Here is a 40823-nt window from a genome sequence, read left to right on the forward strand (position 1 = left end):
GTTGCCCGAGCCCTGGTCCTCGGCCTCGACGTTGACGATCCCGTTCTCGTCGATGTTGAATGAGACCTCGATCTGCGGGGTGCCGGCGGGCGCGGGCGGAATACCGGAAAGCATGAACTCCCCCAGGAGCTCGTTGTCCTCGGCCATCTCGCGCTCGCCTTGGAACACCCGGACCTGCACGGAGGTCTGGTTGTCAGCGGCGGTGGTGAAGACCTTCGATTCCTCGGTCGGGATCGTCGTGTTCTTCTCGATGAGTCGCTCGAAGAGGCCGCCCTTGACCTCGATACCGAGACTGAGCGGCGTCACGTCGAGCAGCACGATGTCGTCGACCTCCCCACCCAGGACGCCGCCCTGAATCGCAGCACCCAGCGCGACGGCCTCATCGGGGTTGACGTTCTTCTTGGGTTCCTGGTCGACGACCTCCTCGACCTTCTCTTGAACCTGGGGCATTCGGGTCGACCCCCCCACCAGAATGACCTCGTCGATCTCGCTTTCGTCATAGCCCGCATCGCTGAGCGCCTGCTCGGTCGGGCCGACGGTCCGCTCGATCAGGTCCGCAGTCAGCGACTCGAACGTCGCGCGCGTGAGCGAGGTCTCGAGGTGGACGGGGCCCGAATCGGTCGCCGTGATGAAGGGCAGGTTGATGTCGGTTTCCTTCCGGCTACTCAGCTCGATTTTGGCCTCCTCTGCGGTGTCCTTCAGGCGCTGGAGGGCCTGGCGGTCCTCCCGGAGGTCGATGCCGTGGTCGTTCTGGAACTCCTCGGCGAGGTGATCGATGACCGCCTGGTCCCAGTCGTCGCCACCGAGGTCGTTGTCCCCGTTGGTCGCGACGACCTCGTAGACGCCGCCACCGAGGTCGAGCACCGAGACGTCGAAGGTGCCCCCGCCGAGGTCGTAGACCATCACGGTCTGGTCGGACTCGTCGTCGAGCCCGTAGGCCATCGAGGCGGCGGTCGGCTCGTTGACGATGCGCTCGACCTCGAAGCCGGCGATCTCGCCGGCGTCCTTCGTCGCCTGGCGCTGCTTGTCGTTGAAGTACGCCGGGACGGTGATGACGGCCTTCTCGACGTCGTCGCCGAGGTATTCCTCGGCGTCGCGTTTGATCTTCTGGAGGATCATCGCCGAGAGCTGCTCGGGGGTGTACTCTTCCCCTTCGACCGCGACGGTGTAGCCGTCCTCGCCCATGTGGCGTTTGATCGAGGCGATCGTCCGGTCGGGGTTCTGGATCGCCTGGTTTTTGGCGGGTTTGCCGACCAGGCGCTCGCCGTCGTCGGTGAAGGCGACGACCGACGGCGTGGTTCGGTCACCCTCGCCGTTGACGATGATCTCGGGGTCGCCACCCTCCATGACCGCAAAGGCGCTATTGGTGGTACCGAGATCGATACCGAGAATCTTGTTACTCGCCATTGTTGGCCTATCATTGCGCGCTCGATCTTTTAAGCCTTGCTACCTCGAACCAGTGCGTGAAACCGTGTCAACGGGCCGCTCCCGGACGAATTCGGTCGATTCTCGCCGGGCGTACCGGGGAAAAACCGGAACCGCAATACTACTCTTCGGATCCGCCGCTGACGGTCACTTGCGCCGGGCGCAACACCTTCTCGGCCATCTCGTAGCCCGGCGTGTAGACCTCCTCGATTGCGCCCTCGGGCTGGTCCGACTCGACGCGCATCATCACCTCGTGGCGCTGGGGGTCGACCTCGGTTCCCGGCTCGGGCGAAACCGTGCTGACGTCCTCGTTTTCGAGCACGCGGTCGAACTCCGAGAGCGTCATCTCGACGCCTTCACGGAGGCTGTCCGCGTCCTCCGATTCCTCCTCGACGGCCCGGTTGAGGTTGTCCCGAACGTCGAGCAGGCGGGTCACGAGGTCCTCCGTCGCACGCTTTTCGACCTGCTCCTGTCGTTTTTTCGCGCGCTTCTTGTAGTTCTGGAAGTCCGCCTGCGTGCGTTTCAGTCGCGATTCGAGGTCCTCGATGCGTTCCTCGCGCTCGTCGAGTTCGGCTTCGAGCGTTTCGACCTGGTTCCCGTCCTCGGTTTCTTCGGTTTCCTCGGCTTCGTCGACCGATTCGGTCGCCCCCGATTCCTCGACGGTCCCCTCGTCGGAAGCCTGCCGCTCCTCGTTGCTCATACGTCGACGGTGCGCCCGCGCGGGTTTAAGGGTTACAGAACCGGCTCGTAGTCGGTGATCCGAAACCGACGTCTCGTCTCAGGGAGCGGTAGACTGGGCGTCGGCACGTCCCATCCGCCGGGCGTCCATCGCGACCGCCGCCAGCGCGATGCCGGTCGTGAGCAGGTTGATCCCGACGAGGAGGCCGATCGCCCACGCGGCCGTCGACGGCCAGCCCACGAGGATCAACCCCGCAAGCACGCCGAGCATCGAGAGGATCCCCCGACGATCAACAGCGACCGCCACGCCTTCCCGCCCCGTTCGGTCACTCGTGTCGCCATCGTTTTCACCGGATCAGATAGGACCGTCAACACGGTGATCGTGTCTGCGTATCCACAGAAAACCGACCGTGCGTTGCTGTCGACGACCCGACAGGTGGTGTCGGATCTGGGCAGCGCGGCGGTTATATCCCGCGGGCGACAACCGTCGACCGTGGCGATACGCCTCACCTACGAGGGCGGGACGATCCGCGTGAGCGGCCCGGAACGCGACCTCGCGGCCCTCGAAACGGACTCGCTTCTCGAATACGATCCCCGAAGCGAGACCGACAGAGCTCCCGCGTTCCGGTACGCCGAGCTCCGAGACCGGCTCGACGGGGAGGGGATCGAGTACGAGGACCACCTCTTCGAGACACCGTCCGTGGGGCTCGTCTCCGAGTACGAACTGCGCTCCTACCAACGGGCAGCCCTCGACGCGTGGCGCGACAACGGGGATCGCGGGGTACTCGAACTCCCGACGGGCAGCGGCAAGACGGTGATCGCGATCAAGGCCATCGAGGCCCTCGGGATCCCGACGCTCGTCGTCGTCCCCACGATCGACCTGCTGAACCAGTGGCGCGAGGAGCTCCGCACGGAGTTCGATATACCAGTAGGACAGTTCGGCGGCGGCGTCCAGTCCCGGGAGGCGATCACGGTCTCGACCTACGACTCGGCCTACCTCAAGGCCGATTCAATCGGCGACGTCTTTCCCCTGGTGGTCTTCGACGAGGTCCACCACCTCGGCGGGGAGGGCTACCGCGAGATCGCCCGTCTGTTGGCCGCACCTGCCCGACTGGGATTGACGGCGACGTTCGACCGGTCCGACGGCGCCCACGAGACGATCGAAGAGCTGGTCGGGCCGGTCGTCTACCGGACGAGCGCCGAGGAACTCGCGGGCGAGCACCTTGCACCCTACGACGTCAAACGGATCGAAGTGTCGCTCACCGACGCCGAGCGCGAGGAGTACGAGGAGGTACAGGAGACGTTCGTCTCCTACCTCCGGGAGTCGGGCATCGACATGCGGCGAGGAAGCGACTACCAGGAACTCGTCAAGCGTTCGGGGTCGGATCCGCGTGCGAGGGAGGCGCTGCTCGCGAAACAGCGCGCCCGCGAGATCGTCTCGAACGCCGAGCGCAAGGTCGAGGAGCTGGGCGCGATCCTCGACCGACACCGCGGCGAGCGGATCATCGTCTTCACCGCCCACAACGACCTGGTCTACCGTCTCTCCGAACGGTTTTTACTCCCGGCGATCACCCATCGCACGGGCACGGAGGAGCGCCGCGAGATCCTCGACCGCTTTCGAGACGGCACCTACTCCCGGATCGTCGCCTCGAACGTTCTGGACGAGGGGGTGGACGTCCCGGACGCCAGCGTCGCGGTCGTCCTTTCGGGCAGCGGCTCCCAACGGGAGTTCACCCAGCGACTGGGGCGGATCCTGCGGCCGGGCGAAGGTAAGCGGGCACTGCTGTACGAACTCGTCAGCGAGGACACGGCCGAGGAGAACGTCGCCGCGCGCCGGAGGTAGTCGGTTTTTACCCCACCCAGCTCGTAGGAAGGCCAGTGCTGACGAAAGACCTGCTCCGCGTTTCGCGTGCCGGCGGGCGCTACTCGCTCCGGTTCGCCGGCCGCGAGGGCCGCCCGCTTGCGGCGAAGGTGCTAGGTGCGTTCGAGGACCACGTCGGGGAGCCGCGCGAAGCGCTCGACAGCGCACTTGCCGACCTCGAAGGCGAGTACGACTTCAAGCTCGTCCGCGGGCTCGCGAAGCTCGTCGAGCGCGAGGTGACCTTCGAGACGCGGGCGGCCGTTCCCCCCGAACGTGCGCGCCGGGCCGCCTTCGAGGCCGGCGAGGCCCTGCTGGTCGCGGACGAGCAGGGGCGGACGGACGCGCTCGTGCGGGCCGGCGATGCCCTCGGTATCTCGTCCGTCGAACTCGATCGCGCGCTGTACGCCGACCGGGAGGACCGGCAAGTGCTCGCCGAACTCGGGAGTCGATACGATCCCGAGAGCCTGCTCGCCCAGTACGACCTCTCGCTGGCTCAGACCGCGCTGTTCGACGCCCGCGAGATCCGTATCAGGAGCGACGACCCCCGCAGACTCGTCTCGGCGACCAAGCGACTGGGTCTGCTCTACGAACTCGAAAAAACCGACTCGGGTCGAGAACTCGTCGTGACGGGTCCCGACGCGCTGTTCCGTGCGACCCGTCGGTACGGGACCCGGTTCGCCCGATTGCTCCGAACCGTCGTCGACGCCGGCGACTGGGAGCTTCGCGCGACGATCGACGACCACGGCACCGAACGAACCCTCGAACTCTCCGCTGCTGACTCCTCGCTGCGCGCGCCCGACGCCGAACCGGTCGTGGAGGTGAGCTACGACAGCGAGGTCGAACGCGAGTTCGCGACCCGATTCGGGGCGCTCGATCTCGACTGGGAGCTCCGACGGGAACCCGAGCCATTGGAAGTCGGCGCGAGCGTGATGATCCCCGACTTCGCGTTCGACTACCGCCACGGCGACTTCCGCGTCTACTTCGAGATCATGGGATTTTGGACCCCCGAGTACGTCGCAAAGAAGCTCGACCAGCTGGAGCGCGTCGAGGACGTCGAACTGCTCGTGGCGGTCGACGAGTCGCTGGGTGTGAGCGAGGCGATCGAGGCGCGCGATCACCGTGTCGTTCCCTACTCAGAGCGGGTGCGGATCAAGGACGTCCGCGACGCGCTGCGCCGCCACGAGGAGCGCCTCACAGCCGCGAGCGCCGCGACCCTTCCCGATGCGCTCTCACCGAAGGAGGACGTCGTTTCGCTTTCGGCGCTCGCGGGGCACCACGGGGTGAGCGAGCGCGCGCTCGACGGGGTCGACTTTCCCGACCACGAACTGGTCGGGCGAACCCTCGTACGGCCGGCGGTCCTCGAAGCGATCGACGGGCGGCTCATGGAGGGCCAGTCCCTCGCCGAGGCCGAGCGCGCGCTCGACGGGCACGGGATCGACGAGACCAGCGCGGTCCTCTCGCGACTCGGCTACCGCGTCGAGTGGGACGGGCTCTCGGGCGGAACGCTTCGGCCGATCGACTGACACTCTACGTTCACGACCGGAAGACTTTTTATTTAGTGGTCTGTAGGATTTATTACTTCCCGGTCCTGCTGATTCCCCTCCCCACCCCAGTGGATTCGGGAAGTGTTTTTCCTTTCCTCGACTCACAGCGAGAGCCCGCGCGTTCGGACGACAGCGAGGCTCGCCACGGCGACTGCCAGTAGGAGGCCGAGCGCGCCGTAGGCGACGCCCCAGCCGGCGACGTCAGCGAGCGTACCGGTGACGACGCTTCCGAGCGCGCCGAGCAGCATGTAGACCGTTCGCACGAGACCGAACCCCCTGTTCTCCTCGCCCTCCGAGAGCCGGACGATGTAGCGGTCCTGGAGCGGCGCGCTCCAACTCATCGCGACGCCGGCGAGGACGACCCCGAGGACGACGACCGGGAGCGAGGGACCGAGTACCAGCACTGGATAGGCGAGGATTCCGACCGCGAGCGTCGCCGCCAGCGTCGGATCGCGTCCGAAGCGATCCGAGAACGACCCGATCGCCGGGGCGAAGATCCCGTGAGCGACGAAGTACAGCGAGAAGAGGACCCCGGACAGCGCCGTCGAGTAGCCGTGACGGGCGATCAGAAAGGTCGGCAGGAACGAGGCGGTCGCCTGCCACGTGAACGCCGCGATCACCGCGAGAACGGTGGTGTAGGCGATCGCGGGTCGCGAGAGGAGTTCCAGAAGGGTCCGTGGCTCGAACTGCTTGCGAAGCGGGCGCTCGGGGTGCTGGGGCTCGGTCCCTCGCACCCGCCAAGCGAACAGCGCGCCGACCGGGACTGCCACGACTGTTCCGAGGAGGAGCGCGACCCGCCAGCCGTAGCGCGCGCCGATGGCGGCCGCCAGTACGGGTGCCGAAAGTCCCGCGATCGGGCTGCCGGTGACGTGCAGCCCGATCGCGCGGCCGGTGTTCGAGAACAGCCGTGTGAGAAGCGTCGTCGCGACCACGTAGTGAAGCCCCGCGCCCGCGCCGAGGAGTACGGCGAAGAAACCGAAGGCAGCCATCGACGGCGAGAGCGCGAGCGCCGCGCTTGCGACCGCCGTCGTCGTTACGGCGGTGAGGATCACTCGGCGCTCGCCGAAACGATCCGCGAGGACGCCCGATGGAAACTGCGAGAGCGCGTAGGCCGCCCACATCCCCGACAGCGCCAGTCCAATGGTTCCTGAGGAAGTCCCGAACTCGGCGACGATCGCCGGGACGACGGGGCTGATGACCAGCCGGGCGACCATCGTCGCGAAGAAGGCGAGCGTACACAGGACGAGGACGGTGTTTCGGTACTCCCAGCGCACGACTGGCGATTGATCCGACCCCGGCTAAAACGTGTGGATAGCGGCCAGCGAGACGACCTTTCCCACCTTCATTCGAACGTTCCCGATTCGACGACGTAGATAACGATACCGAGAACGACTGCACCGCCGCCCGTGATCATGCCGGATTCGACCAGCGACCTCCCAAGTATGTACGAAGTGACCGACATCGCGACAACCCATCCAGCAGCCGTGAGAAGCGCCGTCTGTACCGACGTCATCTCCGCGTTCGGCGGACCGATGGCCATATTCTCGACTACGAATTTTGACGATAAAAGCCCATTGGGCGGGACCGTCCCCGTTCCGAACCCCTTCAGTCCTCACGACGCCGTCCTTTCGGGACCACCGAGCGGAGTTCGCCGTGGAGGTACAGCCCTACACCGAGCGGCTCGCGTCCGCCCGCGATCTCGTGGGCGGCGATCAGGTAGCCCCAATCACCGTCCCACTCGAGTTCCTGATCCTTCCCACGAACGAACGCCATCGCTTCCTCGGGATCGAGGTCGATGACGTTCCGCGTCGCCTCCCGGCCGAAACGCTGGACCGCGTTGGTCGTCGGCTTCCAGTGTTCCTGGCGGGTTCTGAGGAACTTCATGCCCAACCCCTCGATCTCGGTGGGTGAGGGGACTGCTCCGTGAAGGACCCAGATCTTGCCCGCGCCCTTCTCCCAGAACGAGTGGTCCTCGAACTCCTCGGGGCCGATCCCGAAGCGCTGGTCCCACCACTCGACCACCTCTTCGCGGGTGGCTCGGTTTTCGAGTTCGCGCTCGGCGTCGGTGGCGGGTAGGCGGTCGAAGCGCTGGCCGTCGTTGCTCATCCCGTCACCTCCAGTTTTGCACAGAAGAACCCGCCGGTGTCGTTGTGATGCGGGTAATACCGTCGGGCCTTTCGGACAGACGCGTCGTACTCCTCTCCTTGCCACTCGGTGACGCCCGGCCGGGAGTCGAGGGCCGAGTCGAACTCGACGACCCGGCAGTCCTCGTGCTCCAGAACGTGATCCAGCACGGCCTCGTTCTCCTCGGGGGCGAACGTACACGTCGAGTAGACGACGGTTCCTCCCTCGCAGGTGGCTTGTATCGCCCGCTTGAGGATCCCCTTCTGTACCCCTGAAACGCCCTCGACGTGCGAGAGGCTCCACTCGTCGAGCGTGTCGGGACGCTTTCGGATGATCCCCTCACACGAACAGGGTGCGTCGACGAGCACGCGGTCAAAGGCGTCGAGCCCGACGGGCTTGAGCGAGAAGTTCCGCGCGTCCTGGCGGGTCACGGCGACGTTCGTCAGGCCCAGCCGTTCGGCGTTAAAGCGCAGCGCCGACAGGCGCCCGAGGTTGTTGTCGTTTGCGACCACCGGGCCAGTATCGTCCATCAGTGCGGCGATCTGAGCGGTTTTTCCGCCGGGAGCGGCACACGCATCGAGCACGCGCTCGCCGGGCTGGGGATCCAGCACCGTCGCCGGTAGCGAGGAGACTTCCTCCTGGCCGTGGATCCAGCCGTGGAAGTACGGCCACGTGTTGCCCGGCTTGCCGGTCTCGAGTTCGAGCACGGTGGGATTCCACGCCCGGCCCTCGTAGTCCACTCCCTCCTCGTCGAGGGCACGTTTCGTCCGTTCGACGCCGGCTTTGATCGTGTTCACACGGACGACCGACGGGAGCGGGCGCTCGCAGGCGGCGAGAAAGGCCTCGAAGTCGTCGACGAGCGGCTCGTACCGCGAAAGCACCTCCATCGCGTTCCGGTAGCCCGCTCGTGTGCTTGTGGGTTTCGCTATTCCTCGGGGCGCGTTCCCTCCTCGAACTCGGCGTGCTCGATCCATTTCTCGAGCGAGGGCTGGCCGCAGTAGCGCACCGTGTCGGTTCGGTCGTCGTAGTCGATGACGTGTGCCTCGATCAGCTTCGGGAGATGTCGCTCTTCGAGCGCCGTCTCGATCGCTTCGGTCGTCCCCTCGTGATCCGGCGCTTCGCGCTCTCGTATCCGTTCGGCAAGCTCCCCCAACGTCATGCCCGCTTCACCGTTCCGATAGAGGGCATACAGCGCGTATCTCCGACGACGGCGACACAGCAACTCGAATATCGCGTCCAGAGAGAGCGTCCACGGACCAGCCGTACTCACGCCTCACCCCTGCTCTCGCGGGACTCACCCATCGCTCTTTCTTCTCTTTCTCGTCTCTCGAACATTCGTTCCCCTCCAACTACATTATTGATGTGACAGTATATCAACCGTGCGTTTCGGACTCCCTCGTTCGCGCTGATCGGCCAGTCGGGGCGTAGCGTGGCCGCTCCGAACGCCATTGACGCCGGCGGTCCCTTTATTGAGATGGGTCGCGTCGGTCGGCTATGGCACGGATTGACGTTCACGACGAGTCCGTCTCGCTCGACGAGCCGTTCCTCGTCGAGGGACTTCCTGGTGTGGGGCTGGTTGGAAAGATCGCGACCGACCACCTGGTCGAGACGTACTCGATGAGCCACTACGCGAGCGTCTACTGCGAGGGGCTCCCCAAAATTGGCGTCTATCTCGATGACGACGACGAACTCAAACCCCCCGTTCGGCTCTACGCCGATCCCGAGCGCGATCTGCTTGCCCTGCAGAGCGAGGTGCCCGTTTCGGGATCCGGCGCACCGGAGTTCGCCGCCTGCGTGACGGGCTGGCTCGAGGAGCGCGGGGTGACGCCGCTGTATCTCAGCGGGCGGCCCGCCGAGAAGGAGGGAACGCCGGAGGTCTACGGCGTTGCGACGGGCACGGGGAGCGAACATCTCGATCAGGCGGGGATCGTCCCGCCCGGTGAAACCGGCTTCATCAGCGGGCCGACCGGCGCGCTGCTCAACCGGGCGATCGAAACGGATCTCGATGGCGTCGGCCTGATCGTCGAGAGCGACCTCCAGTTCCCCGACCCGGAGGCCGCCCGCGCGCTGATTCAGGCGGGAATCGGACCGATCCTCGACATCGACGTCGACGTCGGGCGGCTGGTCGAACAGGCCGAGACGATCCGCGAACAGCGCGAACAGCTCGCCCAGCGAATGCAGGAGATCGAGGGCGACGAGAGCACGCAGGCCCAACCGCTCAGGATGTATCAGTGATCGCGAACCCGTCCGATTCGACGGGAACCGAGACGGGCGTTCCTGCCGGTGGTTTGGACTAGGTTCATTTCCTTCGAAAGCGTAGGGAGGGTATGTCAGATCTCGAAGAGAGCGTCGAGGAGTTCCTCGACGACGCGGACTACGTGCTCTCGGAGTACCAACAGGGATACATGGACGCCGACGCGGCGCTGTCGGTGTTGGAGGGGCACGTCGACGACTTGGACGAGGAGTTCCGGGGGTAGGGAGCCTCGGTAGCAAGCGTTATGCGCGGGCGGGCCGCGCTCCAACCCATGACGGAGTTCTCACGACGAGTCGAGTCGGTCTCGATCAGCGGGATCCGCGAGGTGTTCGAGGCCGCCGGTGAGGAGGCGATCAACCTCGGGCTCGGGCAGCCCGACTTCCCGACGCCCGACCACGCCCGCGCAGCCGCCATCGACGCGATCGAGAGCGGTGCGGTCGACGCCTACACCTCCAACAAGGGCACTCGGGAGCTGCGAGAAGCCATTAGCGAGAAGTACGACCGGGACTATTCCCTCCAAATCGATCCCGAAGACGTGATCGCCACCTCGGGGGGCAGCGAGGCGCTGCATTTGGCCATCGAGGCCCACGTCAACCCGGGTCAGGACGTGCTGATTCCGGACCCCGGCTTCGTCTCCTACGACGCCCTGACGCGGATCGCGGATGGGGTTCCAAAGCCCCTCGAACTGCGCGAGGACCTCACGCTCGACCCCGAAACGGTCGAGGCGGCGATCACTGACGACACCGCTGCCTTCATCGTCAACAGCCCCGCCAACCCCACGGGCGCGGTCCAATCGGAGGAGGACATGCGAGAGTTCGCCCGGATCGCGGACGCTAACGACGTCCTGTGTATCTCCGACGAAGTCTACGAGCACATCGTCTTCGAGGGCGAGCACCGTTCTCCCCTCGAATTAGCGGAGACGGACAACGTCGTGGTCGTGAGCGCCTGCTCGAAGACCTACTCGATGACCGGCTGGCGACTCGGCTGGATCACCGGCTCGAACCGCCGGATCGAGCGCATGCTGCGGGTCCACCAGTACGCCCAGGCCTGTGCGAGCGCGCCCGCCCAGTACGCCGCCGAGGCCGCCCTCTCGGGTCCCCAAGAGCCCGTCGAGGGGATGGTCGAGACCTTCGAGGAGCGCCGGGATCTCGTCCTCGACGGGCTGGCCGACATGGGTCTCGAAACACCCACCCCGCAGGGAGCCTTCTACGCCATGCCGAAGGTGCCCGAGGGGTGGGTCGAGGAAGTGATCGACCGGGGCGTGGTCGTCGTCCCCGGCGAAGCCTTCGGCGAGAACGGTGCGGGCTACGCACGGCTCTCGTACGCGACGAGTACCGAGGAACTCGAAGACGCCCTCGGGATCATGCGCGAGGCGACCCGGGCGGTGCGGTGATCTCGCGGTCGGGCCGCGGTCGACCGGGTTAAAACTCCGTCGGACGTTCCCCGTATCGACGATCGTTTATCCGAATCCGAGTAACGTTCATGAGAATGGTGGATCCTGATCCGACGTGTGGACGTCGTGAGGTACCTCGAACGGACCGAAATCACGGACACGATAGGCCGATCGAACCGGGGAGGCGCGGACGATGGACGTAGTCAACCGGGTGTTCAACGCCGAAAGCGATCACGGCACGTTCGTCTACTTCATCGCCGCCATCGCCGCGCTCAACGGGCTGTTGTTCGGCTTCGACGTCGGCGTCATCTCCGGGGCGCTGTTGTACATCGACCAGTCGTTCACCCTCTCGCCGTTCATGCAGGGGCTCGTGACCAGCAGCGTGCTCGTGGGGGCGATGATCGGGGCGGCCACCGGCGGGAAGTTGGCCGACCGCTTCGGCCGGCGGCGGCTGACGCTTGCGGGCGCGGTCGTGTTCTTCGTCGGCTCGTTCGGGATGGCCCTCTCGCCGACGCTCGGCTGGCTGATCGTCTGGCGGGTCGTCGAGGGCGTCGCCGTCGGCGTCGCCTCGATCGTCGGCCCGCTGTACATCGCCGAGACGGCCCCGCCGGACGTCCGGGGGGCGCTCGGATTCCTCCAGCAGCTGATGATCACCATCGGGATCCTGCTGGCCTACGGCGTCAACTACCTCTTCGCGCCGGAGTTCCTCGGGATCATCGGGTGGCGCTGGATGCTCTGGTTCGGGGCCGTCCCCGCCGCGGTGCTTGCGGTCGGGACGTACTTCCTACCCGAGAGCCCGCGCTGGCTCGTCGAGAACGAACGCGTCGAGGAAGCCCGAAGCGTGCTCTCGCGCATCCGCGACACCGACGCGGTCGGCGAGGAGGTCGAGGAGATCCGCGAGGTCAGCGAGATCGAGGAGAAGGGGGGCCTCTCGGACCTACTGGAACCGTGGGTCCGCCCGGCACTGATCGTCGGGGTGGGACTGGCGATCATCCAGCAGTTCAGCGGCATCAACACGATCATCTACTACGCGCCGACGATCCTCAGCAACATCGGCTTCGGCGACATCGCCTCGCTGGCCGGCACCATCGGCGTCGGGGTCGTCAACGTGGCGCTGACGGTCGTGGCCGTCCTGTTGGTCGATCGGGTCGGCCGGCGGCCGCTGTTGCTCGTCGGCACGGCGGGAATGACGGTGATGCTCGCTATTTTGGGGCTTGGTTTCTTCCTGCCCGGCCTCTCGGGGATCATCGGCTACGTGACGCTAGGAAGCATGTTTCTGTATGTCGCCTTCTACGCGATCAGCCTCGGGCCGGTGTTCTGGCTGCTGATCTCCGAGATCTACCCGCTTCGGATCCGCGGGACCGCCGAGGGCGTCGCCAGCGTCTTCAACTGGGGCGCGAACTTCCTCGTCGGGCTGACCTTCCTCCCGCTGATCGACCGGATCGGGGAGGGCTATTCGTTCTGGATCCTCGGGGCCTTCTGTCTGCTGGCGTTCGTCTTCATCTACGCTCGCGTCCCCGAGACGATGGGGCGGTCGCTCGAGGAGATCGAGGCCGATCTGCGCAACAACGCCATCATGGGTCCTGACGCGGACGTCGAGGACTCCGAACGGGAGCACCGTACCGACTGAGGCTGGGTGCCGGTGTCGCCATTCGGCTCGGTGACACATGGTCGCCGTCCAGTTCGCCGACCCGCTACCTCCCCGAGAGGACCCGCGCGAACGTTCGGACGCGTTCGGCGGCGCGGTCGTCGGCGTGATCGAAGGCCAGCCGACGCACCCGTTCGCGCTCCTCAGTATGAGCCTCCGGCGATTCGAACAGCTCCTCGAGCGCGTCGAGTAGCTCCTCGAACGTCTCGGCGACGGGACCGGGCGTGACTTCGTCGTAGTCGAGGTTGAACCCGGGGCGTTCAGCGTACTCCTCGCGATCGTAGGCGTAGAAGGCAACCGGCCGGTCGAGCAGCAAATAATCGAAGTAGACCGACGAGTAGTCCGTCACAAGCGCGTCGACTTCTCGAAACGTGGGGTAGACGTCGAACTCGGCCGGGAGAAAGCGAAGGGAATCGAACCGTTCCCCGTCGACGTCGGGCTCGTTGAACGGGTGGAACTTCACGAGCATCGCCGCGTCGTGGTCGGCGAGGAACGCGTCCAGTCGCTCGAAGTCGACGTGTTCGGCGGGCGCGCACTCTCCCTCGCGGTACGTCGGCAGGTAGGCGACCAACCGATCGGCGTCGATGTCGGCGATGGCGTCGAGGAGGTCGTCGTCCTGTCGGATCCGTTCGCCGGGGACCTCTCGGGCGAGCGCGTCGTTGCGCGGATAGCCCGTCACCGGAAAATCGGGATCGATCCTGAACGCCGACCGGAAGGAATCGGCGAACCCGGCCGCGGTGAGGGTGAGGGCGTCGAACTGGTGGTACGTGTATCGGAGCCGGAGTCGTTCGAGCAGCGGGAACGCCGCGAAGCTCGGCGCGTCGGTCGCGATGCGCTTCAGCGGGACGCCGTGCCAGAGCTGGATCAGGTACGCCCCGCCGGTCGGCCACAGCGGCATGTCCGTCATGGTACCGGTAACGAAGACGACGCCCGCCCGTAACATCGCCATCCGTCCTCGGAGCGAATCGGCACGGTGGGCGTCGAACCCGTTCGCACGGAGTTCGGCCACCGTTTCCTCGCGTTTCGAGATCCACACCGGCCGGGCGTCCCCCTCGCGTGCGACGTTCAAGAAGAGGTACTTCGCGTTCCCCTCGAAACGCTCACCGCCGCGGGAGCCGAACACCCACAACGAGTCCTCGCGCGGCACGAACCGCGCGAGGCGATGGGCGAGCAGCGAACAGGCCTCCCGGAGGAGGGCCACTCAGACCTCTCCCCAGAGCTGTTGGCCGGTCCGCAGGTCCTCCTGGTCGTCGATCTCGATCCAGTCGTCACGCACCTCGACGACGCCGAGCGATCGGTCGGGGACGAGCCGGTCGAGTGCGGCCTCGTACCACTCGCTTGTCCGGCCCCGCTCGACGAGGTCGTCGAGGCGGCGAACGAGTTCCCTGGCGTCCTCCGGGCCGAACTTACAGAGGCCGATGTACTCACCCTGGGCACGGTCGAGCTCCTTGCCGATCGCGAGGACCCGCCCGTCCTCGACGCGGACTTTCATCCCCTCGTCGGCCAGGTCGTTCGTGGCGTCGACCACCAGTGCCGACCCCTCGTGCTCTCGAAGCCGGTCGAGACAGTCGGTCGGAAACAGCGTATCGGAGTTGATGAGCGTAAAGCCCTCCCCGAGGTGCTCGCGCGCAAGCCACAGCGAGTAGCTGTTGTTCGTCTCCTGGTAGGTTTCGCTGTGAACGAACTCGAACTCGATGTCGTCGTACCCCTCGCAGAACGCACGGATCTGCTCGGCCTCGTAGCCGGTGACGACCGTCACCCGCTCGTAGTCGGTTTCGACGAGCGCATCGAGGATGTGCCCGAGGATGGGACGGTCGTCTACGCTCAACAGTGTCTTCGGCGTTCCGTCCGTGAGAGGCTGTAGACGCCGCCCGATCCCGGCAGCGAGAACCACCGCATGGACGTCCCCCTGACCCCGTGATTGACTCATGGCTGTAATATAATTCACAAGTAAGACGAAAAGTGTGGTGGGTTTATCGGAGAAAACGACGAACGAACCCCCGATCCACGATGAACGTTCAAGAAGGACCTTCGAGACGGGTAACGCCCCTCAAAGCGGCTCCTCGCCCTCGATCATCCGCCTCGCGCGCTCGGCCAGCGCCGGGACGCGATCGCGCATCTTCGGGTACATCGGGTCGTCGGAGTTGCCTTCGAGGTAGCGCCTGAAGAACATCTCGCCGAGCGCGGCGAGTTTGTAGACCGCCAGCGTGCGGTAGAAGCGCTCGTGTTCGAACTCGATCCCTAACCGTTCCTCGTAGCGTGCGACCAACCCCTCGCGGGTCGGATACCCGTCCCGCTCCATGAATCGCGCGGTGAGCTCCGGGATGGCTGGCTCGGGGTCCTTCGGATCGCGCCAATAGGAGAGCATCCACCCCAGATCAGCGAAGGGGTCCCCGAGGGTGCTCATCTCCCAGTCGAAGACCGCCACCAGATCGGGTGGCGTGCCGGGTGCGAACAGCACGTTGTCGAGTTTGTAGTCGCCGTGGACGAGGGTGTGGGGGTGTGAACTCGGCCTGTTCGCTTCGAGCCAGTCGCCGACCTTCCTGAGGGTAGGTACCTCGCGTTCCTCTGCCGTGACCTCGGTGGCCCACTCGATCTGGTCGTCCCAGCGCTCGACCTGTCGGTCGGTGTAGCCTGCGGGCCGACCGAACTCCGACAACCCCACGTCCCGGGGGTCCACCTCGTGGATAGCAACGAGGGAATCGACCAGTTCGTAGCCAACCGCCTCCCTGTGGTCGACGAATCGCTCGGGCTCTTCCTCTCTGAGGACGTCGCCGGCGACCCGTTCCATCACGTAGAAGTCGCTGCCGATCACGTCGTGGTCCTCGCAGGCCAGCAGGGTCTCGGGGAGCGGGACATCCGTCCCCTGTAGGGCGTCCATCACTCGATGCTCCCGAAGCACGTCGTGGGCGGTGTCTGCGACCTCGCCCGGCGGCGGGCGGCGAATCACCAGCTCCCGCTCGCCCCACGTCACGAACAGCGTCTCGTTGGAGTGGCCCTCCTGGTGGTGGGACACCGAGTAGCGCTCGACGGGGCCGAGTTCACCTTCGAGGTACGCCGCGAGTGCGTCCTCGTCGACGAGGCGCTCGAAGTACGTCTCATGCGCGTCGGTCATGCGGATCGGTAGTCCCCCGTCGTATGAATAGCTATGGGATGGAATTACCAACCGACACTCCCTCGGGGGAATCCTTTTACAGTGTATCGCCGATGTCTTCGTATGGAGTACGACGACACACGGCGTGCACGCGAGTTCGCCAGCCGGACCCGCGAGTTCGTCAACGAGGAGGTGATTCCGGTCGAACGGGAGGTTATGGGGAGCGGTCCCGTCCCGGAAGCGCAGCTCGAAACGCTGCGCGAGGCCGCCCGCAAGCGCGAGCTGTATGCCCCGCACTTACCCGAGAAATACGGCGGGCAGGGCCTGAGCTACCGCGATATGTTACCCGTTTTCGAGGCTGCAGGTCGAAGCCTGCTGGGACCGGCCGCCCTCCGCGTGGATGCCCCCGACGAGGGCAACATGCACACGCTCGAACTCGTCGGTACGGAGGAACAGAAAGCGGAATGGCTCGAACCGCTCGTCGCCGGCGAAATCCGTTCGGGCTTCTCGATGACCGAACCCCTTCAAGGGGGTGGCTCCGACCCGAAAATGCTCGAAACCCACGCGAAAAAAGAGGGCGACGAGTGGATCCTCAATGGTCACAAGTGGTGGACGACGCAGGGATCGGAGGCCGACGTACTGATCGTGATGGCGCGCACGGATCACGAGGCCCATCCCTACGCCGGCTGTTCGCTCTTTCTCGTTCCGAGCGACACCGAGGGAGTGGAGGTCGTCCGGGAGATCCCCCATGTCGGTGGCGAGGTCACGGGCACGAGCCACGCCGAGATCCGGTACGACGATGTGATAATTCCCGAGGAGAACCTGTTGGGAGAGCTCAACGAGGGCTTCACCCACGCCCAAGAACGACTGGGACCCGCCCGCCTGACCCACTGCATGCGCTACTCGGGGATGGCCGAGCGTGCGCTGGACGTCGCGAAGGCCTACGTCAGCGAGCGCGAGGGGTTCGACGAACGGCTCAGCGAGAAGCAGGCGATCCGCTTTACGATCGCGGAGGCCGAGACGGACCTGCACGCCGCGCGGACGATGGTGCGCCACGCCGCCCACGAGATCGAATCCGGCGGGGAAGCGCGGATTCCCGTCTCGATGGCGAAGGTGTTCGCCGCCAACACCGTTCAGGAGGTGATCGACGACTGCCTCCAACTCTGTGGCGCCAACGGCATCGGCAAGGACCTTCCGATCGCCGACTTCTACGAGAACGTCCGCCAGTTCCGGCTGGTCGACGGGGCCGACGAGGTCCACAAGCGCGTGATCGCCCGCGATGCCTTCGAGGATGTCGACGAGAGCGAGATCGAACACATCACCCGATACGGGGAGTAACTCGCCCTCCGGGATGAACGCTTATTAACAGTGAATGGAAACACGACTGATGTACTACCAATGGTAACAACAGTTCGCAGTCGGGCGAAACGATGAGCGGGCGGTTCGGGGTCGACGGGCAGGTTGCGATCGTCACGGGGGCGTCGAGCGGGATCGGCCGTGCGATCGCCGAACGCTTCGCCGACGAGGGCGCACGGGTCGTGATCTGCTCGCGCGAGCAGGGAAACGTCGACCTGGTCGCAGAGGACATTCGCGAGGCGGGCGGTGAGGCGCTGGCCGTCGAGTGTGACGTCACCGACCGGGAGGCCGTCGAGGCACTGGTCGAGGCATGCGTCGAGGAGTTCGAGGAAATCGACTGTCTCGTGAACAACGCCGGCGCGAGCTTCATGGCCGGCTTCGACGACATCAGCGAGAACGGCTGGCAAACCATCGTCGACATCAACCTTCATGGCACCTACCACTGCACGCAGGCCGCCGGCGAGCATCTCAAACGGGACGACGGGACGGTAATCAACCTTTCATCCATAGCTGGCCAGCACGGTTCGCCCTACATGAGCCACTATGGAGCGGCCAAGGCGGGGATCGTCAACCTCACGACGACCCTTTCGGCGGAATGGGCCGGCGACGGCGTTCGAGTGAACTGCATCGCGCCGGGCTTCGTCGCGACGCCGGGCGTCGAATCCCAGATGGGCGTCTCCGCCGACGAGATCGACCGCGAGTCGGTCGAGCGCCGGATCGGGCTCCCCGACGAGATCGCCGACATCGCCCAGTTCCTTGCGAGTCCCGCCTCCTCCTACGTCGTCGGCGAGACGATCACCGCCGGCGGGGTACCCCGCGTCGAGGAAACACCCGAACTCTGATCAGCTGATCGAGTAGCAGCCGTCGAGTGGCCGACTCCCGATGGGCGTCGCCTCGCGTCCGATCCCGTCGTCGTTTACCAGCGTAGCTCTGCTGGCTACTCGCCGGTCTCGGAGAGGTCGTTCAGGAGTTCGGGGTCGGTCCGGAACTTCAGGACGTTGTGAATGACTGAATTACGGATGTTCTCGATGACCGCGCCGTGGGCCTTGTAGAACTCGTGGATCCAGTGCGACTCCGACCGACGGTCCGGAAACATCATCACCGATTTCCATTGGTATTCGCCGTCCGAGAGGAAATAGAAGAGGGTGTGACGGTCGTCGCGGATGTACTCCATGGCGTCGCGCCACCCCTCCTCGAAGTTCTCGGGATTGAACTTGAACTCGAAGAGTCCGAAGATGAAGTACTCCTCGTTGGGGACGATCGTCTCGCGGAAGACGCCCTGTTGGCGCATCTTCCGGATCGACTCGCTGACGGTCACGTGCGAAACGTCGATGTCGTATTCGTCCTCTAGAATTTCGGTGAGTTTGCGCGAGGAGATCTGCGGGTTCGCCGAGAGCTCCCTGAGAATGACGATGTCGCGCTCCTTGAACTCCCAGTTTGGCGGGTCTTCGGGCATGATCGTGGAATTTCTCGCCTCGAATACTGGTCCTTTCGATCAGCGCAGTTGGTCCGCGATGATGTTCTTCTGGATCTCGCTGGTCCCCTCGTAGATCTTGGTGATCCGGGCGTCCCGGTAGTAGCGTTCCGCGGGATGATCCGTCACGTATCCCGCCCCGCCGTGGACCTGGATCGACTCGTCTGCGACCTCGACGGCGTGCTCGCTTGCAAAGAGTTTCGCCATGCTCGCGAACTTCATCGCCGTGCGCTGGTCGCCGTCCGTGACCTCGCTCGCCGCCCGGTAGGTCAGCGACCGGGCCGCCTCGACCGAGGTCGCCATCTCCGCGAGTTTGTGCTCGATCGCCTGGAACTCCCCGATCTTCCGGCCGAACTGCTCGCGCTCGCCCGCGTACTCGAGGGCGGCATCCAACGCCCCCTGTGCCGCACCCACGGCCTGAGCGGCGACGCTCACCCGCCCGGAGCTGAAGAAGTTCATCAGCTGGTAGAACCCCTCGTTCACCTCCCCGATGACGTTTTCTTCAGGCACATGCACGTCGTCAAGGATCAGTTCGGCGAGATCCGAAGCCCGGATGCCGAGCTTGTTGTCGATCTTCTCGGCGGTGACCCCCTCGGTGTCGGTCGGAACGAGAAACGCGGTGATCCCGCGCTTTCCGGCCTCCATGTCGGTTTTCGCCATCACGACCGCGACGTCGGCGACCGTTCCGTTGGTGATCCATGTCTTGTTGCCGTTGATGACGTACTCCTCGCCGTCCTGCTGTGCGCGCGTTTCCATCCCCGCGACGTTCGACCCGTGGGCGGGCTCGCTGATCGCGCTTGCACACGCCGACTCGCCGCCCGTGATCCGGGTGAGCCACTCGGATTTCATCCACTCGTCGCCGAACTCGAGGATCATGTTCGATCCGAATCCTCTGGAACCGATCGCGCTCCCGATTCCCGGGTCGGCCCGCCAGAGTTCCTCGGTAACGATACTACTCGAGAGGGTGTCCATCCCCGGCCCGCCGTACTCCTCGGGGATGTTCGGCGCGACGAGATCGTAGCGGGCGGCCTGTTCGATCAACTCGTAGGGGTATTTTCCCTCCTCGTCGTGCTCGCGTGCGACCGGCGCGATCTCCTCTTCGCCGAACTCCCGCACCGCATCGCGGATCGCCCGGTGTTCGTCGGACAGCGTGAATGCCATACGGGCGAGTCGAATTCCGCTGTAAAATATCTTTGCCAGTAGTTCGAACTTCGTTAACCAAATCGTCGTCCGAAACGCCCCCGTTTAATACCGGCGCAGTCATGGGTGAGGTATGCACGCCATCGCGCTCGGCAACGAGGAGTTCGAAGGACGCAATACCGCCTATCTCATGGAGGGCGAGCCCCTGACGCTTCTCGATACCGGGATCGCGACCGGGCGAACCCGCGGGCAGCTCCACGAGGGACTTGCCGAGTACGGCTACGACGTTCCCGATATCGAGCAAGTCGTCCTCACGCACTTCCATTCCGACCACGCCGGATTAGCGGGGGAACTCCAGCGCGAGAGCGACGCGACGGTGTACGCCCACGCGGCCGACGCACCGCTGATCGAGCAGCGCGCCGAGGCGCTCGCCGATCTGGACGCACGCCGCCGTGAGCTGTTCGCCGAGTGGGGGATGCCCGAGGCGGAGCGCGAAGAACTGCTTACCTTTCTCGACTCCCATCAGGAGATCATGGGCGAGCCGGCCGACGTCACCACGATCGAGGACGGTCAGCGGATCGAGACCGGCGAGATGGCCCTCGATACGCTGCACACGCCGGGCCACGCCGCGGGACTCTGTTGTTTCGCGTTCTCCACTGGGGACGGAACCGAGGCGTTCGTCGGCGATACGATCCTCCCTGTTTATACCCCGAACGTCGGCGGCGCGGACGTCCGGGTCGAGGCCCCCCTCGAAAAATACCTCGCTTCCCTCCGAACGCTGATCGAGCACGACTTCGAGCGGGTCTGGCCGGGCCACCGTGACGTCATCGAGGAGCCGACGGAACGCGCCCGGTATATCCTCGATCACCACCGCGAGCGGACCGAACGGGTCCTTTCGGTGCTCCGGGAGGGACCCGCCGACGCCTGGAGCGTCAGCGCGGAGCTGTTCGGCGATCTCGAAGGGATTCACGTCATGCACGGTCCCGGCGAGGCCTTCGCCCATCTGGACCATCTCGAAGATGCGGGCCACGTCGAACGCGACGGGAAGGAGTACGTCCTCACCGGGGAACCGGACCTCGAATCGTTGATCCCGTCGGCCTGACTTTTGACCCGACCTAACGCTTAACGTCCCTCGAACTCCGGATCGCGCCCCTCGAGAAAGGCCTCGACGCCCTCCTCGTGGTCGGCGCTTTCGAAGACGACTCCCTGAGCGACCGCCTCGTCGGTCATCGCGCGGTCGACGGACTTCTCGAGGCCCTCGCCGAGCAATCGCTTGGCGTGGCGAAGCGCCACCGTCGGGCCCGCGGCGATCCGCTCGACGAGCTCGTCGGCACGCTCGTCGAACTCCTCGGTGGGATAGACGTGGTTGAACAGCCCGATCTCGCCCGCGCGCTCGGCGTCGAGGATCTCGCCGGTGAAGACGAGTTCCTTGGCGACGTTCTCGCCGACGACTCTGGGCAGGAGATAGGAAGTCCCGGCGTCGACGCTCAGGCCCACGTTTCGGAAGACGAAGCCCATGCTCGCCCGGTCGCTCGCCAGTTGGAGGTCACAGGCCAGCGCGAGGTTCGCGCCGGCACCCACGGCGGGGCCGTCGACCTTCGCGACCGTCGGCAGCGGATAGGTGATTAGTCGGGCGAGGGTCTCGCTGGTCGTACGTTCGAGCTCGCGCACCCGCTGGTCGATTGGGGCGTCGCCCTCGATCCCCTCGCGCATCGCAGCGATGTCCCCGCCCGCCGAGAACGCGCCGCCCGATCCCTCGACGACGAGACAGCGCGCGCCGCGCCCCTCGACCGTTGCGAGCGCCTTACGCAGGCCGTCGCTCACCTCCTGCGAGAGAGCGTTCTTTCGGTCGGGCCGGTCGATCGTGACCGTCGCTACCCCGTCGTCGAGCGCCAGTCGAACGGCGTCGCTGTCGATCATTCGGCGTCGAGTTCCCGCTCTTCGAGTTTGAACTTCTGGACCTTGCCGGTGGTGGTGCGGGGCAGTTCCTCGACGAACTCCACCTCGCGGGGGTGTTTGTACTCCGCGAGGTTCGACAGGCAGTACTCCTTGATGGCCTCCTCGCTCACGTCGGCGTCCGGTCTCAAGACGACGTAGGCCTTGATCGTCTCGCCCCGGCGCTCGTCGGGGATCCCGACGACGGCGGCGTCCGCCACGGCCTCGTGTTCGAACAGCAGTTCCTCGACTTCGCGCGGGTAGACGTTGTAGCCCGCGGTGACGATCATGTGTTTCTCGCGATCGACGACGTAGTAGAAGCCCTCGGCGTCGTGATAGCCGATGTCGCCGGTGTGGAACCAGCGTCGCCCGCCCTCCTCGGTGAAGGCCTCCTCGTTCGCCTCGGGCAAGCCATAATACCCCTTCATCACGTTCGGGCCGGCGATGACGAGTTCGCCCGTGATCTCGTTGAGGTCGACCTCCTCCTCGTCGACGGGGCCGCGCTCGACCGGCGGCACGTCGGTAAAGTCGTCGGTGACGATCCGCGAGTCGATCCCCGGCAGGCTCTTGCCGATCGAGCCGACCCGACGGTCGTCGGGGCTGTTGAAGTGCGTCACCGGCGAGGTCTCGGTCAGCCCGTAGCCCTCACAGACGGTCACGTCGTACAGTTCCTCGAACCTCCGGAGGACTTCGATCGGGATGCCAGCGCCGCCGACGCCAGCGAGACGGAGCGAGGAGAGGTCGAACTCCGTGGCGTCGGGCTGGTTGATCACGTCGTTGTACATCGCGGGCACGCCGTGCATCAGGCTGATCTCTTCCTCGGCGATCAGCGAGGTCGCCTCCCCCGCGTCCCACGACGGGCGCGGGTAGTACGCCCCGCCGGCGAAGAGCGTCGCGTTCATCGTCACCGTCATCCCGTAGATGTGAAAGAGGGGAAGCACGCCGAGCATCGTGTCGTCGGCGCGGATCCCGTCGGGGACGATCGACACCGACGCCTCGGCGTTCGTCGCGAGGTTCTCGTGGGTCAGCTGCACCCCCTTGGGCCGGCCCGTGGTCCCCGAGGTGTAGGGCTGGACCGCATCAGCGTCGTCGTCCCGCTCGACCACGTCGAGTTCCTCCTCGGCGAGGAACTCCTCGAAGGTGATCGCCCCTTCTGCTTCGCCGCCCACGGAGACGACCGTCTCGACGTCGGTGTCGTCCTTCACCTCCTCGACGAACGGGACGAGATCCGACAGCGTGACGACCGCCTTCGCCCCGCTGTCGGCGAGCAGGTGGCCGATCTCGCGGGCCTTGTACTGGGGGTTCATCGGGACGACCACGCCGCCGGCTCTCAGGGTCCCATGAAAGGCGACGAGGAACTGTGGGAGGTTCGGTAGGTAGACCCCCACCCGGTCGTCGGCCCCGATCCCTCGTTCGTCGAGGGCCGCCGCAAAGCCCCCCGTCTGCGCCCAGAACTCCCGGTAGGGGGTTTCGTCGCCCTCGTAGCCGACCGCCGTCCGCTCGGGGGCCTCCTCGACCACCCTCGCCACCTGTCTGACAAGATTTGTCATGTTCGATCCGTACAATGGTGCTCCCCGGCAAAAAGATTCCCACTGTGTCTTCCAGAATTTCCGAAAGTACCCGATATCCCTACCAGTGATCAACGACTCGATACGGTCGTCCAGATGGGTTAGGACGCGTCGAGCCGGGACCCACAACTATGTGAGTCCGAGCCATCGAGGTACCCATGGCCTTCGCACGCCACGGAGAGGGGGTCGGTGGGGATCTGTCGGCGCTGCTCTCACAGGTCCATCCCGTGTTCATGCTGCCGCCGGTCGCCGCCTCGTGGTTCGGTAGCATGCTCGCCGGGGAGTTCTCGCTCGCGCTCGGCGCGCTGCATATGACGGCGATCTTCGCAGCGGTCTACACCGCCCACGTCAAGGACGGCTACGTCGACTTCTATCGCCGGGGCGAGGACGACGACCACCCGCTCTCGGAGGCGGGCTGTGAGCGCGCGCTCGTGGGTGCAACCGTCCTGTTTTTCGCCTGCACGCTCGCGCTCGGAGTCCTCGTCGGTCCGTGGGCCGCCCTGCTGACGCTGCCGACGTGGCTCATCGCCTACCTCCATGCACCCCAACTCGACACCAACCCGATCACCACGACGACGGGATATCCGGCCGGGATCGCGCTCGCTATCCTCGGGGGGTTTTACGTCCAGGTCGGCGCCCTCGAACCGATCGCGCTCGCGTTCGCGCTCGTCTTTCTCGTCCTGCTTTCGGGGGTGAAAGTCATCGACGACCAGCAGGACTACGCCTACGATCGCTCGATCGAGAAGCGAACCGTCGCGGTCGCGCTGGGTCCCGAGCGCGCCCGGAGCACTGCCTACGGACTGATGGCGCTCGGGCTGGCGCTCGTGGTCGGCTTCGCGCTCCTTCGAGTGTTCCCGCCCGAAACGGCGCTCGCCGTGGTCGCGTTCGGCGTCGTGGCCGCGATCTCCCGGCGTGCGGACTCCGAACTCGCGACGATGCTGCTCGTTCGCGGGGCGTACGTCTTTCTGGCTCTCCTCCTTGCGGCGGTCTGGTTCCGACCGCTGTAGCCGGCCCGGGTTTTAATCCGTCCCCGTTCGAACGCCGGGACATGGCAGACGACACCGTCCGCACGACGGCGATCGAGACCGACATCGTCTCGCGGACCGCCGAGGATTCGGACGTCGACCGTGAGGCACTGGCCGATGCGCTCGAACTGCTCGACGCCGACCTGAAGGGGCGTCACTCCGAGTTCGAGCACGACACCTACGTCACCGTCGAGGAGCGACGCGCCTACGCCGTCGACCCCGACGAGTGGGAGTCGCTGTTCGAGCCCTACGACCTCGGGGACTCCCTCGAGGACGCCGCACGGCAGGCCCACGAGCGCCAGGCCGAGGCGCTGTTCGTCGCGAGCGAGGGCGACAGTGACTCCCTAGGAAACGCCTCGGGCGTCGTCGCCGGGGTCGACACCGCAGAGCAGTTCGACTGAGTCAGCGAAACAGCGCGCCGGGGCCCTCGCACTCGAACCCGGCCGCCCGACAGAGGTCCAACAGCGTCGCCCCGTTGCTCGTTATTACTGGCACCCCCAGCGCGTCCTCCATCGACTCGACCGCCGACAGCGTGGGGTAGTTCGTACACGAGACGAAGACGACGTCGACATCGCTCGAATCGACCGTTTCGACCTGCTCGGCGGCGTTCTTCGGTGTGAGTGCCCCGATCTCCGTGTTGTCCTCGATCCCGAGCCCCGAGATCGAGACCACCTCGTAGCCCGCGGCCTCCAGATATTCCCGCTCGCGGGCGTTCAGCTCCTCGTTGTAGGGCGTCCGGACGGCGATCCGTTTCGCGTCGAGGGTCTCAAGTGCCCTGTCGACCGATAGCGCCGTCGCGACCGCCGGCCCGCCGACCGCCGCCGAGAGTTCCTCCTCCAGTTCGCGATCGAACCCGGGGCCGTGCAGCAGGCTCCCGGTCGTGCAGGCGTAGGCGACCGCCTCGACGTCGGCGTGCGAGAGGAGTTCGGCACACTCGACGACCCGATCGCTCATCGAGTCGAGGGCGTCCGCGGTGACCGATTCCAGCGGCATTCTACTGGTATGAACCGACACTTCCTCGGGGACGTATTTCGGGAACTCCCGCTCGACGGCGGTGTTCGAGGAGGGAATCACCGCTCCGAGGCGGTGCCACCCGCTCATTCGGCCACCCCGTTCTCGCGGTCGCGCTCGGCCAGTTCGGGATCGCGCTCGTCGGGGTCACCATGACCGCCGCCGCCGGGCGTTTTCACGGTGATCAGCGCCCCGGCGGGGACGTCACGGGTCGTCTTCGCGGGGACCGACTCCCCTGAGATCAGGTTCTCACCCGGCGTCCCGTCCTCGCCGCCGGCGAGCCCGCGGGGGCCGCGGCGCCGCCGCTCGGTCAGCAGCGAGACGGTCGCGCTTTCCTCGACGCGGACCGAACGGACGAGCCCCAGTCCGCCCCGGTGGCGCCCGCGTCCGCCGCTCCCCTCGCGAAGCGAGTACTCCTCGACGCGCAGCGGGTACTCGGTTTCGAGGGACTCGATGGGCGTGTTGAGCGTGTTGGTCATGCCCACCTGCACGCCGTCCATGCCGTCCTTCGTTGCCCTGGCGCCGAACCCGCCGCCGATCGTCTCGTAGTAGGCGAATTCTCCATCCCTCCCGCCGACGGTCAGGTTGTTCATCGTCCCTTGGCCCTGGGCGGGCACCCGGTCGGGTGCGGCCGTCGCGAGCGCGAGGAAGACGGTGTCGGTGACCCGCTGGCTCGTCTCGACGTTTCCTCCCACTACCGCCGCGGGCGGTCGCGGGTTCAGCAGCGATCCCTCGGGTGCACGCACCGAGACGGGCGCGTAACAGCCGTGATTCGGTGGGATCTCGGGGTCCGTGACACAGCGCACGACGAAGTAGACCGCACTCTTGGCCACCGCCAGCGGGGCGTTGACGTTGCCCGGGACCTGCTCTGCGGTCCCCGAGAAATCCACGTCGATCGACTCGTCTTCTACTATGACCGTCGCCGCAATCTCGATGTCCTCCTCGGTGATCCCGTCGCCCTCCAGCAGGTCGGTCGCCTCGTAGGTCCCGTCGGGGAGGTCGGCGATCTCCGCCTCGATTCGCTTGCGCGAATAGTCGATCACGGCGTCGAACCCCTCCCTGACTACCGCCTCGCCGTGTTCGGCAAAGAGGTCGTTCAACCTGTCTTCGGCGCGGTCGTTCGCCGCGAGCTGGGCGCGCAGATCCGCGCGGCGCTCGCCCGCGTTCCGGACGTTCGCGAGCAGGAGCTCCATCACGTCCTCGTTCGTCTCGCCCGCCCGCTGGAGGCGAACCGCCGGTAGTCGCAGTCCCTCCTCGTAGATCTCGCGGGCCCCCGCGGGCATGCTTCCCGGGGTCGAGCCGCCGACGTCGGCGTGATGGGCCCTCGAAACGGCGTAGCCGACGATCTCATCTCGTACCGTCAGCGGCGAGACCATCGTGATGTCGGGCAGGTGCGTCCCTCCAGAAAAGGGGTCGTTCAGGACGAAGACGTCGCCCGGACGTGGGTCCTTCTCCCGGACCGTCTCGACGGCCTCGGGCATCGCGCCCAAGTGAACTGGAATGTGCTCGGCCTGCGCGACCATGCGTCCCTCCCGGTCGAACAGCGCGGTCGAGCAATCCCGGCGTTCCTTGATGTTCGGGGAGTACGCCCCCGTAATGAGGACCTGTCCCATCTCCTCGGCGATGCTTTCGAGTTGGTTTCTGAGTATCTCCAGTGTGATCGCGTCCATCAGTCCTGCCTCCGTGCGGTGAGCGCTCCCGACGAATCGACCGTCCCGACCCATTCGGGGGGCAGGACGGTCGTGCTTTCGGCCTGTTCCAGCACTGCGGGCCCCACGACCCGCTCGCCGGGCGCGAGGCGATCCCGGTCGTAGACCGTCGCCTCCCGGCGGCCGGTCTCCGGGAAGTACGCCTCGCGCTCGCCGACGACGGGGTCGCCCACGCCCTCGTAGGCGATCTGCGGTGCCTCGCGGGGTACCGTCGCTGTCGCTCGGAGGTTGACGAGTTCGACGGCCTCGTCCATCCGATAGCCATAGGTCCGGTTATGAGCCGCGTGGAACCGCTCTTCGAGTTCCGCGGGGTCGAACTCGCTGAGGGGGACGGTGATCTCGAAGCTCTGGCCGACGTATCGCAGGTCGGCCGCCCGCTCGACCGCGGGCTCGCCGGTGGCGGTCTCCCCGCGGACTCGCTCCTCGAGTTCCGAACACACCGACTCGACCCCCGCCGCGTCGGCCTCTTTCAGTGGAGCGCGGTAGGTCCTGACGGCGTCGTGTTTCTCGTCGGCCGCGAGCAGGCCGAACGCGGAGAGCACGCCCGCGGGCCGCGGGACGACCACCCGATCGATGTCGAGCGAGTCGGCGAGCGAGACGGCGTGCATCGGGCCCGCGCCGCCGAAGGCGACGAGCCCGAACCCGCGGGGATCGTAGCCCCGCTCGACCGTCACCGACCGCACCGCGCGGGCCATGTTCGCGTTCGCCACTCGATAAACGCCGCGTGCGGCTTCGAGGGGACCGTCCAGCCCGGCCCTCTCGGCCAGGTCCGCGAGAACGTTCTCGGCAGCCTCGACGTCGAGGGTCATCTCGCCGCCGAGCGCCGTCTCCGGGCCGATGTAGCCGAGCACGACGTTCGCGTCGGTGACGGTCGCGCGTTCGCCGCCCTTGCCGTAGCAGGCGGGGCCGGGCTCGGCGCCCGCCGAGCGGGGGCCGACCCGGAGCGCTCCTCCCGAATCGACCCAGGCGATCGAGCCGCCGCCGGCGCCGACGGTGTTCACGTCGACCATCGGGGTCCCGATGGGGATGCCGTCGATCTCCGCGTCGGTCGTGCGCTCGATCTCGCCGTCGCGAACGAGACTCACGTCGCTCGAGGTCCCGCCCATGTCGAAGGTAACCAGCCCCGCCTCGTTTTCGACGGTGGCCCCCGCGCCGACGACGCCCGCCGCCGGCCCCGAGAGGGTCGTCGTGACGGCGTGCTCTCGTACCGTTTCTGCCTCGGCGGTCCCGCCGTTGGACTGCATGATCCGCGGAACGGGAACGCCCGCCTCCGCGGCGCGCTCCGCGAGTCGCCCGACGTAGGAGTCGATCGCGGGCCTCACGTAGGCGTCGACTGCCGTCGTCGACGTCCGCTCGAACTCCCGGAACTCGGCGAGCACCTCGCTCGAGGTCGAGACCGGAACGTCGAGCTCCTCGCGCAGTACCTCCGCGACCCGGCGCTCGTTGTCGTCGTGGGCGTAGGCGTGCAACAGGCAGACCGCGACGCTCTCGACCCCGTCATCGATCCGGTTGGCGAGTTCCCGTACGTCCCCCTCGTCGACCGGCTCCTCGATCCCCTCGGGGGTGGCGCGCTCGTCGAGTTCGTACCGGCGTTTCCGGGGGACCAGCGGCGCAGGTTTCTCGGCGTCCAGGTCGTAGAGGTCAGGCCGGGCCTGCCGGCCGATTTCGAGGACGTCACGGAACCCGTCGGTCGTCACGAGCGCCGTCTTTGCACCGTTCCGTTCGAGCAGCGCGTTGACCGAGACGGTCATCGCGTGGCTGAAGGCGTCGACCTCCTCGGGAGCGATCCTCGCGTCCTCGCAGGCCTTCTCGATGGCGGCCATCACGCCGACGCTCTGATCCGCCGTACTCGGTACCTTCGCCGTCGTGAGGCCGTTTTCAGTGTACAACGCCACGTCAGTGAACGTGCCGCCGACGTCGACCCCGATGTGTGTTTCGGTCATTCGTTCACGCTCCGAGTGCGCCCCGCAGGAACTCGACGAACGCTGGTAGGTTGTCCCGCAGCGTCTGGAGTCCGATGCCGATCACGACGAGCGTCACCACGGCTCCCAGCGCGTTCTGTATTCGGGTGTTGGTGTGCTCGCCGAGCAACGCGTCGTTGTTCATCGCGTAGATGAGGAAGACGGCGAGAACGGGGAGCAAAATCCCGTTCGCGACCTGCGCGAAGACGATCACCTGGACGGGGTCGTAGCCCAGCCCCGAGAACACCGTCCCGACGCCGAGGATCGTGAGCCAGATCGCACGAAACCGAGCGGATTTCAGGTCGACGTCCCAGCCGAGCGCCCCCGCGGTCGCATAGGCCCCCGCAAGCGGCGCGCTCATGGCGCTCGTAAAGCCGGCGGCGAACAGCCCGATCGCGAAGAAGGTCAGTGCGAACCCGCCGAAGACGGGTTCGAGCTGGTTGGCCATTGCCCCGACGTCGCCGATCTCGGTGCCGGCGGGGAACACGGCCGCAGCGGTGATAACTATAGAGAGGGTGATCGCGCCGCCGAAGAGGATCGAGGCGATCGTGTCGGTGCGACATTCTGCGAGGTCGTCCGGCCCACCCCAGCGCTCCTGGACCGTACTCGCGTGCAGGAAGAGGTTGTAACCCACGACGGTCGTCCCGATCAGTCCGGCGATCAGGTAGGCCGAGCCTTCGGGGGCTGCGGGGACGAACCCGCGAGCCAGCGCGCCGAGGTCGGGCCGCACCATGATCGCGTTCGCGACGAAGGCGAGGCCCATCACGATCACCAGCGCGACGAAGGTCCGTTCGATCAGTTCGTAGTTACCCGTCCAGAGCAGCGCCGCCGCGACCAGCCCGATCAGTGGTCCCCAGACGCTCTCGCTAACGCCGGTGATCGTCGCCAGCCCGGCCGCGCCGCCGACGATGTTACCAGTTTGAAAGGCCGCGGTGCCGATCCCGATCGCGCTCACGACGAGCACGACGCTCGCGGCCTTCGCGGTAGGGCTGTCGAACTCCCCCCTGAGCGCCTCGCCCAGCCCCGCCCGAGAGACGAGTCCCAGCCGGGCGCTCATCTCCTGGAGGACGATCGTTGCGATAACCGAGAAGGCGATCGTCCAGACGAGCACGTAGGCGTACTGAGCCCCGATGACGCTCGCAGTCGTTACCGTTCCGGGGCCGACGAACGCCGCCGCGATGATCGCCCCGGGGCCGATCGATTTCAGCCGGTTCCTCAATGTCATCCTCTCTCACTCATGCTATGGATTCACGAAGCCCGGTGAGGGTATCAAGCTTGTTGAGAGGCGTTCATACGACCTTCATCAGACGTGTGAACCGATCATTCGTTCACTTTTCGCTGGGTGAGCAGCGCCTTTGCGACTCCCTCCTCGATGTCGACCTCGAAGGGCAGGTCGGCCGTCGAGCGCTCGACGAACCGGAGCATGAACTCCTTGGTCGGTTCGGAGGGGAAGACGACGTGGTAGGTGTCGTTTTCGACCCCACGGACGGTCAGAAAGCCACACAGCGAGAGCCATTCGAGGACCTCGCCCAGATCGGCAAAGCGTTCGGCGTACTCGGCGGCGTGGAAGTCGGCTACGCGGTCGGCCGCGGCTTGGAACTCGGGATCGGGCTCGCCCTCGCGGTAGACGTGATCGAGAAAACAGTGCAGGAAATCCACGTCGAACAGGACGTGCTCGCCCGTCGAGAGCAGGCGGTGGTACTGCTGGAGATCGGCGCTCACGTCGGTCTCTGCGGCCTCGAGGTTCGCGGCGTAGAAGGTGAGCGCCCGGCGAACCACGGTGCTTTGGCCCTCGCCGGTCTCCGAAAGCAGGCTGTCGAGGGCGGTTCGTGAGTCCTCGTCGAGCGATACCGTCACGCGGTCGGTCATGGTGGATACTCGAAGTCGGCGGGGATATACCCTTAGAACGAGCCACGCCGGTAGAGAAAGAGGTCGATCCCCGTGAGCAGGAGTGCGAGCGCGAGGATGCCCCCTCCCACTGTCGGCGCGCCCAACGAGAACGCATAGAGTGCGACCCCGAGCAACAACAGGTCGAGAATCCCGATCATCAGGAGCATGCCGCCCAACCCGCCGCCCGATTCGTCCCCTTCCGACTCGGATCCGTCCGCGGTCGTTTCGCGGTTCACGCTCATGTCTTCCCGTTCGACCGGACGCTACTAACGGTTCTGCTCTACTACGTGGCCGTGCTCACGATCTTGATCACGTCGCCCTCCGAGAGCTCGTGACTCTCCCCGATTCGACGGTCCGAGCGGGCGTCGACGGCGTGGAGGTAGCCCTCGCCGATGTCCGAGTGGACGGCGTAGGCCAGATCCTTCGGCGTCGATCCACGGGGAAGCAGGAAGGCGTCGGGGAGGACGTTGCCCTGGCCGTCGGTCCAGCGCGTCTCGTTCTGGACCGGATAGGCCGTGAATCGGTCGAGCAGGTCGTATACTGCGCCGTCGAGCGCCGCCTGCACGCCGGTGCCGCCGTACTCGGCCATCGTTTCTCCGAGCTCCTCCAGTTTCCCCTGCTGGGCCCCGCTGAGCTCGCCGAGTACCTCGAAGTCCGGGTCGCCCGGATCGTACTCGATCAGTCCCGCCTCCGCACCCTTCCGCAGGGCGAGTTCGCCCTCGGCGGTGGTCGGAATCACGTGTCGGCCCCTCTCCTCGCCGGCCTCCCGAAGTCGCTCGATGTTCCCGGCGGGCGCGATGTCGGCCTTGTTCGTGGCGATCAGAATGGGTTTCGTCCGGGCGCGAACCAGTCGGGCGAGATCCCGTCTGTCCTCGTCGGTCCACTCGCGGGGGTTCTCGGGATAGTCGAGTTCGCGCAACACGACGGCGACGTCGGCCTCGCTCGCGCCGAAGCCCGTGAGAACGTCGGAAACCGCCTCGTCGATGTCGAAACCGGGCGAGCGCGACTGGCGCTCGACGCCCTCCCAGTTTCGCTCGACGATCCCCGCGAGCCAGCGATCCATCTCCTCCTCGATGAAGTCGATCTCCTCGACGGGGTCGTACGTGCCGATATCGACGGGCTCTCCCTCGGCATTCGTGCCGCCGGAGGCGTCCACGACGGTGATGATCGCGTCGGCGTTCGTCAGCGCGTCCAGAAACTGGTTCCCGAGCCCGCGGCCCTCGTGGGCGCCCGGAACGAGGCCCGCGACGTCGATCAGTTCGACCGGAACGTAGCGTTTCCCGTCCCGGCAGTTCTCGGTGTCACAACGTTCCTCGCGGGCGAGACACGGGCAGTCGGTGCGGACGTAGCTCACTCCCCGGTTCGGGTCGATCGTCGTAAAGGGGTAGTTCGCCATGTCGACCTCGGCACGGGTCGCGGCGCTGTAGACGGTTGACTTGCCGGCGTTCGGCTTGCCGGCGAGCGCGAGCGTGAGCATACTGGTGGTATCGGGGATCGAGGGAACTGCCTTTCGATGGTCGAGCGGGATCAGTCGTCGGCGTCGGCCAACGAGTCGCGCTCTCGCGTGACGAACGGTTTGGCCGTCAGGCCCTTCCGGCGCGCGTCGAGTTCCGAGAACCCGTAGACGACCGCGACCAGCAGCACGATCCCGACGGGGATGAGGACCAACTGCGGCAGGCCGGTCAGCCCGTAGAGCAGATAGCCGATCGTGGCAAGGGCGGCAGTGGTCAGCGCGTAGTAGATCTGGGTGCGGACGTGGTCGATGTGGTCCGCCCCGGCGAACGTCGAGGACAGCACGGTGGTGTCGGAGATCGGCGAGCAGTGATCGCCGAAGATCGCCCCTGAGAAGACCGCACCGGTCGCGACCGCAAGCATCTCCGAGGAACCCCCGGAGACCTCCCATGCGAGCGGGATCGCCACCGGCGTTACGAGCGCCATCGTCCCCCACGAGGTGCCGATCGAAAACGAGATGAAGCCCCCGGCGAAGAGGATCACGATCGGTAGCAGCGTCGGCGTGATGAATCCCGCGGCGATCTCGGTCACGTACGCGCCGGTTTCGAGCGCCCCGGCGACGGCCCCGATCGACCATGCCAACACGAGAATCGCGATGGCGTGCAGCATGATGCCGAACCCGTCGAGCACCGTCTCCATCCCCTCGTCGATCGAGAGGACGTCATACACCAACGAGAGCACGAGCGCGCTCGCGGCCATCGCAAAGGAACCCCAGACGAGCGCGCCCATGAAGTCCGCGCTCTCGGCCATGTCGATGGCCGACGCGCCGGGCGAGTAGCCGCTCCAGGCCACGCCGACGGCGACGACTGTCACCAGCGCGAGGATCGGCACCGTGAAGAACCGGACCATCGGCGAGTCGGTTTCGACGTCGCCCAGGTCGTCCTTCATGCTCTGAAGGGGCTTTGCGTCGTCGCGGTTCACCTTCCCCGTGCTCTGGGCGCGGTGTTCGGCGTCGAGCATCTCGCCGAAGTCACGCCGGGTGAGGACGATCACGCCGACCATGAGCAGGGCAAAGAGGCAGTAGAGGTTGTACGGCATGCTCCTGAGGAAGGTGAGGAACGCGGAGGGGGCGACGTCCGTGATCCCCGCGGCCTCGTAGCCCGTCTGGATCATGCTGATCTGGTAGGCGACCCAACTCGAAATGCCGAAGGTCGCGACGGGCGCGGCGGTCGAATCGAGCAGGTAGGCGAGCTTCTCGCGGGACATGTTCGTCTCGTCGGCGATGTCCTTCATCGAGGAGCCGACGATCGCGGTGTTGGCGTAATCGTCGAAGAACCAGACCAGTCCCAACAGCCACGTCGCGATTCCGACTTTCCGATGGGAATCGAGCCGACTCGTCGCGTAGTTCGCGACCGCGAGCGACCCGCCCATCCGCCAGATCAGCGCGATCCCCGCCCCCAATAGCGAGACGAAGACGATGATCTGGGCGTGAAAGACGTCCTCCCCGATCGCGCTCACGATCCAATCGAAGGTCTGGACGATCCCCAGACTCCCCGAGTAGATGATTCCACCCGACCAGATCCCGATGAACAGCGACAGTAGCGCTCGCCGGGTGATGATCGCCAGTGCGATCGCGATCAGCGGCGGTACGAGCGACAACGCCCCGAATTCGCTTCCGGTTGTCATACGTCCCTCTATTCAAGCCAGGTGTTAACACTTTCGACACCGATGAATCACCTTACTCTCACACATAATCGATGAAAACCGTACGGGCAACCATTATTTCTGTCGTTTAGTCCGTAGTACTCACAGTATGTCTCCGGGACGGGAGTCGCCGGTCGTACCGGTCGGCTTTTGCTCGAAAGGGTGCAAGCCGGGGTATGGCCACCGAGTTCCTCCCGCGCGACGAGCTCCTCGACCGGCTTCGCGACCACGCGTTCGATCGACCGCCCGCGATCGTCTGTAACGCCCACATAACGGGGCTGGGCGTCGCCCGCGCGCTCGCGGCCCACGACGTGCCCGTGATCGCAGTCGACCGCAACGGCGACGGGGTCGCGTCTTCCTCGGAGGCCGTTGCGTTCGCCGGGGAGGTCACGTACCCGTTTTCCGACCGTGAGGGCTTCCAGGAGGATGTCGAGGCGATCGCCGACGCCGTCGAAGGCGAGCCCGTCGCCTTCGGCTGTATGGACGAATGGGTTCACGCCTTCGCCGACGCCGAGCCCGCGGGCGTGCGCCTGCCCTTCGCCGAGAAACGCGTGGTCGATCGGGTGTTGGACAAGGAGTCTCTCTACGGACTCGCCGAGAAGCTCGACGTCCCCTACCCCGAGACCTACCGCATCGCGGGGATCGGCGACGAGTCGCCCGATGCCGCCGCAGCGCTCGGCGACCCCATCGAACCTGAGGAGGCCCTCGATCAACTCGAGTTCCCGTTCGTCCTCAAGCCCGCACGCAAACGTGAATTCGAGGAGGCGGTCGGGACGAACGTCATCGAGATCAGTAGTGAAAGCGAATACGCCGAGGTAATCGAAACCGCCCGCGAGGCCGATATTCGCGTGATGGCCCAGGAACGGGTCCCCATCGCTCAGGGGGAGGACTGTTCGCTCGCCTCGTACGTCCCGCCGAGCGGCGATCCACTCACCTTCGTCGGCAATCCGCTCGTCCGGTATCCCCTCTCGTTCGGCACCTCGTGTGTGGTCGAGCGGGTCGACCGGCCGGAGATCGAAGAGCGCGCCCTCTCGGTCCTATCGGAGACGGGATACTACGGGATCAGCGAATCCGAGTTCGTCTACGACCGCGAGCGAAAGGAGTACGTCCTGCTCGACGTCAACACTCGGCCCTGGAAGTGGATCTGCCTCCCCGTGGCGGCGGGCGCGAACCTCCCGATGGCCGCCTACGCCGACGCGACGGGCGCGGCGTACGAACCCACGGAGATCACGGACGCGCGCTGGGTCTACCTGCCTGACTACCTCGAACTGCTCGGGACCGACGAGAGCTTCGGGGACGTTCTCACCGAACCGCAGTGGACCGCGCTCGTCTCCGGGGCCTTCGAAGCCGGCGACGATCTGGCGACCGGCGTCTACTCGCCGTCGGATCCGAACCCGACCTACGACGTGATCCGAACGAAGTTCGGCTCGGTCGAGTACTACTGTTCCTGCTAGCGGATCCTTTTACTCCTCGGGATCGCTGCGCGACCCTCTCGGAGAAAAAATCTCCTCCATTGCCGGACTCCGTCCGGCAGGCGGTCAGAGCTTCGCTCTGACCACATCACCGATTCCGTTGGAATCCGGTTAGCAGCCAGAAACCTTCGATTTTCGGCGACATCGTAGGAGCAAATCACCTGCTAGCAACCAGACGCCGCTGGCGTTTGGTAACAAAAAGCCGGCGCGGCTCCGCCGCGCCGGCCCACTCCGTTTTCCCAGCAAGGGACTCGCAGCGCCCGATCATCTCCACGTTCAGTTCGATTTCCGTTCGCCGCTATCAAGCGGCTTTTGGCGGCGGCGTCCGACCTCCCGGTATGCCAGACGAGCGAATGGGGTTCAACCTCTTTACGATGAACTCGGTCGAACACGTCAGCGCCGGGTCGTGGCGCTATCCGGGCGACCAGTCGGCCCGGTACACGGACAGGGAGTACTGGACCGAACTGGCACGCACGGCCGAACGCGGCGGGTTCGACGCGATCTTCTTCGCCGACGTCCGGGGGATCTACGACGTCTACGACGACAGTCGCGAGATCGCCATCGAGCGCGCAGTACAAACGCCCTCGAACCACCCCCAGGCGCTGGTGCCCGCGATGGCCGAGGTCACCGACCACCTCGGGTTCGCGATCACGCGCTCGACGACCTATACTCATCCCTACCAGCTCGCCCGCGAGTTCTCGACGCTCGATCACCTCACCGACGGCCGAATCGCGTTCAACGTCGTCACCTCCTACCTGGAGAGCGCCGCGCGCAACCTCGGGCTCGACGAGCGCATGGGCCACGACGAGCGCTACGACCGCGCCGAGGAGTTCATGCAGGTCTGCTATCGCCTCTGGGAGGGCAGTTGGGACGACGACGCGGTCGTCCGGGATCGCGATTCGGGCGTCTACACCGACCCCGAAAAAGTGAGAGAGATCGGCTTCGAGGGCGAGTATTTCGACGTGCCGGGCCTTCACGGTTGCGAACCCTCGCCCCAGCGAACACCGGTGATCTATCAGGCCGGCTCCTCCGAGCGCGGGCGCGCGTTCGCCGCGCGGAACGCCGAGGCCGTCTTCACGAGCCAACCCACCGAATCGGGAGTGAGAGAGTACATGGCCGACATGCGAGAGCGTGCCGCTTCGCATGGCCGGGACCCCGATTCGCTGGATTTCTACATGGGGCTCGTCCCGATCGTCGGCGAGACCGAGGAACTCGCCCGGGCCAAACACGAGAGCTACAAGGAGACCATCGACGTGGAGGCGACGCTCGCGTTGCTCAGCGGCTTTATGGACATGGACCTTTCAGAACTCGACCCCGACCGGAAGCTCGAACACATCGAGACCGAGGCGATCCAGGGCGCAGTGAACGCCTTCACGAAGAGCGATCCGGATCGGGAGTGGACGGTGCGGGAGATGGCACAGTTCGCCGGGCTCGGAACGACTTCGCCCGTGGTGGTTGGAACCCCTGAGAAGATCGCCGACGCCTTCGAACACTGGTTCCGCGAGGTCGGCGTCGACGGGTTCAACGTCAAGGAGGTCGTTCGACCGGCGACGCTGCGGGACTTCGTCGACCTCGTGGTCCCCGAGTTGCGAGTGCGCGGGCTGGTTCGCGAGCAGTACGGGGACGAGACCCTTCGCGAGACGATGACCGGTCGGTCGGGACTCGCCGAGGATCACACCGGGAAACGCGAGGCGCTGTCGGGAATGGGCGTATAACGAAGCCGCCATCGGCACTTCGTCGACGTACTCGCCGTCGGTCGTGTAGTCCCCTCCCCGTACCGCCTGATCCGTGTGGGTGTCTACCTCCTCGCGGCTCTCCTCGAACGTCGAATACTGGGTAGTAGTATCACTGCGCCGAACCGTCCGGATCGGTCGATAGCCCCATGTTGACCTCGCCGCGCGCGCGGATCGTCCCGTCGACGATCCCGTCACGCGCGAGTCGGAGGTGTTCACACGAGACGTCGCCCCAGACGCGGGCGTCCTCGGCGACGGTGACGGTCCCGTTTCGGGTCGTGACGTCGCCGTGGACGATCACACCCGAGGCGACGTCGATGTCGCCGCGCGCCCGCAGGCTGCCGAAGATCTCGGTGTCTTCCCCTACACTGATCGATTCCGCCCGGACGTTGCCGTGGAGCCGGCAGTCCCGACCGATCTCGGCGGGTGGCGACACCCGCCAGGCGTCGTCCGAAACGGTCGCGCCCGTCGGGATCGTCAGCGGCTTCGGGCCCTCCTCCTCGTCGAACAGTTCCTCGACGAGCTCCTCGGCGGCGTCGTCCTCGCCCATTCGCAGCAGGTGGGTGAGGTACATGAACAGGAAGACGATGGTCGGCATCGGGTTCCGGATGACGATCCAGCCGCTGGCCTCGAACCCTTCAGCGATCTGAACGTCGTCGCCGATGTCCAGGTCCCCGCCGACGACCAGCTGGCCGTCGATCTCGATCCGCTCGCCGAGATACGCGTCCGCACCCACCAGCACGTTGTCCGCGACCGTACACCACGTATCGAGCCGGCAGTCGCCCTCGGCCTCGATGTGTCCACCGAAGTGGACGCGCTCGCCGGCGACGACGTTCCGTCCCCTGATCCCGAACTCGACGGTGCTCTGGGCGCCGACCAGCACGTCGCCGTCGACCACGAGGTCGTGTTCCTCCACGACGGTGCCGTCGGGGATCGAGAGCGCCGAGAGGGGGTCCGGACGGAGTGACACGCCTTCCTGTCCGCGGTCTTTCCCCTTAAACTTCGTGTGGGCGTCCGACGACCGTCAGACGACAGGATCTTGCACCTCGACGGCTTCCTCCCAGTCATGACGACGATCTCCATCGACGACGAGGGTGTCGACGTACTCTACGAGGGAACCGAGTTCCGCCTCGAACGCGAGCTGATCGAGGAGGCCACCGAGAAACGCTACTGGGACGTCACCGACCACGAGATCCTCCAGATCATCGAGCGCAACCCCGAACTCACCGGCGAACCCCGGCGCGTCGGCGACATCGTCCGGTAGTTTTTAGCCCGCCCCGTTCGAGCGACGCGTATGGATCTCGCCCGGTTCACCCATCCCGCCTTCCGGACCGCCGCCGGCACGCTCGCGGGCTACGGACTGCTCTTGCTCGTGATGACCCTCTTGCTCTTTCTCGTGCCGTACGCGATCTTCGCAGGGTTCTAGCGGACACCCCCTCGAACGGTCTTCGTACGACCAGACCTGAGGACGACACCCGATCAGACGGTTGCTACCGGTATCTGCTCCATCACTGTAAACGGAGGAATATTCACAGCGACAGAAGTATTTAATATTATAAATATCTAAAAATAAGTAAAATGCGAAATAGACGGCAGTTCATCGCAGCCGCCGCCGGATCGTTGGCTACTGTTGGCGCAATCACCGGAGTCGGCGCTGCAAGCGAGGACGAATTGACGAAAGAGGAGATCAACGCTGCTGTGCTCTCAGGAGCGGATAGAAATGGGGCCGATGGAGTCGAACAGGCCCTAATGGACCTCGGTCTTGATCCGACTGTCAAATCTGCAGCGCTCAGTGTGGCAGACCTCACTCAGTCGGCCGATGATCCCAGCGAGCAGTCAGGCACTTCTCCGGTCGTCTCCCCGGACTACGTTTATCGTAATCCTGACTACTCGGGATACGGTGGTCTCGGCGTTACGGTCGGTAGCAGTCCCGCGACTGCATGGAGCAAGGCGAAGCCGGTAGATCCGAGCAACTCGCTGTAGAGTAACCACGAAACATCGAACCAACTCCTTCAAATACACTCAAAATGACACGGAACGATCTCATCGACCCGCTCTACTTGAAGGCGATCTGTTCAGCCATCTTATCGGTGTCGTTTGCGGTGATGGCGGCACTCATTTGGGCGACCGATCCCATGGGAGCGATCATGTTTTTCCTCCTGTTCGTGTTCGTCCTCTACTCGTGTGTCTGTCTGGTCCGTGCGGGCTCCTAACGACTATATGACCGACCCTATCGATCGACGCCCCGCTCCAGCATCACGGAATCGTCCTCGGCACAGTCCCCCGCGATCTTCGCGGTTTTAGTTCGGCGTTCCCAGGGTGACCGAGTCGTCCTCGGCACAGTCGCCGGCGAGTTTGGCGGGGTTGCCCACGACCGTGCAGTTGCCGGGTACCGAATCGAGAACGACTGAACCGGCGCCGACGCTTGCGCCCTCGCCCAGCACGATCGGGCCCAACAGGGTCGAGCCGGCCCCGACGGTGACGCCGTCTTCGAGGGTCGGGTGGCGTTTCTCGTCCGCTAAGGAGTCCCCGCCGAGGGTCACGCCGTGATACAGCATCACGTCGTCGCCGATCTGGGTCGTCTCGCCGATCACGACGCCCATCCCGTGGTCGATGAAGAATCGTCGGCCGATCTCGGCGCCGGGGTGGATCTCGACGCCCGTGAGAAAGCGGGCGTAGTGCGAGAGGAGCCGACCGGCGAGGCCGAACCCACGGGTCCACAGCGCGTGTGCGATCCGATATGTCCAGATCGCGTGCAGGCCCGGATACGCCAGCAGGACTTCGAGCGTGCTCTTTGCCGCCGGATCCTTCGCCTTCGCCGTTCGTACGTCCTCGTGCAGTCTTCGGAGAACTCGAAGCATGTCGATCTCTGGGTACTATCGCGTGCAGAAGGGTAGCTGTTGTGGTGCCGGTCAGGCGAACGTCTTCGAGACCTCGTCGTCCTCGTCCTCGGCCTGGATCTTCGCCCACGCCTCCTCGAAGTCCTCCATTCGGACCTCGGTACGGTCGTCGCGGATGGCGAACATCCCCGCCTCGGTACAGATCGCCTTGATGTCGGCGCCGCTCGCGTCGTTGATCTCGTTTGCGAGCGCCCCGAAATCGACGTCCTCGGCGACGTTCATCTCCCGGGTGTGGATCTGGAAGATGAGCTCTCGTCCCTCCGCGTCGGGCTTGGGGACCTCGATGAGCCGGTCGAACCGGCCGGGCCGGAGGATGGCGCGATCGAGCATGTCGAAGCGGTTCGTGGCGGCGATGATCCGCACCTCGCCGCGATCCTCGAAGCCGTCCATTTCGCTGAGCAGCTGCATCATCGTGCGCTGGACCTCCGCGTCGCCCGACGTCTTCGATTCCGTGCGCTTGGAGGCGATGGCG

General features: G+C 65.7%; 43 protein-coding genes. 17 read left to right on the forward strand and 26 right to left on the reverse strand.

Annotation, left to right across the window (positions count from 1 at the left end; all coding sequences use genetic code 11):
- The 3 genes from dnaK to EAO80_RS03390 all read right to left on the reverse strand — a co-directional run.
- Window positions 1–1407: molecular chaperone DnaK (gene dnaK, locus EAO80_RS03380; RefSeq protein ID WP_122088533.1), on the reverse strand; the 1407-nt coding region annotated here is incomplete at its 3' end.
- A gap of 139 nt (window positions 1408–1546) precedes the next feature.
- Window positions 1547–2125, reverse strand: a complete 579-nt coding sequence (locus tag EAO80_RS03385) for a nucleotide exchange factor GrpE (RefSeq protein WP_122088534.1) — start codon at window positions 2123–2125, stop codon at window positions 1547–1549.
- Between the two features lie 78 nt (window positions 2126–2203).
- On the reverse strand, window positions 2204–2410 hold the full coding sequence (locus tag EAO80_RS03390; RefSeq protein WP_211330623.1) for a DUF308 domain-containing protein: 207 nt from the start codon (window positions 2408–2410) through the stop codon (window positions 2204–2206).
- 186 nt (window positions 2411–2596) lie between these two features.
- Between EAO80_RS03390 and EAO80_RS03395 the strand changes: the two genes are divergently transcribed.
- Window positions 2597–3946, forward strand: coding sequence for a DEAD/DEAH box helicase (locus EAO80_RS03395; RefSeq protein WP_122088535.1), 1350 nt, complete (start codon window positions 2597–2599; stop codon window positions 3944–3946).
- 35 nt (window positions 3947–3981) lie between these two features.
- On the forward strand, window positions 3982–5487 hold the full coding sequence (locus EAO80_RS03400) for a DUF790 family protein (protein WP_122088536.1): 1506 nt from the start codon (window positions 3982–3984) through the stop codon (window positions 5485–5487).
- Window positions 5488–5609: 122 nt separating this feature from the next.
- Here the strand turns inward: EAO80_RS03400 and EAO80_RS03405 are convergent, their stop codons facing one another.
- From EAO80_RS03405 to EAO80_RS03425, 5 genes are all read right to left on the reverse strand, one after another.
- Entirely contained in the window at window positions 5610–6782 is a 1173-nt protein-coding gene (locus tag EAO80_RS03405; protein WP_122088537.1) for an MFS transporter, read from the reverse strand.
- 68 nt (window positions 6783–6850) lie between these two features.
- Complete coding sequence (locus EAO80_RS03410) at window positions 6851–7048, reverse strand: hypothetical protein (RefSeq protein ID WP_122088538.1); 198 nt, start codon at window positions 7046–7048, stop codon at window positions 6851–6853.
- 65 nt (window positions 7049–7113) lie between these two features.
- Window positions 7114–7614 (reverse strand): DUF7122 family protein, encoded by a 501-nt coding sequence (locus tag EAO80_RS03415; RefSeq protein ID WP_122088539.1) that lies wholly within the window; start codon window positions 7612–7614, stop codon window positions 7114–7116.
- A complete protein-coding gene (locus tag EAO80_RS03420) occupies window positions 7611–8519 on the reverse strand; it encodes an RsmB/NOP family class I SAM-dependent RNA methyltransferase (protein WP_122088540.1) in 909 nt (302 codons plus the stop codon). Before EAO80_RS03420 ends, EAO80_RS03415 begins: the two co-directional genes overlap by 4 nt.
- 38 nt (window positions 8520–8557) lie before the next feature.
- Window positions 8558–8902 carry a DUF7344 domain-containing protein gene (locus EAO80_RS03425; protein ID WP_122088541.1) on the reverse strand — a complete coding sequence of 115 codons (345 nt, stop codon included), beginning with the start codon at window positions 8900–8902 and terminating at the stop codon, window positions 8558–8560.
- A 224-nt stretch (window positions 8903–9126) separates the two neighbouring features.
- On the opposite strand from EAO80_RS03425, the gene EAO80_RS03430 reads away from it, so the two are divergent.
- The 4 genes from EAO80_RS03430 to EAO80_RS03440 all read left to right on the forward strand — a co-directional run bounded on the left by EAO80_RS03430 (window position 9127) and on the right by EAO80_RS03440 (window position 12909).
- Window positions 9127–9867 (forward strand): proteasome assembly chaperone family protein, encoded by a 741-nt coding sequence (locus tag EAO80_RS03430; protein WP_122088542.1) that lies wholly within the window; start codon window positions 9127–9129, stop codon window positions 9865–9867.
- 92 nt (window positions 9868–9959) lie between these two features.
- Complete coding sequence (locus tag EAO80_RS19395) at window positions 9960–10109, forward strand: hypothetical protein (RefSeq protein ID WP_162993848.1); 150 nt, start codon at window positions 9960–9962, stop codon at window positions 10107–10109.
- A 48-nt stretch (window positions 10110–10157) separates the two neighbouring features.
- Window positions 10158–11279: a pyridoxal phosphate-dependent aminotransferase gene (locus EAO80_RS03435; protein ID WP_122088569.1), complete on the forward strand. Its 1122-nt coding sequence runs from the start codon at window positions 10158–10160 to the stop codon at window positions 11277–11279.
- A 193-nt stretch (window positions 11280–11472) separates the two neighbouring features.
- Window positions 11473–12909 (forward strand): sugar porter family MFS transporter, encoded by a 1437-nt coding sequence (locus EAO80_RS03440; RefSeq protein WP_122088543.1) that lies wholly within the window; start codon window positions 11473–11475, stop codon window positions 12907–12909.
- 64 nt (window positions 12910–12973) lie between these two features.
- Here the strand turns inward: EAO80_RS03440 and EAO80_RS03445 are convergent, their stop codons facing one another.
- From EAO80_RS03445 to EAO80_RS03455, 3 genes are all read right to left on the reverse strand, one after another.
- Window positions 12974–14128 carry a CDP-glycerol glycerophosphotransferase family protein gene (locus EAO80_RS03445; RefSeq protein ID WP_122088544.1) on the reverse strand — a complete coding sequence of 385 codons (1155 nt, stop codon included), beginning with the start codon at window positions 14126–14128 and terminating at the stop codon, window positions 12974–12976.
- Complete coding sequence (locus tag EAO80_RS03450; protein WP_122088545.1) at window positions 14129–14857, reverse strand: phosphocholine cytidylyltransferase family protein; 729 nt, start codon at window positions 14855–14857, stop codon at window positions 14129–14131. It lies immediately after the preceding gene.
- A gap of 120 nt (window positions 14858–14977) precedes the next feature.
- On the reverse strand, window positions 14978–16042 hold the full coding sequence (locus EAO80_RS03455; protein ID WP_122088546.1) for a phosphotransferase family protein: 1065 nt from the start codon (window positions 16040–16042) through the stop codon (window positions 14978–14980).
- A gap of 102 nt (window positions 16043–16144) precedes the next feature.
- Between EAO80_RS03455 and EAO80_RS03460 the strand changes: the two genes are divergently transcribed.
- Entirely contained in the window at window positions 16145–17359 is a 1215-nt protein-coding gene (locus EAO80_RS03460) for an acyl-CoA dehydrogenase family protein (RefSeq protein ID WP_122088547.1), read from the forward strand.
- A 92-nt stretch (window positions 17360–17451) separates the two neighbouring features.
- Window positions 17452–18219: an SDR family NAD(P)-dependent oxidoreductase gene (locus tag EAO80_RS03465; protein ID WP_122088548.1), complete on the forward strand. Its 768-nt coding sequence runs from the start codon at window positions 17452–17454 to the stop codon at window positions 18217–18219.
- A 95-nt stretch (window positions 18220–18314) separates the two neighbouring features.
- Here the strand turns inward: EAO80_RS03465 and EAO80_RS03470 are convergent, their stop codons facing one another.
- Window positions 18315–18833, reverse strand: a complete 519-nt coding sequence (locus tag EAO80_RS03470; RefSeq protein ID WP_122088549.1) for a winged helix-turn-helix domain-containing protein — start codon at window positions 18831–18833, stop codon at window positions 18315–18317.
- Window positions 18834–18872: 39 nt separating this feature from the next.
- The gene (locus EAO80_RS03475; protein ID WP_122088550.1) at window positions 18873–20012 is read right to left on the reverse strand and encodes an acyl-CoA dehydrogenase family protein; all 1140 of its coding nucleotides are present in this window, start codon (window positions 20010–20012) and stop codon (window positions 18873–18875) included.
- Between the two features lie 112 nt (window positions 20013–20124).
- Here EAO80_RS03475 and EAO80_RS03480 point away from each other — a divergent pair, with 112 nt between their 5' ends.
- Window positions 20125–21093: an MBL fold metallo-hydrolase gene (locus tag EAO80_RS03480; protein ID WP_122088551.1), complete on the forward strand. Its 969-nt coding sequence runs from the start codon at window positions 20125–20127 to the stop codon at window positions 21091–21093.
- Window positions 21094–21113: 20 nt separating this feature from the next.
- Here EAO80_RS03480 and EAO80_RS03485 read toward each other — a convergent pair whose 3' ends face one another.
- Together EAO80_RS03485 and EAO80_RS03490 are read right to left on the reverse strand one after the other, a co-directional pair.
- Window positions 21114–21911 (reverse strand): enoyl-CoA hydratase-related protein, encoded by a 798-nt coding sequence (locus EAO80_RS03485; RefSeq protein WP_122088552.1) that lies wholly within the window; start codon window positions 21909–21911, stop codon window positions 21114–21116.
- Window positions 21908–23476: a long-chain-fatty-acid--CoA ligase gene (locus EAO80_RS03490; RefSeq protein ID WP_122088553.1), complete on the reverse strand. Its 1569-nt coding sequence runs from the start codon at window positions 23474–23476 to the stop codon at window positions 21908–21910. Before EAO80_RS03490 ends, EAO80_RS03485 begins: the two co-directional genes overlap by 4 nt.
- A 176-nt stretch (window positions 23477–23652) precedes the next feature.
- Here EAO80_RS03490 and EAO80_RS03495 point away from each other — a divergent pair, with 176 nt between their 5' ends.
- Entirely contained in the window at window positions 23653–24501 is an 849-nt protein-coding gene (locus tag EAO80_RS03495) for a UbiA family prenyltransferase (RefSeq protein ID WP_122088554.1), read from the forward strand.
- 41 nt (window positions 24502–24542) lie between these two features.
- Window positions 24543–24920, forward strand: coding sequence for a hypothetical protein (locus EAO80_RS03500; protein WP_122088555.1), 378 nt, complete (start codon window positions 24543–24545; stop codon window positions 24918–24920).
- Window position 24921: 1 nt separating this feature from the next.
- Here the strand turns inward: EAO80_RS03500 and EAO80_RS03505 are convergent, their stop codons facing one another.
- From EAO80_RS03505 to EAO80_RS03540, 8 genes are all read right to left on the reverse strand, one after another.
- On the reverse strand, window positions 24922–25620 hold the full coding sequence (locus EAO80_RS03505; RefSeq protein ID WP_122088556.1) for a maleate cis-trans isomerase family protein: 699 nt from the start codon (window positions 25618–25620) through the stop codon (window positions 24922–24924).
- Complete coding sequence (locus EAO80_RS03510; protein WP_122088570.1) at window positions 25617–27200, reverse strand: hydantoinase B/oxoprolinase family protein; 1584 nt, start codon at window positions 27198–27200, stop codon at window positions 25617–25619. Before EAO80_RS03510 ends, EAO80_RS03505 begins: the two co-directional genes overlap by 4 nt.
- Complete coding sequence (locus tag EAO80_RS03515; protein ID WP_122088557.1) at window positions 27200–29182, reverse strand: hydantoinase/oxoprolinase family protein; 1983 nt, start codon at window positions 29180–29182, stop codon at window positions 27200–27202. Before EAO80_RS03515 ends, EAO80_RS03510 begins: the two co-directional genes overlap by 1 nt.
- Window positions 29183–29186: 4 nt before the next feature.
- A complete protein-coding gene (locus EAO80_RS03520; protein ID WP_122088558.1) occupies window positions 29187–30425 on the reverse strand; it encodes an Nramp family divalent metal transporter in 1239 nt (412 codons plus the stop codon).
- Between the two features lie 95 nt (window positions 30426–30520).
- Window positions 30521–31069, reverse strand: a complete 549-nt coding sequence (locus tag EAO80_RS03525; protein ID WP_122088559.1) for a ribbon-helix-helix domain-containing protein — start codon at window positions 31067–31069, stop codon at window positions 30521–30523.
- A 32-nt stretch (window positions 31070–31101) separates the two neighbouring features.
- A complete protein-coding gene (locus EAO80_RS03530; protein WP_122088560.1) occupies window positions 31102–31332 on the reverse strand; it encodes a hypothetical protein in 231 nt (76 codons plus the stop codon).
- 41 nt (window positions 31333–31373) lie between these two features.
- Complete coding sequence (locus EAO80_RS03535; RefSeq protein WP_122088561.1) at window positions 31374–32567, reverse strand: redox-regulated ATPase YchF; 1194 nt, start codon at window positions 32565–32567, stop codon at window positions 31374–31376.
- Between the two features lie 50 nt (window positions 32568–32617).
- A complete protein-coding gene (locus EAO80_RS03540) occupies window positions 32618–34228 on the reverse strand; it encodes a Na+/H+ antiporter NhaC family protein (protein ID WP_122088562.1) in 1611 nt (536 codons plus the stop codon).
- Window positions 34229–34422: 194 nt separating this feature from the next.
- Between EAO80_RS03540 and EAO80_RS03545 the strand changes: the two genes are divergently transcribed.
- Both EAO80_RS03545 and EAO80_RS03550 read left to right on the forward strand, forming a co-directional pair.
- Window positions 34423–35700: a carboxylate--amine ligase gene (locus EAO80_RS03545; RefSeq protein WP_122088563.1), complete on the forward strand. Its 1278-nt coding sequence runs from the start codon at window positions 34423–34425 to the stop codon at window positions 35698–35700.
- A 356-nt stretch (window positions 35701–36056) separates the two neighbouring features.
- A complete protein-coding gene (locus EAO80_RS03550) occupies window positions 36057–37433 on the forward strand; it encodes an LLM class flavin-dependent oxidoreductase (RefSeq protein ID WP_211330624.1) in 1377 nt (458 codons plus the stop codon).
- Window positions 37434–37563: 130 nt separating this feature from the next.
- On the opposite strand, the gene EAO80_RS03555 is transcribed toward EAO80_RS03550, so the two are convergent.
- Window positions 37564–38421, reverse strand: a complete 858-nt coding sequence (locus EAO80_RS03555; protein ID WP_122088564.1) for a polymer-forming cytoskeletal protein — start codon at window positions 38419–38421, stop codon at window positions 37564–37566.
- A 96-nt stretch (window positions 38422–38517) separates the two neighbouring features.
- Between EAO80_RS03555 and EAO80_RS03560 the strand changes: the two genes are divergently transcribed.
- The 4 genes from EAO80_RS03560 (at window position 38518) to EAO80_RS03565 (ending at window position 39664) form a co-directional block, all read left to right on the forward strand.
- Entirely contained in the window at window positions 38518–38715 is a 198-nt protein-coding gene (locus tag EAO80_RS03560; protein WP_122088565.1) for a DUF5800 family protein, read from the forward strand.
- 30 nt (window positions 38716–38745) lie between these two features.
- On the forward strand, window positions 38746–38877 hold the full coding sequence (locus tag EAO80_RS20565) for a hypothetical protein (protein WP_281272986.1): 132 nt from the start codon (window positions 38746–38748) through the stop codon (window positions 38875–38877).
- 152 nt (window positions 38878–39029) lie between these two features.
- Window positions 39030–39434 carry a hypothetical protein gene (locus tag EAO80_RS19400; RefSeq protein WP_162993849.1) on the forward strand — a complete coding sequence of 135 codons (405 nt, stop codon included), beginning with the start codon at window positions 39030–39032 and terminating at the stop codon, window positions 39432–39434.
- Window positions 39435–39478: 44 nt separating this feature from the next.
- Complete coding sequence (locus EAO80_RS03565) at window positions 39479–39664, forward strand: hypothetical protein (RefSeq protein ID WP_122088566.1); 186 nt, start codon at window positions 39479–39481, stop codon at window positions 39662–39664.
- Window positions 39665–39751: 87 nt separating this feature from the next.
- On the opposite strand, the gene cysE is transcribed toward EAO80_RS03565, so the two are convergent.
- Together cysE and EAO80_RS03575 are read right to left on the reverse strand one after the other, a co-directional pair.
- Window positions 39752–40312, reverse strand: a complete 561-nt coding sequence (gene cysE, locus EAO80_RS03570) for a serine O-acetyltransferase (protein WP_122088567.1) — start codon at window positions 40310–40312, stop codon at window positions 39752–39754.
- Between the two features lie 51 nt (window positions 40313–40363).
- Window positions 40364–40823: AAA family ATPase (locus EAO80_RS03575; RefSeq protein WP_122088568.1), on the reverse strand; the 460-nt coding region annotated here is incomplete at its 5' end.

Source organism: Halalkalicoccus subterraneus (assembly GCF_003697815.1).
Lineage (GTDB): Archaea > Halobacteriota > Halobacteria > Halobacteriales > Halalkalicoccaceae > Halalkalicoccus > Halalkalicoccus subterraneus.

What these genes read in the sequence shown, in the direction of transcription:
- EAO80_RS03505 (WP_122088556.1), bottom strand. Translation starts at nt 25,620, where the DNA reads ATGAGCGGGTGGCACCGCCTCGGAGCGGTGATTCCCTCCTCGAACACC.
- EAO80_RS03430 (WP_122088542.1), top strand. Translation starts at nt 9,127, where the DNA reads ATGGCACGGATTGACGTTCACGACGAGTCCGTCTCGCTCGACGAGCCG.
- EAO80_RS03515 (WP_122088557.1), bottom strand. Translation starts at nt 29,182, where the DNA reads ATGACCGAAACACACATCGGGGTCGACGTCGGCGGCACGTTCACTGAC.
- cysE (WP_122088567.1), bottom strand. Translation starts at nt 40,312, where the DNA reads ATGCTTCGAGTTCTCCGAAGACTGCACGAGGACGTACGAACGGCGAAG.
- EAO80_RS03530 (WP_122088560.1), bottom strand. Translation starts at nt 31,332, where the DNA reads ATGAGCGTGAACCGCGAAACGACCGCGGACGGATCCGAGTCGGAAGGG.
- EAO80_RS03495 (WP_122088554.1), top strand. Translation starts at nt 23,653, where the DNA reads ATGGCCTTCGCACGCCACGGAGAGGGGGTCGGTGGGGATCTGTCGGCG.
- EAO80_RS03485 (WP_122088552.1), bottom strand. Translation starts at nt 21,911, where the DNA reads ATGATCGACAGCGACGCCGTTCGACTGGCGCTCGACGACGGGGTAGCG.
- EAO80_RS03560 (WP_122088565.1), top strand. Translation starts at nt 38,518, where the DNA reads ATGACGACGATCTCCATCGACGACGAGGGTGTCGACGTACTCTACGAG.
- EAO80_RS03550 (WP_211330624.1), top strand. Translation starts at nt 36,057, where the DNA reads ATGCCAGACGAGCGAATGGGGTTCAACCTCTTTACGATGAACTCGGTC.
- EAO80_RS03435 (WP_122088569.1), top strand. Translation starts at nt 10,158, where the DNA reads ATGACGGAGTTCTCACGACGAGTCGAGTCGGTCTCGATCAGCGGGATC.
- EAO80_RS03490 (WP_122088553.1), bottom strand. Translation starts at nt 23,476, where the DNA reads ATGACAAATCTTGTCAGACAGGTGGCGAGGGTGGTCGAGGAGGCCCCC.
- EAO80_RS03510 (WP_122088570.1), bottom strand. Translation starts at nt 27,200, where the DNA reads ATGGACGCGATCACACTGGAGATACTCAGAAACCAACTCGAAAGCATC.
- EAO80_RS03415 (WP_122088539.1), bottom strand. Translation starts at nt 7,614, where the DNA reads ATGAGCAACGACGGCCAGCGCTTCGACCGCCTACCCGCCACCGACGCC.
- EAO80_RS03540 (WP_122088562.1), bottom strand. Translation starts at nt 34,228, where the DNA reads ATGACAACCGGAAGCGAATTCGGGGCGTTGTCGCTCGTACCGCCGCTG.
- EAO80_RS19395 (WP_162993848.1), top strand. Translation starts at nt 9,960, where the DNA reads ATGTCAGATCTCGAAGAGAGCGTCGAGGAGTTCCTCGACGACGCGGAC.
- EAO80_RS03545 (WP_122088563.1), top strand. Translation starts at nt 34,423, where the DNA reads ATGGCCACCGAGTTCCTCCCGCGCGACGAGCTCCTCGACCGGCTTCGC.
- EAO80_RS03500 (WP_122088555.1), top strand. Translation starts at nt 24,543, where the DNA reads ATGGCAGACGACACCGTCCGCACGACGGCGATCGAGACCGACATCGTC.
- EAO80_RS03455 (WP_122088546.1), bottom strand. Translation starts at nt 16,042, where the DNA reads ATGACCGACGCGCATGAGACGTACTTCGAGCGCCTCGTCGACGAGGAC.
- EAO80_RS03460 (WP_122088547.1), top strand. Translation starts at nt 16,145, where the DNA reads ATGGAGTACGACGACACACGGCGTGCACGCGAGTTCGCCAGCCGGACC.
- EAO80_RS03475 (WP_122088550.1), bottom strand. Translation starts at nt 20,012, where the DNA reads ATGGCATTCACGCTGTCCGACGAACACCGGGCGATCCGCGATGCGGTG.
- EAO80_RS03565 (WP_122088566.1), top strand. Translation starts at nt 39,479, where the DNA reads ATGACACGGAACGATCTCATCGACCCGCTCTACTTGAAGGCGATCTGT.
- EAO80_RS03450 (WP_122088545.1), bottom strand. Translation starts at nt 14,857, where the DNA reads ATGAGTCAATCACGGGGTCAGGGGGACGTCCATGCGGTGGTTCTCGCT.
- EAO80_RS03535 (WP_122088561.1), bottom strand. Translation starts at nt 32,567, where the DNA reads ATGCTCACGCTCGCGCTCGCCGGCAAGCCGAACGCCGGCAAGTCAACC.
- EAO80_RS03465 (WP_122088548.1), top strand. Translation starts at nt 17,452, where the DNA reads ATGAGCGGGCGGTTCGGGGTCGACGGGCAGGTTGCGATCGTCACGGGG.
- EAO80_RS03470 (WP_122088549.1), bottom strand. Translation starts at nt 18,833, where the DNA reads ATGCCCGAAGACCCGCCAAACTGGGAGTTCAAGGAGCGCGACATCGTC.
- EAO80_RS03385 (WP_122088534.1), bottom strand. Translation starts at nt 2,125, where the DNA reads ATGAGCAACGAGGAGCGGCAGGCTTCCGACGAGGGGACCGTCGAGGAA.
- EAO80_RS19400 (WP_162993849.1), top strand. Translation starts at nt 39,030, where the DNA reads ATGCGAAATAGACGGCAGTTCATCGCAGCCGCCGCCGGATCGTTGGCT.
- EAO80_RS03520 (WP_122088558.1), bottom strand. Translation starts at nt 30,425, where the DNA reads ATGACATTGAGGAACCGGCTGAAATCGATCGGCCCCGGGGCGATCATC.
- EAO80_RS03525 (WP_122088559.1), bottom strand. Translation starts at nt 31,069, where the DNA reads ATGACCGACCGCGTGACGGTATCGCTCGACGAGGACTCACGAACCGCC.
- EAO80_RS03440 (WP_122088543.1), top strand. Translation starts at nt 11,473, where the DNA reads ATGGACGTAGTCAACCGGGTGTTCAACGCCGAAAGCGATCACGGCACG.
- EAO80_RS03410 (WP_122088538.1), bottom strand. Translation starts at nt 7,048, where the DNA reads ATGGCCATCGGTCCGCCGAACGCGGAGATGACGTCGGTACAGACGGCG.
- EAO80_RS20565 (WP_281272986.1), top strand. Translation starts at nt 38,746, where the DNA reads ATGGATCTCGCCCGGTTCACCCATCCCGCCTTCCGGACCGCCGCCGGC.
- EAO80_RS03480 (WP_122088551.1), top strand. Translation starts at nt 20,125, where the DNA reads ATGCACGCCATCGCGCTCGGCAACGAGGAGTTCGAAGGACGCAATACC.
- EAO80_RS03420 (WP_122088540.1), bottom strand. Translation starts at nt 8,519, where the DNA reads ATGGAGGTGCTTTCGCGGTACGAGCCGCTCGTCGACGACTTCGAGGCC.